This is a genomic window from Actinomadura monticuli (assembly GCF_041463655.1).
In the GTDB taxonomy this organism is placed as follows: Bacteria; Actinomycetota; Actinomycetes; order Streptosporangiales; family Streptosporangiaceae; genus Spirillospora; species Spirillospora monticuli.
Genome location: NZ_JAXCEI010000002.1, coordinates 574041 through 629591, shown reverse-complemented (window position 1 = coordinate 629591; position 55551 = coordinate 574041). Strand labels below are relative to the sequence as shown.

Annotated in this window: 53 protein-coding genes and 1 pseudogene (2 of these 54 running past the window's edge); 35 read left to right on the top strand and 19 right to left on the bottom strand. The window is 72.6% G+C overall.

What is annotated here, in order from left to right; genetic code table 11:
- From SM611_RS06450 to SM611_RS06420, 7 genes are all read left to right on the top strand, one after another.
- Positions 1-566: the 3' portion of an MCE family protein gene (locus tag SM611_RS06450; RefSeq protein WP_371947976.1), read on the top strand. 514 nt of this gene lie to the left of the window's left edge; only the last 566 of its 1080 coding nucleotides appear in the window; the start codon falls outside the window, past its left edge; its stop codon occupies positions 564-566.
- A complete protein-coding gene (locus tag SM611_RS06445; RefSeq protein ID WP_371947975.1) occupies positions 566-1588 on the top strand; it encodes an MCE family protein in 1023 nt (340 codons plus the stop codon). The genes SM611_RS06450 and SM611_RS06445 overlap by 1 nt, the downstream gene beginning before the upstream one ends.
- Entirely contained in the window at positions 1588-2616 is a 1029-nt protein-coding gene (locus tag SM611_RS06440) for an MCE family protein (protein WP_371947974.1), read from the top strand. Before SM611_RS06445 ends, SM611_RS06440 begins: the two co-directional genes overlap by 1 nt.
- On the top strand, positions 2616-3674 hold the full coding sequence (locus SM611_RS06435) for an MCE family protein (protein WP_371947973.1): 1059 nt from the start codon (positions 2616-2618) through the stop codon (positions 3672-3674). The genes SM611_RS06440 and SM611_RS06435 overlap by 1 nt, the downstream gene beginning before the upstream one ends.
- Entirely contained in the window at positions 3671-4969 is a 1299-nt protein-coding gene (locus SM611_RS06430) for an MCE family protein (RefSeq protein ID WP_371947971.1), read from the top strand. Before SM611_RS06435 ends, SM611_RS06430 begins: the two co-directional genes overlap by 4 nt.
- 48 nt (positions 4970-5017) lie before the next feature.
- Positions 5018-6001: a hypothetical protein gene (locus SM611_RS06425; RefSeq protein ID WP_371947970.1), complete on the top strand. Its 984-nt coding sequence runs from the start codon at positions 5018-5020 to the stop codon at positions 5999-6001.
- A 121-nt stretch (positions 6002-6122) separates the two neighbouring features.
- Entirely contained in the window at positions 6123-6623 is a 501-nt protein-coding gene (locus SM611_RS06420) for a MarR family winged helix-turn-helix transcriptional regulator (protein WP_371947969.1), read from the top strand.
- 4 nt (positions 6624-6627) lie between these two features.
- Here SM611_RS06420 and rpsD read toward each other — a convergent pair whose 3' ends face one another.
- A complete protein-coding gene (rpsD, locus tag SM611_RS06415; RefSeq protein WP_371947968.1) occupies positions 6628-7233 on the bottom strand; it encodes a 30S ribosomal protein S4 in 606 nt (201 codons plus the stop codon).
- Between the two features lie 67 nt (positions 7234-7300).
- Between rpsD and SM611_RS06410 the strand changes: the two genes are divergently transcribed.
- Positions 7301-8071 carry a DUF2470 domain-containing protein gene (locus tag SM611_RS06410; RefSeq protein WP_371947966.1) on the top strand — a complete coding sequence of 257 codons (771 nt, stop codon included), beginning with the start codon at positions 7301-7303 and terminating at the stop codon, positions 8069-8071.
- Between the two features lie 327 nt (positions 8072-8398).
- Positions 8399-9580, top strand: a complete 1182-nt coding sequence (locus SM611_RS06405; RefSeq protein ID WP_371947965.1) for a trans-sulfuration enzyme family protein — start codon at positions 8399-8401, stop codon at positions 9578-9580.
- 116 nt (positions 9581-9696) lie between these two features.
- On the opposite strand, the gene SM611_RS06400 is transcribed toward SM611_RS06405, so the two are convergent.
- Positions 9697-10860, bottom strand: coding sequence for a DUF5925 domain-containing protein (locus tag SM611_RS06400; protein WP_371947963.1), 1164 nt, complete (start codon positions 10858-10860; stop codon positions 9697-9699).
- 42 nt (positions 10861-10902) lie between these two features.
- Positions 10903-11691 (bottom strand): lysophospholipid acyltransferase family protein, encoded by a 789-nt coding sequence (locus SM611_RS06395; protein WP_371947962.1) that lies wholly within the window; start codon positions 11689-11691, stop codon positions 10903-10905.
- Between the two features lie 136 nt (positions 11692-11827).
- Here SM611_RS06395 and SM611_RS06390 point away from each other — a divergent pair, with 136 nt between their 5' ends.
- Positions 11828-12688, top strand: coding sequence for a hypothetical protein (locus SM611_RS06390; RefSeq protein WP_371947961.1), 861 nt, complete (start codon positions 11828-11830; stop codon positions 12686-12688).
- Here SM611_RS06390 and SM611_RS06385 read toward each other — a convergent pair.
- A complete protein-coding gene (locus tag SM611_RS06385; RefSeq protein ID WP_371947960.1) occupies positions 12685-13362 on the bottom strand; it encodes a uracil-DNA glycosylase in 678 nt (225 codons plus the stop codon). The genes SM611_RS06390 and SM611_RS06385 overlap by 4 nt on opposite strands.
- 258 nt (positions 13363-13620) lie before the next feature.
- Between SM611_RS06385 and SM611_RS06380 the strand changes: the two genes are divergently transcribed.
- Positions 13621-15066, top strand: coding sequence for a WS/DGAT/MGAT family O-acyltransferase (locus SM611_RS06380; protein ID WP_371947959.1), 1446 nt, complete (start codon positions 13621-13623; stop codon positions 15064-15066).
- On the opposite strand, the gene SM611_RS06375 is transcribed toward SM611_RS06380, so the two are convergent.
- The gene (locus tag SM611_RS06375) at positions 15053-16042 is read right to left on the bottom strand and encodes a hypothetical protein (RefSeq protein WP_371947957.1); all 990 of its coding nucleotides are present in this window, start codon (positions 16040-16042) and stop codon (positions 15053-15055) included. The genes SM611_RS06380 and SM611_RS06375 overlap by 14 nt on opposite strands.
- Before the next feature lie 86 nt (positions 16043-16128).
- Complete coding sequence (locus tag SM611_RS06370; protein WP_371947956.1) at positions 16129-17061, bottom strand: NAD(P)/FAD-dependent oxidoreductase; 933 nt, start codon at positions 17059-17061, stop codon at positions 16129-16131.
- A 64-nt stretch (positions 17062-17125) separates the two neighbouring features.
- On the opposite strand from SM611_RS06370, the gene SM611_RS06365 reads away from it, so the two are divergent.
- Together SM611_RS06365 and SM611_RS06360 are read left to right on the top strand one after the other, a co-directional pair.
- Entirely contained in the window at positions 17126-17698 is a 573-nt protein-coding gene (locus SM611_RS06365) for a helix-turn-helix domain-containing protein (RefSeq protein ID WP_371947954.1), read from the top strand.
- 70 nt (positions 17699-17768) lie between these two features.
- The gene (locus SM611_RS06360) at positions 17769-19007 is read left to right on the top strand and encodes an MFS transporter (protein ID WP_371947952.1); all 1239 of its coding nucleotides are present in this window, start codon (positions 17769-17771) and stop codon (positions 19005-19007) included.
- Here the strand turns inward: SM611_RS06360 and ddaH are convergent, their stop codons facing one another.
- Positions 19008-19850, bottom strand: coding sequence for a dimethylargininase (ddaH, locus tag SM611_RS06355; protein WP_371947951.1), 843 nt, complete (start codon positions 19848-19850; stop codon positions 19008-19010).
- Between the two features lie 184 nt (positions 19851-20034).
- Positions 20035-20487 (bottom strand): ATP-binding protein, encoded by a 453-nt coding sequence (locus SM611_RS06350; RefSeq protein WP_371947949.1) that lies wholly within the window; start codon positions 20485-20487, stop codon positions 20035-20037.
- 203 nt (positions 20488-20690) lie between these two features.
- On the opposite strand from SM611_RS06350, the gene SM611_RS06345 reads away from it, so the two are divergent.
- Together SM611_RS06345 and SM611_RS06340 are read left to right on the top strand one after the other, a co-directional pair.
- Positions 20691-21989: an XRE family transcriptional regulator gene (locus tag SM611_RS06345; protein WP_371947947.1), complete on the top strand. Its 1299-nt coding sequence runs from the start codon at positions 20691-20693 to the stop codon at positions 21987-21989.
- Between the two features lie 780 nt (positions 21990-22769).
- Complete coding sequence (locus SM611_RS06340; RefSeq protein WP_371947946.1) at positions 22770-23237, top strand: DUF4352 domain-containing protein; 468 nt, start codon at positions 22770-22772, stop codon at positions 23235-23237.
- Positions 23238-23461: 224 nt separating this feature from the next.
- On the opposite strand, the gene SM611_RS06335 is transcribed toward SM611_RS06340, so the two are convergent.
- From SM611_RS06335 to SM611_RS06325, 3 genes are all read right to left on the bottom strand, one after another.
- Positions 23462-23785, bottom strand: coding sequence for a type II toxin-antitoxin system PemK/MazF family toxin (locus SM611_RS06335; RefSeq protein WP_371947945.1), 324 nt, complete (start codon positions 23783-23785; stop codon positions 23462-23464).
- Complete coding sequence (locus tag SM611_RS06330) at positions 23782-24090, bottom strand: hypothetical protein (protein ID WP_371947943.1); 309 nt, start codon at positions 24088-24090, stop codon at positions 23782-23784. The genes SM611_RS06335 and SM611_RS06330 overlap by 4 nt, the downstream gene beginning before the upstream one ends.
- Before the next feature lie 164 nt (positions 24091-24254).
- Positions 24255-25343 carry a methyltransferase domain-containing protein gene (locus tag SM611_RS06325; protein WP_371947941.1) on the bottom strand — a complete coding sequence of 363 codons (1089 nt, stop codon included), beginning with the start codon at positions 25341-25343 and terminating at the stop codon, positions 24255-24257.
- A gap of 474 nt (positions 25344-25817) precedes the next feature.
- Between SM611_RS06325 and SM611_RS06320 the strand changes: the two genes are divergently transcribed.
- Positions 25818-26441, top strand: coding sequence for a DedA family protein (locus tag SM611_RS06320; protein ID WP_371947940.1), 624 nt, complete (start codon positions 25818-25820; stop codon positions 26439-26441).
- On the opposite strand, the gene SM611_RS06315 is transcribed toward SM611_RS06320, so the two are convergent.
- Positions 26435-27949, bottom strand: a complete 1515-nt coding sequence (locus tag SM611_RS06315; protein ID WP_371947938.1) for a PucR family transcriptional regulator — start codon at positions 27947-27949, stop codon at positions 26435-26437. The genes SM611_RS06320 and SM611_RS06315 overlap by 7 nt on opposite strands.
- Between SM611_RS06315 and SM611_RS06310 the strand changes: the two genes are divergently transcribed.
- From SM611_RS06310 to SM611_RS06300, 3 genes are all read left to right on the top strand, one after another.
- Entirely contained in the window at positions 27948-29318 is a 1371-nt protein-coding gene (locus tag SM611_RS06310; protein ID WP_371947936.1) for an FAD-binding oxidoreductase, read from the top strand. The genes SM611_RS06315 and SM611_RS06310 overlap by 2 nt on opposite strands.
- 84 nt (positions 29319-29402) lie before the next feature.
- A complete protein-coding gene (locus tag SM611_RS06305) occupies positions 29403-30335 on the top strand; it encodes a DUF2637 domain-containing protein (protein WP_371947935.1) in 933 nt (310 codons plus the stop codon).
- A 153-nt stretch (positions 30336-30488) separates the two neighbouring features.
- The gene (locus SM611_RS06300) at positions 30489-31097 is read left to right on the top strand and encodes a hemerythrin domain-containing protein (RefSeq protein ID WP_371947934.1); all 609 of its coding nucleotides are present in this window, start codon (positions 30489-30491) and stop codon (positions 31095-31097) included.
- 53 nt (positions 31098-31150) lie between these two features.
- Here SM611_RS06300 and lpdA read toward each other — a convergent pair whose 3' ends face one another.
- Positions 31151-32554, bottom strand: a complete 1404-nt coding sequence (gene lpdA, locus SM611_RS06295) for a dihydrolipoyl dehydrogenase (protein WP_371947933.1) — start codon at positions 32552-32554, stop codon at positions 31151-31153.
- Positions 32555-32856: 302 nt separating this feature from the next.
- Between lpdA and SM611_RS06290 the strand changes: the two genes are divergently transcribed.
- On the top strand, positions 32857-33540 hold the full coding sequence (locus SM611_RS06290; RefSeq protein WP_371947932.1) for a hypothetical protein: 684 nt from the start codon (positions 32857-32859) through the stop codon (positions 33538-33540).
- Positions 33541-33613: 73 nt separating this feature from the next.
- Positions 33614-34990 (top strand): MFS transporter, encoded by a 1377-nt coding sequence (locus tag SM611_RS06285; protein WP_371947931.1) that lies wholly within the window; start codon positions 33614-33616, stop codon positions 34988-34990.
- Positions 34991-35030: 40 nt separating this feature from the next.
- On the opposite strand, the gene SM611_RS06280 is transcribed toward SM611_RS06285, so the two are convergent.
- Complete coding sequence (locus tag SM611_RS06280) at positions 35031-35336, bottom strand: ArsR/SmtB family transcription factor (protein ID WP_371947930.1); 306 nt, start codon at positions 35334-35336, stop codon at positions 35031-35033.
- Between the two features lie 180 nt (positions 35337-35516).
- Here SM611_RS06280 and SM611_RS06275 point away from each other — a divergent pair, with 180 nt between their 5' ends.
- Together SM611_RS06275 and SM611_RS06270 are read left to right on the top strand one after the other, a co-directional pair.
- A complete protein-coding gene (locus SM611_RS06275) occupies positions 35517-36929 on the top strand; it encodes a family 2B encapsulin nanocompartment shell protein (RefSeq protein ID WP_371947929.1) in 1413 nt (470 codons plus the stop codon).
- A 226-nt stretch (positions 36930-37155) separates the two neighbouring features.
- Positions 37156-38283: a family 2 encapsulin nanocompartment cargo protein polyprenyl transferase gene (locus tag SM611_RS06270; protein WP_371947928.1), complete on the top strand. Its 1128-nt coding sequence runs from the start codon at positions 37156-37158 to the stop codon at positions 38281-38283.
- A gap of 43 nt (positions 38284-38326) precedes the next feature.
- Here the strand turns inward: SM611_RS06270 and SM611_RS06265 are convergent, their stop codons facing one another.
- Positions 38327-39553 carry an ABC transporter substrate-binding protein gene (locus SM611_RS06265; protein ID WP_371947926.1) on the bottom strand — a complete coding sequence of 409 codons (1227 nt, stop codon included), beginning with the start codon at positions 39551-39553 and terminating at the stop codon, positions 38327-38329.
- Between the two features lie 306 nt (positions 39554-39859).
- Here SM611_RS06265 and SM611_RS06260 point away from each other — a divergent pair, with 306 nt between their 5' ends.
- From SM611_RS06260 to SM611_RS06240, 5 genes are all read left to right on the top strand, one after another.
- Positions 39860-42394: a nitrate- and nitrite sensing domain-containing protein gene (locus SM611_RS06260; RefSeq protein WP_371947924.1), complete on the top strand. Its 2535-nt coding sequence runs from the start codon at positions 39860-39862 to the stop codon at positions 42392-42394.
- 6 nt (positions 42395-42400) lie between these two features.
- A complete protein-coding gene (locus SM611_RS06255; protein WP_371947923.1) occupies positions 42401-42778 on the top strand; it encodes a DUF742 domain-containing protein in 378 nt (125 codons plus the stop codon).
- Positions 42759-43382, top strand: coding sequence for a GTP-binding protein (locus SM611_RS06250; RefSeq protein WP_371947922.1), 624 nt, complete (start codon positions 42759-42761; stop codon positions 43380-43382). The genes SM611_RS06255 and SM611_RS06250 overlap by 20 nt, the downstream gene beginning before the upstream one ends.
- Positions 43383-43410: 28 nt before the next feature.
- Entirely contained in the window at positions 43411-44451 is a 1041-nt protein-coding gene (gene galT / locus SM611_RS06245; protein ID WP_371947920.1) for a galactose-1-phosphate uridylyltransferase, read from the top strand.
- 97 nt (positions 44452-44548) lie between these two features.
- Positions 44549-45457 (top strand): WD40 repeat domain-containing protein, encoded by a 909-nt coding sequence (locus tag SM611_RS06240; protein ID WP_371947918.1) that lies wholly within the window; start codon positions 44549-44551, stop codon positions 45455-45457.
- 120 nt (positions 45458-45577) lie between these two features.
- On the opposite strand, the pseudogene SM611_RS06235 reads toward SM611_RS06240, so the two are convergent.
- Positions 45578-45838 (bottom strand): annotated as a pseudogene (locus tag SM611_RS06235) (Gfo/Idh/MocA family protein); the annotation flags it as partial.
- Positions 45839-45980: 142 nt separating this feature from the next.
- Between SM611_RS06235 and SM611_RS06230 the strand changes: the two are divergent.
- Positions 45981-47036 carry a LacI family DNA-binding transcriptional regulator gene (locus SM611_RS06230; RefSeq protein WP_371947917.1) on the top strand — a complete coding sequence of 352 codons (1056 nt, stop codon included), beginning with the start codon at positions 45981-45983 and terminating at the stop codon, positions 47034-47036.
- A 56-nt stretch (positions 47037-47092) separates the two neighbouring features.
- On the opposite strand, the gene SM611_RS06225 is transcribed toward SM611_RS06230, so the two are convergent.
- Positions 47093-47218, bottom strand: coding sequence for a hypothetical protein (locus SM611_RS06225; RefSeq protein ID WP_371947916.1), 126 nt, complete (start codon positions 47216-47218; stop codon positions 47093-47095).
- Positions 47219-47417: 199 nt separating this feature from the next.
- On the opposite strand from SM611_RS06225, the gene ybiA reads away from it, so the two are divergent.
- Positions 47418-47945: a riboflavin biosynthesis intermediates N-glycosidase gene (gene ybiA / locus SM611_RS06220; protein ID WP_371947915.1), complete on the top strand. Its 528-nt coding sequence runs from the start codon at positions 47418-47420 to the stop codon at positions 47943-47945.
- Positions 47946-48060: 115 nt separating this feature from the next.
- Here ybiA and SM611_RS06215 read toward each other — a convergent pair whose 3' ends face one another.
- On the bottom strand, positions 48061-48951 hold the full coding sequence (locus tag SM611_RS06215; RefSeq protein WP_371947914.1) for a hypothetical protein: 891 nt from the start codon (positions 48949-48951) through the stop codon (positions 48061-48063).
- The gene (locus SM611_RS06210) at positions 48948-49511 is read right to left on the bottom strand and encodes an RNA polymerase sigma factor (RefSeq protein WP_371947912.1); all 564 of its coding nucleotides are present in this window, start codon (positions 49509-49511) and stop codon (positions 48948-48950) included. Before SM611_RS06210 ends, SM611_RS06215 begins: the two co-directional genes overlap by 4 nt.
- Positions 49512-49818: 307 nt before the next feature.
- Here SM611_RS06210 and SM611_RS06205 point away from each other — a divergent pair, with 307 nt between their 5' ends.
- The 5 genes from SM611_RS06205 to SM611_RS06185 all read left to right on the top strand — a co-directional run.
- Positions 49819-53211 (top strand): nSTAND1 domain-containing NTPase, encoded by a 3393-nt coding sequence (locus tag SM611_RS06205; RefSeq protein WP_371947911.1) that lies wholly within the window; start codon positions 49819-49821, stop codon positions 53209-53211.
- 70 nt (positions 53212-53281) lie between these two features.
- The gene (locus SM611_RS06200) at positions 53282-53653 is read left to right on the top strand and encodes a phage holin family protein (protein WP_371947910.1); all 372 of its coding nucleotides are present in this window, start codon (positions 53282-53284) and stop codon (positions 53651-53653) included.
- A gap of 37 nt (positions 53654-53690) precedes the next feature.
- Positions 53691-54566 carry a Cgl0159 family (beta/alpha)8-fold protein gene (locus tag SM611_RS06195; protein ID WP_371947909.1) on the top strand — a complete coding sequence of 292 codons (876 nt, stop codon included), beginning with the start codon at positions 53691-53693 and terminating at the stop codon, positions 54564-54566.
- Between the two features lie 44 nt (positions 54567-54610).
- Positions 54611-55135: a 2Fe-2S iron-sulfur cluster-binding protein gene (locus SM611_RS06190; RefSeq protein WP_371948014.1), complete on the top strand. Its 525-nt coding sequence runs from the start codon at positions 54611-54613 to the stop codon at positions 55133-55135.
- A protein-coding gene (locus tag SM611_RS06185) for an FAD binding domain-containing protein (protein ID WP_371947908.1) crosses the window boundary here: on the top strand, positions 55132-55551 show its beginning. It continues 561 nt past the right edge of the window; only the first 420 of its 981 coding nucleotides appear in the window; its start codon is at positions 55132-55134; its stop codon lies beyond the right edge, outside the window. The genes SM611_RS06190 and SM611_RS06185 overlap by 4 nt, the downstream gene beginning before the upstream one ends.

Below are 55551 nucleotides of genomic sequence, written 5' to 3'. Positions count from 1 at the left end.
CGCTGGACGGGAACGAGCGGAACATCTCGCTGCTGACCGACAACCTGGACGTGCTGCTCCAGACGTTCGCGGCCCGCAAGAAGACGATCGAGAAGATGATCGACGACTACGGGACGGTGAGCGGCGCCGTCGCCACCCGGGATCGGCAGATCGCCGCCAGCGTCGACAACCTCGAATCGCTCACCAAGGTCTTCGCGAACAACCGCGCGCTGCTGGAGAACGCGATCGTCGAGATCGGCGGGGTCACCACGAACCTCAACCACGTCCTCGGCGGCAACGACGCGCAGCTGTCCCGGATCATCGGCAACCTCGGCGAGTTCGCCGAGACGTTCCGGCTGAACGTCGACCAGTTGGAGAAGATGGTGCAGCAGCTTCCGCTGACGCTGCGGCAGCTGTTCGCTTCCGCGAACGGCGGCCACTTCCTGCGCACGAACGCGCTCTGCCTGAACGTGGAGCAGGGGCCGTGCCCGTTCCCGATGGAGCTGCCGAAGGCTCCCGGCACGGACGGGCCGTCCAAGGAGGACCTCGCCAAGCTGAAGAAGATGCTGCAAGGGGGTGGCGGCTGATGGCGCTCAAGTCCCTGCGCGACGTCAACGGGAAGCTTGTCGCGATCGTCACGCTGGCCGCGCTCGGGGCAGCCTGCGTGTTCGCGTTCGCCGTCGGCCAGCTCCGCCTGTTCGACCGCGGCTACACGATGAGCGGCGAGTTCAGCGACTCGGCCGGGCTGAAGAAGGGCCAGGACGTGCGGGTCGCCGGAGTGAAGTCGGGCCGCGTCACCTCGGTGGAGCCCGACTTCGCACACGGCAAGATCATCGTCACCTGGCACGTGAACGCCGGGATCGACCTCGGGCCGAAGACCCGGGCGGAGATCCAGACGACGACGCTGCTCGGCGGCCGGTACCTGCGGCTGTCCGGCCCGGTGTCCAAGCCCTACATGTCGGACGTGCCGGAATCCCGGCGCCGCATCCCGCTGGACCGCACCGGCGTCCCGTTCACCGTCCCGGACGCCCTGGAGGGCGCGCAGAACATCGTCGGCAAGCTCGACCAGAAGAGCGTCGACAAGCTGCTCACCGAGATCAACCAGATCAAGTCGCCGGGCGCGGAGAAGCTGCGCCGGATCCTGGTCAACGTCCAGGACCTGTCCCGGATGCTCAACGACTCCTACCCGCAGATCCAGAAGCTGATCGAGAGCAGCAAGACAATCACCGGCACGCTGGCCGACAAGGACCAGCAGCTCCGCGAGATCATCAACTCCAGCCAGGTGCTGCTGCAGACGCTGGTGCGGCACCGCAACGAGCTGGCCGCGACGATCGGGCAGGGCAACCGCACCGTGAGGACGCTGTCCAACGTCATCTCCAGGAACCAGCGGCAGCTCGACTCGCTGCTGGACAACCTGCACCTGCTGACCACCCGGCTCGCGCCCAACATGGACGCGCTGAACACCGACTTCTCGCTGCTCGGGCCGACGTTCCAGCAGGTCGCCAACCTCAAGGGCAACGGCCCCTGGATCGAGGGCGTGTTCACCGGCCTCGGCCCGCTGCAGCCGCCCGGCCCGATCTCCACCCGGCGCGGCCAGGGAGGCAACTGATGGGCAGGGGAAGAGGCATCGCGGTCGCGCTGGGCCTGGCGCTGACCGCCTCGCTCGGCGGCTGCTCGCTGGCCCCGTCCGGGGGCGGCGAGCGCAGCATGGTGGTCTACGTCCCGAAGGCCCGATCCTTCTACCCGCAGTCCAAGGTGAAGGTCATGGGCGCCGACGTCGGCCTCGTCGACACGGTCGAGAAGCAGGGCGACAGGGTCAAGGTGACCTTCCACCTGCGTAAGGACGTGCCGCTGCCGAGGGGCGTGCAGGCGTCCATCGTCCCGCTGAACCTGATCGGCGAACGCAACCTCGTCCTGCATCCGGCGTGGCGGCCGGGGCAGGCCAAGGAGACCTCCGACGTCATCCCGATCGAGCGCGCCCACGTGCCGGTCGAGGTGGACGACGCGCTCAGCTCCTTCACCAACCTGGCGAACGCGCTCGACCCGACCAAGGTGCAGTCCGCGCTCGGCACCGCCGCCGACACGGTGCGGGGCAACGGCAAGGAGTTCAACGCCACCCTGGAGCAGAGCGCCCGCCTCGTCGAGAACGTCGCCGGGCAGGACCAGGAACTGATCGAGGTCGCCAAGAACCTCGACCGGCTCGCCGGCGTGGTGCGCGGGCGCGAGCAGGTCCTCGGCGCGATGATCCGCGACTTCGGTGAGGCGAGCCGGGTGCTCAGCGCCGAGCGCGGCGAGCTGCAGCAGCTCGTCGCCGGCGTCCTCGAGCTGGCGAAGAACGGCGACAAGCTCATTCAGAAGTACAAGGGCAACCTGCCCTACGACCTGGCGGTGCTCACCAGGGCCGCGCTCGTCCTCAAGGGCAACGCCAAGCAGATCGCGCAGTTGCTGCACGTACTGCCCGGGATCGGTGACGCCCTCATCGGCGGCTACAACCCGAAGAACAAGTCGCTGCAGATCCGGTTCGCCACCGACGCGTTCCTGCGGATGTGGCTGAAGGGCCTGATGGACACCGACGACGTCGACTGCCCGCTGCCCAAACCGAACTCCAACTGTCCCTGGCAGAACGGAGGCAACTGATGAGTGGGAAGGTTCTCGCGGTCATCGTCGCCGCGGTCCTCGCGGTCTCGGGTTGCTCCTACAAGACGGCGGGCGCGCCGAAGGGGGATCTCACGCTGACCGCCACGTTCGACGATGCGCAGGGCCTCGTCGCCGGGCACAGCGTGCAGATGTCCGACATCACGATCGGCACCGTCACCAAGGTCGAGCTGGTCGGCTACAAGGCGCGGGCGACGCTGTCCATCAAGGACGGCGTCAAGATCCCGCAGGGCGCCAGGGCCGAGATCAAGGTGACGTCGCTGCTCGGCGAGAACTTCGTGGAACTGCAACTGCCGCCCGGCGGGAGCCTGAACCGCGGCCCCTTCTACGCCAGCGGCGCCGCGATCACCGACACCGGCGTCCAGCCCGCGTTCGAGCAGGTCGTCGGGCAGGCCGGGCCGCTGATCCAGGCGCTCGCCGGCGACGACCTCGCGACGGTGGTCAACGCCGGCGCGACCGCCCTGGACGGCAACGGGCAGAAGCTGAACAAGACGATCGCCCAGGCGGGGGAGCTGGTGCGGGTGTTCGCCGCGCAGCGCGTCGCGCTGGGCGAGTCCGTCGACCGGTTCGCCAAGCTCGGCCGGTCGCTCGCCAACGGCAGTGACGCGCTGAACGAGGCCCCCGGCCAGCTGGAGCGCACCACGCGGATGCTGAACGACGACAAAGAGAAGATCATCAAGGCCGTCGACCGGCTCACCCGGATGGCACGCGAGCTGAACGACAAGGTCCTGGAAGGACGCATCCTCCGGTTCCGTGCGCTGCTGCGGGACCTCGACCCCGTCCTCCAGCAGCTCGGCAGCAACCGCAAGCGCCTCACCGCCATCGTGGACGGGCTGGTGGCCTTCTCCTACAAGATCCCGCTGGCCACCTACGACGGCCAGCTGCTGCTCTACCCGATCCTCCGGATCACCTGGCCGGACGGGAAGCCGATCTTCCCCGGGCTCAGTGAGAAGCCGAAGAAGTCCGCGTCGACCGACATTCCCAAGCAGCTCGAAGGCGCCCTGCCGGACCTCGAGAAGATCCTGGAGGGACGCGGATGACCCGGCGTCTGACGATCAACCTGGCGGTCTTCGCCGTCCTCGCCGTGGTGATGGTGGTGTGGGCGTTCAACAACGTCATCCGGTTCGACTTCATCGACCGGCCGTACCACATCACGGCGGAGTTCGAGTCCTCGCCCGGCCTCCACCCGAACTTCGAGGTCGACTATCTGGGCCTGCGGATCGGCAAGATCGACTCGGTGCGGCTGGAGAAGAACAAGGTCGTCGTCCGGCTGGACATCGACCGGGGCGTCAAGATCCCGCAGGGCGTGACGGCCGCCGCGGCCCGCAAGTCCGCGGTCGGCGAGCCGGTCGTCGAGCTGACCCCCGGCACCGGCCGGGCCGGCGCCCCGCCGATGAAGCCCGGTACCGTGATCCCGGTGTCGCAGACCAAGGTCCCGCCCAAGTACGGCGACCTGTTCGGGGCGGTCATCGACTCGCTGAAGGCCATCAACCCCGACGACGCCGCGGTCCTCACCCGCGAACTCGCCGCGGGCTGGTCCGGACGCGAGGAGTCGCTCCGCCAGATCATCAACGGGAGCGACGACCTCACCAAGACGTTCGCGGAGAACACCGAGCTGCTCGACGGGCTGACCAAGGACCTCGGCCGGATCACCCACGTGCTGAACCAGAATCGTGGGCAACTCGGCGCCGGGATCGACAACCTGGCCGCGCTCACCGCCGCGCTCAGCCAGGTCCGCGGCCAGATCGCCGAGCTGCGCGACCGGGGCCCCGACCTGCTCGCCACCGTCAACGGCCTGCTCGACAAGACCGGCCCCGACTTCGGCTGCGCCGTCGACATGCTCGGCAACTGGGGCGTCGGCAGCTACAACCCGCGCTACCTGTCCGACCTGAACAGGACGCTGGCGGCGGCGCCGAGGCTCAAGAACGTCCTGGACAACGTGATCGGCATGGACAAGGGTCTGCCCGTGCTGAACGTCGTCTTCCAGCTGACGCTGAACACGCCCGCGACGCTGGAGTACAAGGTCCCTCTCGGGCAGCCGGCGGTGAGCAAGGTGCCGACCTGCCCGGGCGGGCGGACGCCGGCGCTGGTCGGGCAGAAGCCCTACCGGGCCAAGAAGCCGAGCGATACGATCCCGACCCACGATCCCGCGCTTGACAAGCCGGACCTGCAGGCCAGGAAAGCCGCGAACAGCGGCGACGACTCCGGCGGCGGACCGCCGATCTGGCTCGTGTACGTTCCGCCGGTCATCGGACTGCTGGTGCTGATCAGGGTCATGATGGGCTCGGTGCCCGTGATGTCCCGCCTGGGCCGGCTGCGCCGGCGCAAGGACTGAGTCGGCCGCGCCGGCGCAAGGACTGACCCCATCCCGAGGAGTACCGAAGTGACAGCCAAGACCGGCAAGGACGAGGCCGACGAGGTCGAGGCGGTCCCGACCGAGGAGCGGGCGGAGACCGAGGAGGTCGAGGAGGCCGCGGCGCGCCCGGCCCGTCCCGCCGCCAAGCGCAAGCGACGCGTGCGGGTCATCGAGGTCATCGACGACGAGGACCTCGACGACGTCCTGGAGGCCCTCGACGCCGAGGACGACGCGGACGCGGACGTGGAGGACGCCGCGGAGGAGTCCGCCCGTCCCGCGAAGTCCGCCCCGAAGCCCGCCCCGAAGGCCGCGGCCAAGCCGGCTAAGGCGGCCGCCAAGCCGCGTCCGGCCCGCCTCGAACCCCCGGAGGCGGAAGCGGAGGACGAGGAGTCGGAGGCGAAGGCCCCGGCGGGCGCGGGCGGCTTCACCCTGCCACTCGTGCCGTCGGCGGTGCTGGCCGTCCTCGTCGTGGTGCTGGCGGGCCTGGCCATCTGGCAGGGGACGAGCGCTCACTCGATGTCGTCCGACAAGGACGCGCGGGAAGAGGTCGGCAAGGTCGCCTCCGCCTACGGCGATGTCGCGCTCAACTACAACGCGCAGAACTACCAGTCGCAGATGGACAAGGCCCAGAAACTCATGGGCGGCGACCTTCTGGAGACGTTCAAGACCAACACGCTCCCCAACCTCGGAGAGACGTTCAAGAGCAACCCCGAACTGGTGCTGACGTCCAAGACCAACCAGGTCTTCGTCGGCAGCGTCGACGACCGGTTCGCGACGGCCGTCATCATGGTCGACATCAGCGTCAAGACGAAGGAGGGCGCCACCGACGCGCCCGCCACGCTGCTCCGCCTGGCTCTCGCCAAGATCGACGGCAAGTGGAAGATCACCAAGCACTACCCGTCCGGGACCAACGACCAGAACCAGCAGCAGACGCAGCTGCCGGGGACGGTGCCCAGTAGCGGCACGTCGAAGTCGCCTTCCGCGGAGACGACGGAGAAGCCGAAGAACTAAAACGCACGTATCGGGGGGCTGGGGGTCGCCCCCCAGAATGACGCGGACGCCCCGCACGAAAGCGTGCGGGGCGCCGTCATGTTGTGCGTAGACGGCGGGTCGCAGGGCGAAGGCGGGCATCATGTCGACCGTGGCAGAGCAGGACGGGCAGGACGCGGCGGCCGTCCCCGACGAGCTGGTGTACGAGTTCGGCGTGCTGCTGGGCGCGGCGTCGGCGCTGGAGCGGATCGCGGGCCGGGAGCTGGAGCGCCGCTGCGGCATCCGGCACGCGGTCTTCGAGGTGCTGCTGCGGCTGTCCGGCGAGGCGGCCGACCGCCCGCGGTCGATGGGCGGCCTCGCCGGTGAGCTGATCCTGACCAGCGGCGGCATGACCCGCATCGTCGACCGGATGGAGGAGGCCGGCCTCGTCCGGCGCGAACCGTCCCCCGGCGACCGGCGCCGGCAGCTGGTCGCGCTGACCCCGGCGGGCCGCGCGAAGCTGGACGAGGCCCTGCGCGTCCACGCCGAGACGCTGCGGGCGCACTTCGCGGGGCCCCTCACCGAGGACGGGCGCCGCGCCCTGGTGGACGCCCTCAGGACGCTCCGCGCGTCGGCCCGCGAAGAGCTCGGCGACCTGCGTTGAGCGGCTACCGCGAGTAGTGCTCGACGACGAGCTGCTCGTCGCAGACGACCGGGATCTCGTCGCGCTCGGGGAGCCTGGTGAGCCGCGCGGCGAGGGCGTCGTGCCGGACGTCCAGATAGGGCGGGACCTTCTCGGCGTGCCCGCCGGCGGCGGCGATCTGGAACGCGTCCATCGTGCGGCTGCGGTCGGCGATCGTGATGACGTCGCCGGGGCGGAGCCGGTAGGACGGGCGGTCGACGCGGCGGCCGTTCACAAGGACGTGCCGGTGCACGACGAACTGCCGCGCCTGGTAGATGGTGCGGGCGAACCCGGCGCGCAGGACGAGCGCGTCCAGCCGGCGTTCGAGGTCGGCGAGCAGGGCCTCGCCGGTCTTGCCGCCCGCCTTGGCGGCCTTGTCGAAGGCGTTGCGGAGCTGCGCCTCGCGGATGTTGTACTGCGCGCGGAGCCGCTGCTTCTCGCGGAGCCGGACCTTGTAGTCGGACTCCTGCTTGCGGGCGCGCCCGTGCACGCCGGGCGGGTAGGGGCGGGCCTCGAAGTACTTCACGCTCTTCGGCGTGAGCGGGATGCCGAGGGCCCGCGACAGCCGCACCTTGGGACGGGGGTTGTTCATCACACTCCTTAATGGTTAGGTATGCCTAAGTTAGGTAAACCTAACCTGAAACGTCAAGGAGGCAGGGGTGCGGCGAGCGGAGACCACGACCCTGGAGGGACCGGCACCGGCGGAACGGGCCCGGACCCTCGCCTACGGCATCGCGGACGGCGTCCTCGTCGTGCCCCGCGTCCCGGACACGCCCGTCCCGGCGCACGCCACCGACCGCGACGGCAGGCCGCTGCTGCTCGTCCCGGCCGGCGCGCCGGCCGTGGCCAGGCTGTCCGCCGAACCGGACGACTTGCCCGCCACCCTGCGCGTGTCCGACGTCGCGCCGGTCACGTTCGCCGACCGGGTCCGCGGGCGGGCCTGGCTGCACGGCTGGCTCACCGAGGTGCCGGACACCGAACTGCGCGCCGCCGCGCTGCGGCTCTCGCACGTCCACCCGCGTCCCGAACTGCTCGATCTCCGCGCCGGGAAGGACCGCGAGTGGACGGTCCTCGCCCTCGAGGTCGCGCAGGTCGAGATCGACGACGCGTGGGGGAGCGCCGCCCTCGAACCCGAGGAGTACGCGGAGGCCGCGCCCGACCCGTTCGTCGCGATCGAGGCCGGCGTCCTCACGCACTTGGACTCCGCCCACCGGGACGAACTGGCCGCGCTGCTGCCCGAGTCCGTCCCGTCCGGGCCCGTCCGGCCGCTGGCGCTCGACCGGTACGGAATGTGGATGCGCTGCGCCGGACGGTCGCCGGACGTACCCGCGTCGTTCGACGTGCGGCTCGCGTTCGCCGAGCCTGTGAGTGATCTCCACGGTCTCCGCCGCGTCTACCGTCGGCTGTTCGCCCGCGCGGCTCGTGGCTGACCCGTAGTGCGACCCGCCCCGCACCCGCACCGGGACGCCCGGATGGCGGTGATCTCCCGGATGGCGCGGGAGGGGCCCGCCGGGTGATGCTCAGGACTCCGGTCGAAGGATGCCGAGAACGGCGCCTTTGTCCGGGACGATCCTGATCGCCGGCCGGCCCTCGCGGGGTGGGCGGGCGGGCGGCGGGAACCGTACCGGCCAGGGGCGCCCGGCGCCCCCGGCCGGGCCGGTGGTCCGGCCGCGGAGCACGAGACCGGGGGGCGTGGTCCGGGCCACTGGTCGCGATTGGACGTTCCGGGGGCCGCCGAATCCGCGCAGGCTGGAGACATGACCGGACACCATCCGCAGACCCGCGCCGTCCACCCGCCCGTGATCGCTCCCGAGGGGAGCCGGCCGATGGCCGTCCCGATCTACCAGGGCCACCTGTTCGCCTTCGACTCCGCCGACGACCTGGCCGCCGCCTTCGCCGGCCCTGACGAGGCGTTCTTCTACGCCCGGATGGGCAACCCGACCGTCCGCTCCCTGGAACGCGCCGTCACCGAACTCGAAGGCGGCGCCGGGGCCCTCGCCACCGCGTCCGGCATGGGCGCGGTCAACGCGGTCCTGACCGGCCTCCTCCGCAGCGGCGACCACGTCATCGCGCAGACCGCCCTCTACGGCGGCACCTACGCCCTGCTCCGCGACCTCGCCGAACGCTGGGGCGTCGACGTCACCTTCGTCCCCGGCGACGACCCGGCCGAGGTCCGCGACGCGCTGCGCCCCGCCACCCGCCTCCTCTACCTGGAGACGGTCGCCAACCCCACCACCCACGTCACCGACCTGCCGGCCTTCACCGCCGCCGTCCAGGGCACCGACGTGCTCACCGTCGTCGACAACACCTTCGCGCCGCTCCTGTGCCGGCCCATCGACCACGGCGCCGACATCGTCGTCCACTCGGCGACCAAGTACCTGAGCGGGCACGGCGACATCATCGGGGGCGTCGCCGTGTTCGCCGACCCGTCCGTCCACCACCGCGTGTGGAGCCACGCCATCGAGATCGGCTCCACCGCCGACGCGCACGCCGCCTGGCTGACCGTCCGCGGCCTCGCCACCATGCCGATGCGCGTGGCCCGCCAGAGCGCCACCGCCCTGGACCTGGCCACGCGCCTCGCCGGGCACCCGTCCGTCACCCGCGTCCACTACCCGGGCCTGCCCGACCACCCGCAGCACGACGTCGCCCGCCGCCTCCTCCCCGACGGCGCCGGCGGCGTCCTCGCCTTCGAACCGGCCGGCGGCCGGGACGCCGGCCGGGTCTTCTCCGAGGCCGTCGAACTGATCTCCCTGGGGCCGTCCCTGGGCAACATCGCGACCCTCGTCATGCACCCGGCCAGCACCTCGCACCGGCAGATGGACGCGGCGTCCCTCGCCGCCGCGGGCATCGGGGAGGGCACCGTCCGGCTCGCCGTCGGCCTGGAGCACCCCGACGACCTCTGGGCCGACATCACCCAAGCCCTCGCGAAGGCGACCTAGGACCCGTTGATCTGCGGCGAGTTGTTGTTATGGACGCCCCCGAAACAACAACACGCCGCAGATCAACGAACCGGCGGATGTGCCGACGACGCCGGACGCCGCCACGTCCCCGCAGGTTAGAGGTAGAAGCCGGTCGCGGTGGTGGGGCGGTGCTCGCCGTCCGGGCGCGCCTCGCCCTTGCGGAGGGCGACCAGCTCGGCGAGGGTCGCGCCCTCGGCGCCGATCTCGGCGGCGGGGACGTCCGCGCCGTCCAGCCAGGCCAGCGCCTCCGGACGGGTGAGGCGGCCCACCTCGATCTGGGCGAGGCAGCGGCCGGGCCGCACGACGGCCGGGTGCAGCATCGCGAGGTCCTCGTTGGTGGTGATGGCCACGAGGACGTCGCGGCCCTGGCCGAGCATCCCGTCGGTGAGGTTGAGCAGCCGCGACAGGCCCTGGCCGGTCGACTGCTTGGCCTCGCCGCGGATCAGCTCGTCGCAGTCCTCCAGGATGAGCAGCCGCCAGCGGCGGTTCTCGTCCTCGTCGTCGCCGACGGCCACCTCCATGAGGTAGCTCGGGGTGCCGAACAGCGCCTCGGGGTCGAGGACGCAGTCGGCCTGGCACCAGCCGTTCCACGCGCGGGCGAGGGCCCGCAGCGCGGTCGTCTTGCCGGTGCCGGGCGGGCCGTGCAGGAGCAGCAGGCGGCCCGCGACATCCTCGCGGGTGAGGCCCATCACCGCGTCGAGCGCCTCGGCGACCGGCGCGGTGTAGTTGCGCCGGATGTCGTCCCAGGAGTCGGCGGTGATCGCGCGCTCGCTGCGCGAGGGGCCGTGCGTCCCCATGTGCCAGAAGCCCATCTCGACGCTGGTCTCGTCGGTCTTCGGCGGCTCCGTCGCGTCCTTCACGGACGCGTCGAGGACCTCCTCGGCCAGCTCGTCGGTGACGGCGGACACCGCCACGTACGCGGTGCCGCTCTTCCAGCGGTTCGTCAGCAGCGTCCAGCCGTCGCCCTCGGCGAGCACCGACTCCTTGCCCTTCTCGCGCGCGACCCGGACGAGCCGGGCGCCGTCCGGGCGCAGCGGCGCGTCCGCCTTGACGTGCTCAAGCCGCGTCGACCGCGACCAGGGCTGCTCGCCGGACGCGAACGGACGCAGCGACAGCACGTCCATCACGTCGGCGGGCGAGTTGTTGTCGGAGAGGTTGAAGACGACGGGCAGCGCCGGCTCCGCCCCGGGGTCGGCGATGTTCTCCAGGGGCTCGATCAGATGCAGGACCTCCTGCGGCCTCTCCCGCGACATGGTCATGGAGAGAATGATCACGCCGGGAAGCGCGCGGCGTCCAACGATTTAGCCCTGTCCGTCGGCCTCGCGGGCCTCGCGGGCCTCGCGGGCGGCCTTGCGCGCCTCGGCCTCCTCCAGGTCGAGCTTCTCGGCCTCCTCCGGCGTCGGCGCGGTCCCGCCGAGGTAGGCGGGCTGCCACCAGGTCTCGTCCGAGCGCGGGACGTCCGGGTACTCGCGCTGCGCCTTCTCCAGCAGCTCCGCCATCCGGGCGTGCAGCTCCCGCGTGACCGCCTCGTAGTCGTCGCCGCGCTTGGGGTGCATCGGCTCGCCGACGAGGATCGTCACCGGGACGTTGCGCTGGAGCAGCCGCCGCTTGCGGCCCTTCGTCCACATCCGCTGCGGGCCCCAGATCGCGACGGGGACGAGCGGCACCTTGGCGGCGACCGCCATCCGCACCGCGCCGCTCTTGATCTCCTTCACCGTGAACGACCGGCTGATCGTCGCCTCCGCGAAGACGCCGACGATCTCGCCGCTCTTCAGCGCCTTCAGCGCGGCGGCGTAGGACGAGGCGCCCGCGTTCCGGTCGACGGGGATGTGGTGCATGCCGCGCATGAGCGGCCCGCCGATCCGGTTGTCGAAGATCTCCTTCTTCGCCATGAACCGCACCAGCCGCTTGGCCGGATGGGCGGCGAGCCCGGCGAAGATGAAGTCGAGGTAGCTCACGTGGTTGCTGACGAGCACCGCGCCTCCGGTGCTGGGGATCCGGTCGGTTCCCTCCAGACGGAACTTGATGTTCAGGGCTTTGAACACACCGACAGCCGTCTTGATCACCGGTGGGTACACGAGTTCGCGCATGTAGGCACCGTACTTGAGCCGCTCATGATCAGCGAGTGTGCGACCAGGATCGCGATGGATCACACAAGCGGGCCGAGTTCTGAGAAGGTTGGGGGTGTGACGTGATCCGCCGATGGCTGAAGGAGGATGAGCCTTGATGGAACCGTTGGACGCGGCGGCGGACGTGCACGCGCTCATCCGCGACGTGCTGCCCGCCCTGGCGCCCAGCGCCTGGTTCGACCCCGGCACCTCGGAGGTGGTGCTGCCCGTCGGCCGGTCGGAGGCGCGGGCCTCCAGCTGGACGGTGCTGGAGCGGTGCGCCCGCGAGCCCCGCGCGGCCTGGCCCCGGGTGGTCGACGAGTGGGTCCGCGAAGTCGGCGACCGCGCGTTCCTCGCCATCGGTGAGATGGAGCTGTTCGGCGACGTCAGGGAGTTGTTGCGGCTGCGCATAGTGCCGAAGCTCGCGCCCCGCGACCGGGAGGGCCTCGTCGTCGTCCCCGCCGGCGACCACTTCGACGCGATGGTGATGATCGAGCACCCGCGCTACGGCGGCCCGCTCACCAAGGCCCGCGCCGGGCTGCTCGGCCTGCACAAGCTCGGCTATGTGATGACGAACACCCATGACCGCGAGCTGGCGGACGTCGCCGTCCACGACCAGCCGCTCCTGCCGGGACGCGACGTCCGCGTCGTCACCAAGCCGGGCAGCCGCTACGTGTCGGCGCTGCTCAGCGAGGTCGACCAGTTCCTGCCCTGGCCGAACGAGCACGGCGCGCTGGTCGGCGTCCCGTGCCACAGCACGCTGCTGCTGTACCCGATCACGTCCACGGCCGTCCGCGAGGTGCTGCCGGTGTTCGCCGACGTGGTCCGCGAGATGCACGCCGTCGCCGACGACCCGTGCGCGCCCGGCGTCTACTGGAGCCACGGCGAGCGCCGCCTGACCCCCCTCGCCGCCGACGCCCCCACCGAGGGCACCGGCGAGTTCGCCACCCTCCTCCGCCACCTCCCCGAAGAGGGCTAAGGCAGCTTCCAGTCGACGGGCTGGGCGCCCTGCTGTTCCAGGAGCTGGTTCGCTCGGGAGAAGGGGCGGGAGCCGAAGAAGCCGCTGTCGGCGGAGTAGGGGCTCGGGTGCGGCGACTCGACGCAGGGGACGTCGCCGAGCATCGGCTTGAGGTTGCGGGCGTCGCGGCCCCACAGGATGGCGACGAGGGGCCGGCCCCGTCCGGCGAGGGCGCGGATGGCCTGCTCGGTGACCTGTTCCCAGCCTTTGCCGCGGTGCGAGCCGGGCTTGCCGGGCATGACGGTCAGCGACCTGTTGAGGAGGCAGACGCCCTGCTCGGTCCACGGGGTGAGGTCGCCGTTGGACGGTTCGGGGTGGCCGAGGTCGCTGCAGTACTCGCGGTAGATGTTGATCAGGCTCGCGGGCAGCGGCCGGACGTCGGGCGCGACGGAGAAGCTGAGACCGACCGGGTGCCCGGGGGTCGGGTACGGGTCCTGGCCGACGATGAGGACGCGGACGTCGTCGAACGGCTGGGTGAACGCGCGCAGGATGTGCTTCCCGGCGGGCAGGTAGCGGCGGCCGGCGGCGACCTCGGCGCGCAGCCAGTCGCCGGCGGCGGCGATCGTCGCGGCGACGGGCTGCAGCGCCGCCGCCCACCCCGGGTCGACGATCTCGGACAGTGGTCGTGCCGTCATGGCGCACCAGCCTAGACCGGGTGATCACGTCAGCGCCGGTGATCCGCCCTGTCAGTCCGCTTTGTAAAGTTTTCTGACATGATCAGGCCGGGGGTGGTGAAAATCTTGTCCTGGCACCCCCCAAAACACCGCATGAACTGGGTGATACGCCCCGTTAAATCCCTGTTGCTTCCTTCTGGACCACGTTGACCTGCCGCCTGAGAGCGCATAACTCCTAGAGAGGCAGGGCAGGCGCACGAAAGAGCGACGGGACGAGAAATGGGCCAGCTGACCACCGTGGACGCCACCTTCCTCCACGCCGAGACCGACACGACCCACGCCCATATCGCGGGCCTGGGCATCGTCGACGCCATGTCGTGCCCCGGCGGCCGGCTCAGCGTCCCGCTCGTCGCCGAGCTGATCCGCGACCGCGCGCACCTCGCCGCCCGCCCGCTCCGCCAGCGGCTCGTCCAGGTGCCGTTCGGCCTGGACAACCCCTACTGGGAGGACGATCCCGACTTCGAGCCCGAGCGGCACATCACCGAGATCGGGCTCCCGTGGCCCGGGACCGAGCGGCAGCTCGCCGACATCGTCGGCATGCTGCACGAGCAGCCGCTCGACCGCACCCGCCCGCTCTGGGAGATGGTGCTGATCCAGGGCCTGCAGGGCGGCCTGACCGCCGTCTACGTCAAGGTGCACCACGCCGCCGTCGACGGCGTGATGGCCGCCGAGACGCTCGCCGCGCTGCTCGACCTCAGCCCCGAGCCGCGCGAGGTGCCCGCCGACGAGGCCCCGCCCGCCCGCGCCCCCGGCATGCTCGACATGCTCGGCACCGGGCTGCTGCGCACCGCGCTGCACCCCGTCCGGTCGGCGGTGTCGATGGTGCGCACCGCCCCCTACCTGGACGACGTGCCCGGCCTCGGGTCCATCCCGGGCATGGGGCTGGTGGCGTCGGCCGTGCAGGGCGCGCTGCGCCGCCCGGCGGCGCCGAAGGCGCCCCGGATGAGCGCGCCGCCCACCCCGTTCAACCGCCCGATCGGCCGCCGCCGCTCGGTCGCCTGCGGGGAACTGCCGCTCGCCGAGATCAAGGAGATCAGGCGCGGCCTCGGCGGCAGCGTCAACGACGTGGTCATGGCCCTGTGCGCGACCGCGCTGCGGCAGTGGCTCGACAAGCGCGGCGAGCTGCCGGACCGTCCGCTCGTCGCGGCCGTCCCGGTGTCGCTGCGGCGCGGCGGGACGGTGGCGGGGCCGGGCAACCAGGTCTCGATCATGACGGCGCCGCTGGCCACGCACGTCCCGGACCCGGCCGAGCGGTACACCGCCGTCCGGGACGACATGGGCGTCGCGAAGCGGCGGTTCACCCGCTCGTCCGGCGGCTGGGTGCGGGACATCAGCGGCCTCCTGCCCACGCCGCTCGCCGGCGCCGCGACCCGGCTCGCGCTCCAGGCCGCGCCCGCGCTGTCGCTGCGCCCGGTCAACCTGATGATCTCGAACGTGCCGGGCCCGCAGTTCCCGCTCTACCTGTGCGGGGCGAAGGTCCTCGGCTACTACCCGATCTCCGTCGTGAGCGACGTGAGCGGCGGCCTGAACATCACCGTCTTCTCCTACGACGGCAAGGTGAACGTCGGCATCGTCGCCTGCCGCGACCTCGTCCCCGACCCGTCGGAGATCGTGGACCACCTGGTGGACGCGCTGGACGAGCTGAAGGCGCTCAGCCGCGAGTGAGCCCGAGCGCCGCCCGGTGCCGCCACGCCAGGCGCAGCGCGGCGGCGCCGGCCGGCTGCGTCGGCCGCGGGACGGTCCCGTCGAACGGCGCCGTCGACACCGTGCCCTCGTCGTTGACGGCGACCAGCCCGCCGAACAGCTCGCCGAACAGGTCGTCGTCGATGACGACGGACGTGAGGACGTCGAGCGCGAACGTCAGCGGGTCGACGCCGAGCCCGAGGACGTGCGCCCGCAGCCGGCCCTCCGCGCGGGCGGCGGTCATCGCCCGGTGGAAGGGCCACTCGTCCTGGACGAAGTCGTCGCCGTAGTCCTCGTCCGCCCCGAGGAGTTCCTCGGCGTACTCGCGGACCATGCAGGCCCACGGGTCGGGCCGCTCGTCGCGCAGCGGCTGGAAGACCCCGACCGGCATCACCTGGTGGAGCCCGCCCGCGTGCGCCACCTTCGCCGGGTCGCGCCAGTGCAGGACGTACCGGCCGGACGTCGTCACGGTGACGGTCGTGATCGCGCAGAGGGCGGGGCGGCGGGCGAGGTCGCACGGGTCGCCGATCCGGGTGCGCAGGACGTCCGCCCCGGCCGCCAGTTCGTGCGCGACGGCCTCGCCCACGTTCACGCCGTCGAAGTAGCGGGCGGGACCGAAGTGCAGGACGGGCGGGCGGGCGCCGAGAAGCCGGTAGGCCGGACGGTCCTCGAAGACCTTCGGCGGCGCGAGCGCGGCCATGGCCTCGGCGTAGGTCCGGTATCCGTCCGGCAGGCCGTCGGACGGGTCGGCGACGGCGGGCGGTGCGGGCTCTTCGTCCCATTCCACCTGGATGTCGGTGAGCGGGATCGGCGCGTCCGGCACCCAGCCGTCCCGGCAGAGCAACGCCGTCCCCGCGACGCGCGGGACGTCCGGGTAGAGCCCGCTCGCGACCTCCCCGAGCCGCGCTCGGTCGCCGTTCAGCGCCGCCCGTCCCGCGGCCCACTCCCGCTCGTCCATCCGCCCACCCTCCCACCCTCCCACCCGACGTTGAACTGCGGCGTGTTGTTGTTTTCCGGCCGCCGATAACAACAACTCGCCGCAGATCAACGAAGACTGGGGGTGGCGAGTTTGGTGCGTACTTCCGCCTCGATGAGGTCGGCGTTGATCATCGCGGCGGCCATCGAGCCCGCCGCCGCCGCCATGATCACCTGGCCCGCGGGGGTCGCGACGTTTCCGGCCGCCCAGACGCCTTGGACGCCGGTCCGGCCGGTCTCGTCCACCTTCACGAAGCCGTCGTCGCCGAACTCGCAGCCGAGGTCGGCCAGCGGGCCGTCCTTGGCGACCCAGGTCGGCGCGACGAACACGGCATCGCACGGGAGGAGGGACCCGTCCGCCAGCTCGAAGCCGGTGACGCGGTCGTTCTCGACGACGAGGCGCCGCGCCTCCGCCTCCACGACGCGGACGCCGCGCACGTCCAGGCGGGCCGCGTCCTCGCCCTCCGGCGCCTTCGCCGCGAGGAACGTCACGTCCGGCGACCACTGCCGCAGCAGCGACGCCTGGTGGACGGAGTTCGGCGACGAGGCCAGCACGACGATCCGCTGGTCGCGGACCTCCCAGCCGTGGCAGTACGGGCACATCTGCACCTCCCGTCCCCACCGGTCCTGGAGGCCGGGGACGTCGGGCAGGACGTCGGTCACCCCGGTGGTGACCAGCAGCCGGCGCCCGCGCAGGGTGCTCCCGTCGGCGAGGGCGACGGTGAAGCCCGCGGCGGCGTCGCCGGCGGCGTGCTCGACCGTCCCGGAGACGATCTCGCCGCCGTAGCCGCGCACCTCGGTGCGGCCGGTCTCCAGCAGCAGGGCGGGCGGCATGCCGTCCCGGGTGAGGAACCCCTGCATGTGCTCGGCCGTCGCGTTGCGGGGCTCGCCCGCGTCCACGACGGTGACGCTCCGGCGGGCCCGGGACAGGACGAGCGCGGCGCTCAGCCCGGCCGGCCCGCCTCCGATGATCAGTACGTCTCGTTCGTTGTCGTCAGCCATGCCGCGAGGATGCGCGACGCTTCGCGGATTTGACAAACATCTTTGCTGAAACTGCAATAGGGGCATGGACACGACCGAGGACGTCCTCGCCGAAGTCGGGCCGAGGCTGCGCAGGCTGCGGCAGGAACGCGACATCACCCTCAGCGCGCTCGCCGAGGCCACCGGCATCTCGGTGAGCACGCTGTCGCGGCTGGAGTCGGGCAAGCGGCGGCCGAGCCTGGAACTGCTGCTGCCGCTCGCGCAGGCGCACGGGGTCCCGCTGGACGAGCTGGTCGGCGCCCCGTCCGTCGGCGATCCGCGGATCAGGCCGCGGCCCCAGAAGATGGGCGACCTGACCGTGCTGCCATTGACGAGGCGGCCCGGCGGGGTGCAGGCGTTCAAGATGATCGTCCCGGAGCGGACGCCGGACCCCGAGCCGCGCGCCCACGAAGGCTACGAGTGGCTGTACGTCCTGAACGGGCGGCTGCGCCTGCACCTCGCCGGCCGCGACCTGATCCTGGAGCCGGGCGAGGCCGCCGAGTTCGACACCCGGCTGCCGCACTGGTTCGGCGCCGCCGCCGGGACGACCGAGGTGCTCAGCCTGTTCGGTCCGCAGGGCGAGCGGATGCACCTGCGGGCCAGGCCCCGGCAGAAGTGACATAACTTGGTTGTCCGTGCAGACCGCCCGACCTCCCCAGGATTGCCCGGACCGCCCCAAAGCCGCCCGCATGGCGTGGGTGCTGTGGGGCGTCGGCGTGCTCGCCTACGCGGTCGCGGTCCTGCACCGGACGTCCTTCGGCGTCGTCGGCCTGGACGCCGTCCGCCGGTTCGACGCGTCCGCCGGGATCCTCGCGTCCTTCACCGTCCTGCAGCTGCTCGTCTACGCGGGCCTGCAGATCCCGGTCGGCCTGCTGCTCGACCGCGTCGGCCCGCGCCGGATGGTCGCGGGCGGCGCGCTGCTCATGGCCGCCGGGCAGGCGCTCATGGCCGTGTCCACCGGCATCGGGACCGCCGTCGCCGCCCGCGTCATGGTCGGCGCGGGCGACGCGATGACCTTCATCAGCGTCCTCGGCATCGTCGCGACCTGGTTCCCCGGACGGTACGTCCCCGTCGTGACCCAGCTCACCGGGCAGCTCGGGCAGCTCGGGCAGGTGCTCAGCGCCATCCCGTTGGTCGCCCTCCTGCACGGGCCCGGCTGGGGCACCGCGTTCGGGTCGGCGGCGGCGCTCGGCGTCCTCATCGCGCTGCTGTCGGTCGCCGTGCTGCGGGACGGGCCGGGGCACGCCGACGTCCCCACCCTCCGCGAGACCGGCACGAACCTCGTCGAGGCGTGGAAGCATCCCGGGACGCGCCTCGGCCTCTGGTCGCACTTCGTGACGCAGTTCTCGTCCAACACGTTCGCGCTGATGTGGGGCTACCCGTACCTGGTGTCGGGGCAGGGCATGAGCCCGGCCGCCGCGTCCACGCTGCTGACGGTGTTCGTGCTGGTCAACGTCGTGTCCGGGCCGTTCATCGGACGGCTCGTCGCCCGCTACCCGCTGCGCCGGTCGTGGCTCGTGCTCGGCATCGTCGGGATGAACGCGGCGGCCTGGGCGGCGGTCCTCGCCTGGCCGCCGCCCGCCCCCGCCTGGCTGCTGGTGCTGCTCGTCCTGTGCGTCGCGCCCGGCGGCCCCGGCTCGATGATCGGCTTCGACTACGCCCGGACGTTCAACCCGCCCGGACGGCAGGGCACCGCGACCGGCATCGTCAACGTGGGCGGCTTCATCGCCTCCCTCGTGACGATCATGCTCATCGGGCTCGTCCTGGACGCCCTGTCGCCCGAGGGCGAGTTCACGCCCGAGGCGTTCCGGGCCGCGTGGACCGTCCAGATCGGGATCTGGGCGATCGGCCTCACCGGCGTCCTGCGGACCCGCACCCTGGCCCGCCGCCACGTCGGCCTCGCCACCGGGCGCCGCCGGCGCCGCTGATCAGGCGCGCAGCTCCAGCGTGCAGCACTTCGGCCCGCCGCCCGCCTTGCGCAGCTCGGACAGGTCCACCGGAACCGGCTCGTACCCGTGGCTCCGCAGCGCCGCGATCAGCCCGGTCGCCTCGGCGTTGACGACGACGTTGCGCCCGTCGCACACCGCGTTCAGGCCGAGCACCGCCGCGTCCTCCTCCGCCGCGAGGATGGCCTCGGGGAACAGCCGCTCCAGCACCGCCCGGCTGCCCGGCGAGAACGCGCCGGGATAGTAGGCGACGTTGCCGCCGCCGAGCGGGAACAGCGCCGTGTCCAGGTGGTAGAAGCGCGGGTCGACGAGCCGGAGCGTCACCACGGGACGTCCGAGGAACTCCTGCGCCTCCTGGTGGGCGGCGAGATGCGTCCGGAACCCCGTCCCCGCCAGGATCACATGGTCGAGCGTGAGGAAGTCGCCCTCGCCCTCGTTCGTGTGCTGGGGCTCCAGCACCTCGGAGAACCCGTTCTCCCGCATCCACGCCGCGTACGCGGGGCCTTCCGCGTGCCGCTCGGGATGGGTGAACTTCGCCCCGTAGACGCGTCCGCCCACGACCAGCGCCCCGTTCGCCGCGAACACCATGTCGGGCAGCCCCTCGATCGGGTCGATGAGGCTGACCTCATGCCCGAGCGCGAGATAGGCGTCCCGCAGCGCCTCCCACTGCGCGACGGCCCGCCCGGCATCGGCGCCGGCCGCCGGGTCCATCCACGGGTTGATCGCATAGGTGACGGCGAAGTGCTCGGGACGGCACATCAGGAAATGCCGCCGCAGCGCACTGCGCTCCACGGTGCTCGGCTCCATCGCCGGCAGGACGGTCATAGGTGTCTCCAAGGACATCCGAGAGGGGGGATCGACTGATCGAAAGCCTAGGAACGAAGCGCACGCAATCCAATGCGCCAACCTTGCTCCCACCTGGCACTTCATTGCGTCCTAAGGCCCAGAACGCACGATTCGTTGCGTGGCCCCGCCGACCGCCGCGACCTCGCCCTCCGCGTCGGGCTCCTCACCGCTCCAGGACCTGCACCCACCACACGGTCTTGCCGCCGTCCTTGGCTGGAAGCCAGCCCCACCTGTCGGCGCACGCCGCGACAACGGCCATGCCCCGGTGCCCTTCGTCGGTCTCGGCCGCGTCCACGACCCGGGGCACACCGGGCGCGGGGTCGGTCACGTCCACCCGCAGCCGTCCGTCCATGATCCCGACCCGCACCTTGACGACGCGGCCGACCCGCAGCTCGTCCCGCACATGCCGGACGGCATTCGTGACGACCTCGGAAGTGAGGAGCACCGCGGTATCGATGTCGTCCTCGGCGAGGCCCCACCTGACCAGCACGTCCCGAACCGCCCGCCGGGCAGCCCCCGGCGCCCGCTCGTCCAGCCCCCACGCATACGTCCGCGCCGCCTGGCTCGCGCGTGTGATGCCGCCCCGCCGCAACAGGGTGCGCCTACGATCGGCCATGGGTCCGACCTCCGTTGTCGGATCAAGGCCCCGGCGCAGGTGGTCGCTCACCGGCCGGGGCCGCCTCGTCCTTCTCGGACGCAGGACACGGCGTCCTGCCTAACTCAGTGAAACCGTGCGCACACGGACTGAGAAAGGCGACAATGGAGGCGTTGCAGGGACACAAGTCCGCCCGTCTCCCCGGTCGAAGGGTGCCCGTCCCCATGACTGATCATCCGCGCCCCCAGTGGGCGGTACGCCTCGAAGCCGAACGCCGCGCCCGCGGCTGGGGCCCGTTCAAGGCGGCCCGCCGACTGTACGCCGCCGCCGGCATCGACCACCCCGACCTGAGCCAGGTCAAGAACCTCTCCCGGCAGATCAACCGCCACGAGAAAGGCGAGGTCTTCCCGTCCGACTGGGGCTCCGCCTACGCCACCGCCTTTGGAATGGAGGAAAAGGACCTATTCGGGCAGGAATCGACTGATCAGACGGTGGGTACCGTAAACCCGAGCCCCATTCCCGACGACGGGAACGATGACGTGAAACGCCGCGCCGCTCTCCAGCTCCTCGCCGCCCTGGGCGCCGGAACCGCCGTCCCGCCGGGAACCCTGGAGGAGATCCTCTCCGGCATCGACCGTGTCACTGGCGGGGGCGTCGACCTGGATGAATGGGAACAAACGGTCTACGAGTACGGCCAGAAAGTGGTGACCCGGCCGACGGGATCATTGGTCGGCGACCTTACGGCCGACATCATCGCGGTGGGACGTCTGCTCGACCGGGCACCCACGGGACAAGAGCAGACCGGCCTCCTGAGGGTGAGTGCGGGCCTTTCCGGCCTACTGGCGATCGTGCTGGGTGATGCCGGCGAAGAGCGTTCTGCCCGAATCACTTGGGGCACTGCCCGCCGTGCCGCCGACAAGTCGGGTGACCGTGACCTACAGGTGTGGACGCGCGGAAGAGCGGCGCAGGACGCGTTCTGGGCGGGTAGGTCGGATCAGTTCGTCGTCTGCCTGATCGACGAGGCCATAGCACTTTCGAACGGGACATCCTCAGCTGGACTGGCCCGAGCGTATGCCGCCCGTGCCTACATGGCGGCCGACAAGGGGGACGACCTTGTGGCGCTCGCCTCCTTGAACAAGGTCAAGAAAATGGCCGAGCGGCTGCCCGACGGAAGCCAGACCGTCCTGGCGTTCCGTGAAAGCCAGCTTCGCTGGACGGAATCGTACGTCCTGACCCGCACTGGCAACTCCCAAGCCACGAACGTGCTCGAACAGGCGATCAGCTGTTACCCGCCCTGCTCCGTTGTGCCGGTCAAGAACTTGTCGCTGATGCGGGCCGAGGCACTCGTCCGGGCTCGGGACATAGACACGGGACTGCAAGAAGCCGTATCGGCTCTCCAAGAACACCCTGAACATCTAGCGGCCGGCACGGGCGCACTCGCGGCCCACGTCTTCGCTGCCCTCCCGGCTCAGGCACGTGCACTACCGGCAGCCCAAGAACTCCGCGCCCTGACGCCCGCCTGAACGCCGTGCGGGAGCTACGAGCGCCCGTGCACGCCCGAGCTGGGCGTGGTAAGCGCGGCCGATTGCTGCGCGCACTCTCCGAAGAGGCGGGGGCGCTCCCCGCGGTGCGGGAGTTGCGGGCCCTCGCGTCCGTCTGACTCCAGCCCGGCGGCGCGCGGCCGGTTGCCGCGCGCCCTGTCCGATAAGGCACGGTCACTCCCGATGGGAGTGGGAGCCGGGGCTTCACGGCGACCTGGCGCGCGGGTGCGGCCGTATGGACGGCCGGTTGCTGCGCGTGGTTCCGAGGAGGCGTGGGCGCTGCCCTTGGCTCGCGTGTCGTGAGCCCTTACATCGGCCTGGGCTTGCGTGCGGGCCTGTGCGGTCGTGGCGGTGTCGGCGGCGTGGTGCTGGACGTCCCCGTGGACGCAAGACGTTGCGTGACCGGTCGGCCGACGCGATCGCCTGCGGACGGCGCGTGGGCCGCAGCGGTGAGGCCAGTAAGGCGAATGACCGGGGTTGCCCTGGGGTGGGTGGATCACTGGGTTCTGTTGCCAATGCTCAGGCGGAAGTTTCCGGGTTGGGACGGTCGGCTTGGTTGGGAACCGAAGCGGCCGAATCTTGTGCGGGCGTGTTGAACGCAGGGGCTCCCAGTTGCATCCGGGCGCGGGTCGTGGACGCTGCCCCGGCCGGAAGGCGGGGTGAGTATTCGCACGTCAGCGGGTAAATGACTGGCGGAGTGCCCACTCATAGAACGATGGGGATCCCCTCACTCCGGACCACTGCCAGGACCGAGGGGAGATCATGAAACGCATCGCCGTGATTGCCTTCGCCGTCATCATCCTTGCCGCCACCGGTTGCGGCACTGACGAGGAAGGCGCCCAGGTTCAGCCTTCCGGGTCCGGGAAGGCAACGGGGTCAGAAAAGCCGAATGCCAAGCGTATCCCGGTTAAGCTGTCGGTAAAGAAGACGACATTCCACGCGGGCGCGCTCGCCGAAGGCGACAACTACACGAGTGTGAGAGTCACGGTCACCAACCGCACGGGCAAGGTGTTGGACATCAACCCGCTGTTCTTTGCGATCACTGACACGAGCGGCACCCGGCACGAGGCCGATGCTCTCGGCGCTGATGACCGGGAGATCGACACGACCAAGCTGCAGCCAAACGAGAAAGCGACAGGTACCGTCACCTCCAGCGGGACGTACACACCGAGCAAGGTGACCTTTACGAAGGACGGGTTCGGTACCGCCTACGTGGCAGAGGTCGGCTGACGGAACGGCTCAGAACCCACTGACCTGCGACTGTTCGACGCGATGTTGATCGATGGCGGCTCCGCAGGCGCGTAGTTGCCGCGCCTGAGCGGTGCGGCGTACTCGCCGCCGATCAGGTCGACGGGGCGAACGACAGGGTGGGGCGGTCGGCTTCCGGCGAGGGACAGGAGGCACACCGTGGAGGGGCTGAGGGGAATTCGCAGATCTCCCTGGGGGAGGGAGAGTCAGAGCGCCAACGCGTGTCGCAATGCCCGGCCGACCTCCATCATTGTGGGCATTGACAGCGCGCCGAGATCGGCGACGACCTGGTCTCGGTACAGCGGGCCGAGGTCGTCGCAGTTGACATACCCCGTGAGTGGGTCACTGGCGCACAACGGGGCCCAGGACGGCAAGTCCCGGCGAGTGGTGGTGATCCGCGCGACCAGGCAGTCACCGATGGCGTTGTTGCGGGCATTGTTGGACACCACGAGCCATGGCTTGAGCCCGTAACCGAGATCGGCACGATAGACCCGGCCACGGACAGGGATAACGGTGGGGGCGGCGTTCACGCTTTCGTCTCACCATCCGTCTGGCCGCCACGGTCCCACCCACGGCGGGCGGTGCGGTAAGCGCGGTCCTCGTCGTCCATCTCGGCCGCCCATGCCGCGTACCCGGTAGCCGCCACCTGCTGGGTTACCGCCTCTCGTCCCGCGCGGACCAGTGCGGCGAGGATCTCTGCGTCGGAGGCGCCGGCGTCCAGTTGCTGGCCGATGAGTTGCCCCAGAGCCTGACGCTCGGGGCTGACGGGGGCGTGTAGGCGCTCCAGTACGGCGACGTCCTCGGGGCCCATCGGGACGCTCTTGCGAACACTCATGCAGCTGAGGATACAGCATGATGTGCAGTATCTAATGCTGCAAATAATGCTGCATGATCGATTTCGGGAGACGACCGTCGCCACGTCGCGCCGTGCCCGGTCGTCGGTTGGGAGGCCTCTGGCGAGCTTGGCTCGTAGCTGCGTCGGGGCTGGCGTCGAGGGCGTCATGACGCGTCGATCCTGTGCTCGTCCGTGTCGAGCCAGACGTATTGGCCGAGCGGAGTGACGGTCAGGCCCCATCGATCAGCGGTCGGACGATCTAGGCCGTCCCACCACCCGTAGGCCGCCTCCACTTCGCGCCACAAATCGCGGGCACCTGACTGGCGGACCGGGAACTTCTCCGCGCCGGGCGCGTAGTCCAGGCGCGCCCATGAGCCTGACCATGGGTCGACGAGCCACACGGTGTAAGACCCGTCGTCGTGGTGGGTGACGATCGGTTTGCAGTGCGGCACCTTGAGGCCGATCGCAAGCGAGGCGTCGTATTCGCCGAGGAACTCGTAGGGGTGCAGGTGCGTGAACGACCGGTGTGCTTCTGCGCTGTCGTGCACGTCACGTTCCAGTAGGGCGCGCTTGCCGCGCTGGGCGCGTAGACGCATGAACGCCGCGTTCCCCACGATCCGTCCGCGCATGTCGCCCTCCGGTGACACCGCGAACGACACGAGAGCACCATTGTGGAAATCGGTGGTCCACGGCACCAGTACGCGTCCTCCCGGCCGTGCCTGCTCCGCCCACGCGTAGGGCACCCGCTCGGCGGCGACCGTCGCGATGACCCGGTCGAACGGCGCCCCCGGAGGATGCCCCCGCGCGCCGTCTCCAGTCACCACGGTGACCTTGTAACCGGCTTCCCGCAGCGCCCGCCGGGCATGGCCGGCGACCACCGGGTCCACTTCTACCGAGGTCACGCGGTCGGCTCCGAGCCTTTCGGACAGCAGTGCGGCGTTCCACCCCGTCCCGGTGCCGATCTCCAGCACCGACATGCCCGGCTCGACGTCCAGAGCCGCCAGCATCTGCGCCACCACGTCCGGGCGGCTGGCCGAACTGGTGATCTCGTGGCCGACCCGACCGGGCGCCGACGGGACACCGTCGTCCACCTGCGTGACCACGAAATCGTTCCGGTAGCACAACTCCAGCCATGTGGCCTCATCGGCGGACCGATCCACGGGCGTCAGGAGGCCGCCGTCCTGGACCCACACCGTGTCCGGGATGAACCTGTGCCGCGCGACCTTCTCGAACGGCCCGCGCCACTCCGGCACCAGATCGCCCGTCCCGGTGAGCTCCGAGACGAGCCGTGCCGACAGCTCTGCGGGATCGGCCACTATTTCCCCTTCTCGTGTTTCCCGCCGCCGGGCGGGTTCTGGGGGTCCGGCGGCGGGACCGGCTTGTCCCACTTGCCGTCTCCATCCTTCTTTTCATCGTGTTTGCCCACTCGAACTTCTCCTTTCGCAGTCGGCACGGCCGACGGTCTCGCGTTCACTCATCGAAGTCGAGCGGTCACCGGTGAGGCAAGGTGGCGATGGGGACACGTTCGCATGACAGGTTCAGCCCTCCATGTCCTGCAAGCTCGGCGTCGCCGCCGCCGACGACACGAACCGCAGCGTCGTCCTGGGCCTGCGGCGGGCGCCGGGTTGGCGGGGGTGCGCGGGGTAAGGGGAGGAAGGACACGGGGGGTTTGGCAGGTCGCGGGCGTATGCGGCGCCGTGGGCTGCGCGTTGGGGGGCGCGGGAAAGGTGTTCGACTCGGTCACGTCGTGGTTGGGGGGCCTGTCCGGGCCGGTCGTGTACGGGGTCGTCGGCGGTCTGGTGTTCTGCGAGGACGCTCTGTTCTTCGGCTTCGTCCTGCCCGGCGAGACCGCGGTCGTGCTCGGCGGGGTCCTCGCCGGGCGGGACCGGGTCTCGATCGTCTGGCTGTGCGCGATCGTGGTCCTCGCGGCGGTCGTCGGGGACTTCGTCGGCTACCTGATCGGCCGCCGGGCGGGTCCCGCGATCCTCGACTCGCGTCCGCTCCGTCCGCACCGCGACCGCGTGGACAAGGCACGCGATCTGATCCGGCGCCGGGGCGGCGTCGCCGTCTTCCTCGGGCGGTTCATCGCGTTCTTCCGCGCGATCATGCCCGCGCTGGCGGGAGTGTCCCGCATGCCCCGTCACGTGTTCCTGCTGTTCAACGCCGCCGGGGGGCTGCTCTGGGGCGTCGGCTTCGCCCTGCTCGGCTACTTCGCCGGGAACGCCTACACCCGCATCGAGCACGAGGCCGGCCGGGACGTCGCGATCGCCGTCGCCGCCGCCGTCGTGATCGCCCTGGTCGTCTGGCGGGTGCGCAGGAGGCGCGCGGAGCGCCGCGACCGCGGTCAGTGACGGACGCCGAGGGCGGAGAGCTGGAGGCGGAGCGCCAGGCGGGTCCGGGCGGAGGTGAGGTCGAGCGGGGTCACCTCGGTCATGCGGCGGAGGCGGTGGCGGAGGGTGTTGGGGTGGACGTCCAGCGCCTGCGCGGTGCCCTTCGTGTCGCCGTAGTGGTCGAGCCAGGCGGCGAGGGTCGGGAGGAACGCCGTCCCGTGGGCCTCGTCGTGGGCCCGGAGGGCGGGGAGGGGGCCGCCGAGCAGGCCCGCGTCGACCCGCGCGGCCTTTCCGGCGCGTTCGACGATCACGGCGTCCCAGGCGTCCTCCAGGCGGACCAGGCCGGGGGACAGGCGGCCGGACGTGATGAGGCCGTCCAGCTCGGCGGCCTCCGATCGGGAGCGGGGGAGGCCGGACGGGGAGTGCGCGAGGCCGCCCGCCGCCGCGTACAGGTCGCGGTCGTGGGCCCGGACCTCGGTGAGGACGGTGCGCAGCCACGGCATCGATCCGGCTTCGCCGCGCGTGCGCGGCGGGTCGGCGAGGACGGCGTAGAGGGCGCCGTCCAGGTCGGTGAGGAGGGGGCGGTGCCAGCCGAAGCGGTGCGTGATCGCCTCCCACAGGTCGAGGCGGTGGCGCAGGTCCTCGCCGCCGCCGAGGACCACGGCCCGGCACGGCGGCTCCGCCGGGACGGGGGCGCCGTCCCGCAGCGCGGCGCGCAGCTGGTCGGCGGACACCCGGCGCGCGACGCCCGCCTCGGCCCGCACGCGCAGCAGGTGCAGGGCGACGACGGACGCGAGGTCGGTGAGCCGCCGGACGCGGTCCGGCGGGATCGGCGTCCGCGCCACCACCCAGATCGAGCCGAGCCACTCGCCCCCGGCGCGCACCGGGATGACGAGCCGCGGCAGCATCTCGTCCGGCCCCGCCGGGACGAAGATCGGGTCGGCGGAGCGGGCCAGCTTCCGGAACACCCCGCAGGCCCGCAGATGGGCGATGACCTGCGGCGGGACACGGCGGCCGACGATCGTGGAAACGCGGGCGGGGTCGGTGGTGTCCTGGCGGCCGGAGTAGGCGAGGACGCGGGAGCGGGCGTCTTCGAGGGTGACCGGGGCGTCGGCGATCTCGGCGGCGGTGTCGGCGAGGGCGAACAGGTCGTCGCCGGACGGCTCGGTGAGCGGCGCGTACGCGCGGTCGATGGCGCCGCGCACCAGCCAGACGACGTGCGTCCACGAGGTGTCGGGCTGGAGTTCGACGAGCGCGGGCCCCAGCCCTTGCGCCGCGGCGACCGTTTCGGGGGCGACGGGCGCCTTCAGGACGACGCCGGCGGCGCCGGCCGCGTCCGCGCGTTCCAGCAGCGCCACGGCGGCGGCCGGGCCGGACACGCCGACGCCGAGGACGATCTCGCCCGGCCGCCCCGCCGCCTCGCCCGGCTCCGCGAGCACGACGTCGTGCACCTGCTCGCCCCGGCCCGGCGTCACCAGCCGGAGCAGCCCCAGCGAGTCGACGAGGTCGGCCACGTCGAGCTTCACCATGCGTCCATTGTGCCGTTCGCACGATGGTGCCCCACGAGATTGGCCGAACACGACAGGGACGACGGACCGGGACGCGGCGCACCATCGAAGTGATACGCGTGTGAAGAGGAGAGGAGTCGCCATGGCCGCCGAGCCGCGCCGAGTCGCCGTCGTGGGCGCCGGCATGGTGGGGCTGTCCACCGCCTGGTTCCTGCAGGAGCACGGCGCCGACGTCACCGTGTTCGACCGCCGGGACGTCGCCGCGGGCGCGTCCTGGGGCAACGCCGGGTGGCTGACGCCCGGCCTGGCGACCCCGCTGCCGGAGCCGGCCGTCCTGTCCTACGGCGTGAAGGCCGTGCTCAGCCCGTCCTCGCCGGTCTACGTCCCGCCGAGCGCGAACCCCCGCCTGCTGCGGTTCCTCGCCGGGTTCGCGCGCAACAGCACGGCGGCCAGGTGGCGGCGCGCGATGGAGGCGCTGGTGCCGATCAACGGCCGGGCGCTGCCGAGCTTCGACGCGCTGCTGGACGGCGGCGTCAAGGCGGAGACGAACGACGCCGGTTCCTTCCTCGCCGCGTACCGGACGGCCGCGGAGCGGCGTGTCCTGCTGGAGGAGATCGAGCACATCCGCGCGGCCGGCCAGGCCCTGGAGTACGAGGCGCTCACCGGGGACGAGGCCCGCCGCCTGGAGCCCGCCCTCTCCGCGGAGATCGGCGCCGCGATCGTGCTGCGCGGCCAGCGGTTCATCGACCCGGGCGCGTTCGTGCACGCGCTCGCCGACTCCGTCCGCGACCGGGGCGGCAAGATCCGGACGGGCGCGGCCGTCACCGAGATCGGCCACCAGCGGGGCAGCGTCTCCGTCCGCACGACGGGGAGCGACTCCGAGAAGTTCGACACGGTCGTCCTGGCGAGCGGCGTGTGGCTCGGCGACCTCGCCCGGCCGTTCGGCGTGCGCTCCCTCGTCCAGGCGGGCCGCGGCTACAGCTTCAGCGTGCCGATGGACCGCGTGCCGGACGGCCCCGTGTACTTCCCCGCGCAGCGCGTCGCGTGCACGCCCCTCGGCGACCGGATGCGCGTCGCCGGGATGATGGAGTTCCGCCGCCCCGAGGCGCCGCTCGACCGGCGCCGCGTCCAGGCGATCGTCGAGGCCGCCCGCCCGCTGCTGCGCGGCGCCGACCTCGACTCCCGGCAGGACGAGTGGGTCGGCTCGCGGCCCTGCACCCGCGACGGCCTCCCGCTGATCGGCGCGACCCGCTCGCCCCGCGTCTTCGCCGCCGGCGGCCACGGAATGTGGGGCATCACACTCGGCCCGGCCACCGGGCGGCTCCTCGCCGAGCAGATCGTCACAGGTCGGCGCCCGCGCGAACTCGACCCGTTCAGCCCGCTCCGCTGACGACTGGGGGATATTGCCGGTTTCGTCCGGGGCGGCGCTGTACCGTCACGGGGTGATCGAGAACCCCGTGACGGGAGGGACGCGATGGACGAGCCGCGCACGATCATGCCGCTGAACCGGGCCCAGCGCGTCCTGGCCGGGGTCGGCGGCCTGTTCTTCGCCGGGCTCGCCGCGCTGGGCGGCTACGGCTCGTTCGCGTCCGTCCGGGACGTCGCCGAGCCCTGGTTCGGCGGGCAGGCGTGGATCGTCCCGGCCGGGGTCGACCTCGGCATCCTCGCGCTGGTCTCCGTCGCGCTGCTGCTCGAATGGCTGGCCATGCCGATGCCGGCGCTGCGCTGGACAGCGTTCGCCTTCACCGCCGCCACCGTCTGGCTGAACGTCTCCGCCGCCCACGGCGACGTCACCGGCATGGTCATGCACGCCGCCATGCCGATCCTGTTCATCACGTTCATCGAGGCCGTCCGGCACGCCATCCGCCGCCGCGCCGGGATCGCGGCCGGGACCGTCCGCGAAGGCGTTCCCGTCGCCCGCTGGCTGCTGGCCCCGATCTCGACCTTCCGCCTGTGGCGGCGCATGGTCCTGTGGCAGATCACGTCCTACCCGCAGGCGCTGGCCGCCGAGCAGCGCCGCCGCCACGCCCTGGCCCTGCTGGACGACCATTACGGCCGCAAATGGAAGAGCAGGGCACCCGCGGACGTCGTCTGGATGCTCAAGGACGGCGTCATGCTCGACCAGGCGCTGAGCCGCGTCACCGACCTGACGGCCCCCGAACCGGAACCCGAGCCGCGGCCTCAGTCGCAGGTCCGGCCGCCCGCTCCCGAGCCGAAGGCCCCGCCGAAGCCGCGGAAGGCGAGCGTCCCGCGCAGCGTGGCGACCGACAACGAGGCGCGGGCGCTCTCCATCATCGACGCCGAGCCCGACATCACCGGCGCCGAACTGGGCCGGCGCCTGAACATCAGCGCCCGGCAGGGCCAGCGTCTCCTGAGCCGCCTCTCCAGCCCGGCGCCCACGTCCTGAACGCGGACATAGGTGCGGCGGTGCCGGCCTGTCCGCTTTCGCGGTCTACCACCCGACCTGCACCGCCACATGCCTAGCATGGCCCCTCGGACCGTGCCCCGTCACGTTTTTCGCAGCAAGAACGTCAATGCGATGAACGGAAAGGGGAGAAACATGGCCAAGTACGACTGGACCGCCATGTACGTGATGCACGACGCACTCAGGAGGGAACTCGAACATCTCGCCAAAGTCGCCGCGCGGGAGGACCGCGAAGCGCGCCGGATCCTCGCGGAGGCGCCCGGCTGGGACCTGTTCAAGACGGCGCTGCACGTCCACCACACCGCCGAGGACGAGGCGCTGTGGCCGCCGATGCGCGCGGCCCTCGCCGGCCGTCCGGACGGCCTCGCCCTCATGGACGCGATGGAGGCCGAGCACGCCGCCATCGACCCGGCCATCGAGGCGATCGACGCGGGCGCGGAACCGCTCGGCGCCCTCGTCGACGGGCTGACCGCCGCCCTCACCGCCCACCTGAGGCACGAGGAGGACGAGGCGCTGCCGCTGATCGACGCGACCCTGACGCCCGAGCACATCGCCGCCTTCGGCCGGGTGCACGGCGCGAAACTGGGCCCCGACGGCCCGCGCGTCATCCCGTGGCTCCTGGACGGGGCCGACCCGGAACGCGCCGCGGCGGTGCTCGCCGTCCTGCCGGAACCGGCCCGCGCCGCGTACGAGAACGCCTGGCGCCCGGCCTACGCGGCCCTCGACAGGTGGGACGTCGCCTGACCGAAGGTCGGACCACGGCCGGCGCGGCCCCGGGGGCGCGCCGGCCGCCGCCGTCAGAGGTTGATCATGTGGCCGGCGAGGCCGTGCACCGCTTCCTTCATCGCCTCGCCCAGGGTCGGGTGGGCGTGGACGTTGCGGGCGACCTCGTTGACCGTCAGGTCCCACTGCTGGGCCAGCGTCAGCTCGGGCAGCAGCTCGGTGACCTCGGGGCCGATCATGTGGGCGCCGAGGATCTCGCCGTACTTGGCGTCGCTGATCACCTTGACGAAGCCGTCGCCCTCGCCCATGCCGAGCGCCTTGCCGTTGGCGCTGTAGGGGAACTTCGCCGTCTTGACGTCGAAGCCCTGCTCCTTGGCCTGCGCCTCGGTGTACCCGAACGAGGCGACCTGCGGCTGGCAGTAGGTGGCGCGCGGGATCATGATGTACTCGAGCTCCATCGTCTCGGCGTCCGCGATGGTCTCGGCCGCGACGATGCCCATGGCCTCGGCGGCGTGCGCGAGCATCAGCTTGGCGGTCACGTCGCCGACGGCGTAGATGTGCGGGACGGACGTGCGGCAGCGGCCGTCCACGTCGATCGCGCCCCGCTCGGTCAGCGCGACGCCGGTCTTCTCCAGGCCGTAGCCGTCCACGTTGGGCTGGAAGCCGATCGCCTGCAGCACCTTGTCGGTCTCGATGACCTGCTGGGCGCCGTCCTTGCCGGTGACGGTGACCTTGACCTTCTCGCCCGAGTCGTCGATCGCGTCCACGCGGGTGGAGGTGAGGACGTCCACGCCGAGCTTGCGGTAGCGCTTGGCCAGCTCCTTCGACACGTCCGCGTCCTCGTTCGGGACCATCCGGTCGAGGAACTCGACGATCGTGACCTTCACCCCGTAGTTGTGCAGGACGTAGGCGAACTCGACGCCGATCGCGCCCGCGCCCGCGATCACGATGCTCTCGGGCAGCTCCGAGCTGAGGATCTGCTCCTCGTAGGTGACGACCCGCTCCGACAGCGACGTCCCCGGCAGCAGCTTGGTGTGCGCGCCCGCCGCGATGATGCAGTTGTCGAACGTCACCGTCTCGGACGACCCGTCCTGCCGGGCGACCTGCAGCGTGTTCGGGTCGGTGAACGTCCCGCGCCCGTCATAGGACGTGATCTTGTTCTTCTTCATCAGGAACTGGACGCCCTTGACGAGCTTGTCCGACACCTGCCGGCTGCGCTGGAACGCGACGCCGTAGTCGAAGGACACCCGCCCCTCGACGTTGATCCCGAAGGTCTGCTGCTCCTTGGTGAAGATGTGCGCCAGTTCCGCGTTGCGCAGCAGCGCCTTCGACGGGATGCAGCCGACGTTGAGGCACACCCCGCCCCAGTACCGCTCCTCGATGATCGCCGTCTTCAGCCCGAGCTGTGCCGACCGGATCGCGGCGACATATCCACCCGGGCCCGCGCCGAGGACCACGACGTCAAAGTGTTCGCTCATATCAATGGACGATATTCGCCGCGGCCAGGTGTTCGCATCCTGACGGGGGACGGTCGTCGCGGCGGGCGCCGGAGTCACCTACTGTTAGTGTTTCGGACGGCCTTCCGGCGGTGAGCATTCCGCGGAGGCATGTCGAGAGCACGAGGGCGGCGCGCCGGGCGCGCGGGCCCGGACCGTCCCGGCCGCGGAGCCCGGCGGTGATCCACAGTGTGTCGTGGCGGCGGGACCGTGACGGGACGGCGGCGGGACATCGCATCGAGGGCCGGCCGCCGCCCAACGAAGCCGAGTGGAGGAGTCGCGGAGTGAGGATCCCCAAGCGCGTCAACGCCGTCCTCGACTGGATGGAACAGCACTTTGTCGCGCTTGCCGCCGTCACCGCGCTGGTCGTGGTGGCGCTGGTGGCCACGCTCGCGCCCACCTCGGTCGGCTTCCCGGTCGCCGGTTTCGTCCTCGGCACGGCGGCGGGCGGCTTCCTCGTGCACGTCCGGCTGAGCCGGCGCATCGCCCGTGCCCGCGCCGACGTGGACAACCTGCTGCGCGAGAACGGCGCGCTGCGGCACCGCAACACCGTCCTCGCCAGCGGCGTGATCACCCGGGAGTCGCAGGAGACGCAGGCGCTCGTGTCCATCCCCGAGGACGACCTCCTGGAGGACGAGCTGCGGGCCGACCCGCAGAGCGACCCGCAGAGCACCGTCACCCTCGACGAGCTGCTCGAGGACGGCGACCCGCAGACCACCGACGAGCTCCCGGGCGAGCTCCCGGGCGAGCGGCCGGCCGACGGGCCCACCTCGGACCTGCCCGCGCTCCCGGACGGTGGCGACCCGCAGCGCACCACCGTCCTCCCCCGGCTGCCCGACGACCTCATCGGCGCGGACGGCGCGGACGGCGCGGACGGAGAGGACGACGCGGACCCCTCCCGGACGCGCCGCCCGGCGAAGCCGCAGGGTGCGGCGAAGAAGCCGAAGAGGACCACCGGGAAGGCCTGACGGCACGCTCACCCCGCGTGATCACGGTGTCGACGCAGCGTTAACTTCGTCGATCATCGGGCAGAGGTAGCGCGTGAACGACGACCCCGAGAGCGCGGACGACGGTGCGTCCCTGCCGGTGGACCGGGGCGGCGTCGGCGCCGTCCACAAGGCCGTGATCGCGTCCGCGATGGGCAACTGCATCGAGTGGTTCGACTTCGGCGTGTTCAGCGCCGGGGTGATGACCGCGATCATCGGCACGAAGTTCTTCCCGGAGGAGGCCGCGGGCAGCGCGTCGCTGCGCTCGTTCGCGCTGATCGCGGCGGCGTTCCTCGCCCGCCCGTTCGGCGGGCTCTTCTTCGGGCCGATGGGCGACAGGCTCGGCCGCAAGCGGGTGCTGGCCGCCACCATCATCCTGATGTCGGGCTCGACGTTCGTGATCGGGATCCTGCCCGACTACGCCACGATCGGGATCGCCGCGCCGCTGGCGCTGCTCGCCGTCCGGCTGATCCAGGGCTTCTCGACGGGCGGCGAGTACGGCGGCGCCGCCACGATGATCGCCGAGTACGCGCCGACGCACCGGCGCGGGTTCTTCGGCAGCTTCCTGGAGTTCGGCACGCTGACCGGCTACATCCTCGGCGCAGGCCTGGTGTTCGTCATGGACATGGCGCTCAGCGAGAGCGCCATGCAGAGCTGGGGATGGCGCATTCCGTTCCTGGTGGCGCTGCCGCTCGGCCTCGTCGGCCTCTACGTCCGGACGCGGATCGAGGACACCCCGACCTTCCAGCTCATGGAGTTGGAGGGCAAGAAGGCCAAGTCGCCGCTGAAGGAGACGCTGCGGCACTACTGGCGCGTCATCGTGATGCTGATCGGCATCGTGTTCCTGCTGAACGTCGCGGACTACACGCTGCTGACGTTCATGCCGTCCTACCTCGTCGACTTCCTGGACATGAACGACGACACGGCGCAGCTCATCACCATCGGCGTGGAGTTCGCGATGATGGCGGTGATCCTGCCGCTCGGCCACCTGTCGGACCTCATCGGCCGGAAGCCGCTGCTGCTGACGGCGGCGGTCGGCTACATCCTGCTCTCGTGGCCGGCGTTCGCGCTCATGCAGACCCACAACGACTGGGGCGTCGCCGGCGGCTACGCGATCGTCGGCGGGCTGCTGGTGCTGATGCTGGCGGTGATCGGCGCGACGTTCCCGGCGATGTTCCCGACGAAGGTGCGGTACGGGGCGTTCGCGATCGGCTACAACATCTCGACGTCGCTGTTCGGCGGGACGGCGGCCGTGCTGGTCGGGTCGCTGATCGACGTGACGGGCTCCAACTACGTCCCCGCGTACTACCTGATGATCGCCGCGGCGGTGGCGCTCCTGCCGATCATCAAGATCCCGGAGACGGCCGGGGTGCCGATCGAGCAGGCGGGCAACGAGCGCGCCCCGGAACCGGTGCGTTCCGGGGTGGTGTGAGCCGTCGCGGGGCCGCGCGGGACGAGCGGCGGAAGGGCCGTCACCCGCCCGCGTCGAGGTGGCGTTCGAGGGCGTCGAGCCGCTCGTCCCACGCGCGCCTGTACGGGGCGAGCCACGCGTCCACCTCGGCGAGCGGCTCCAGGCGCACCTCGTAGACGCGGCGCTGCGCGTCCTGGCGCGACCGGACGAGCCCCGCGTCGCGCAGCACCCTCAGATGCTTGGACGTCCCCGGCTGCGTGAGCCCGAGCCGCTCGACGAGTTCCCCCACCGGCCGCGGCCGCTCCAGGAGCAGGTCGAGGATGCGGCGGCGGGTCGGCTCGGCGAGCACGGCGAACGCGGAGGACATGCCTCATCATAACCGGCCGGTCATATGCGCCTCGCAGCATATTCGAGCCTGGCGCGGCGGTGCGACTTGTGTGGCGGCATGGAGAGCCGATGGCTCATTGCAGTGAATCGATTACTGTATGTAGCGTCACCGGTGGCCGGAGACGGCGTCTTGATGGCGGACCCTCGATGAATCGGTGGTGTGGACGTGACGGAACAGCAGCAGCTGAGCCTCGGTACCGCGGCGGCACGGAATCTGGCGACCACGACCAAGTCCGTCCCGCAGATGCAGGGGATCACCTCCCGGTGGCTGCTGAAGCTCCTGCCCTGGGTCCAGGCGGCCGGCGGCGCCTACCGGGTCAACCGCCGGCTCGCCTACACGCTCGGCGACGGCCGGGTGACGTTCGTGACGACGGGCGCCGACGTCCGGGTCATCCCGCGCGAGCTGGGCGAGCTGCCCCCGCTGCGCGGCTACGACGACGACCTCACGCTCGACGCCATCGCCGGGCGCTTCACCCAGCAGGAGTACGAGCCCGGCGACGTCATCGTCGAGCGCGGCCGTCCCGTCGACCGCGTCATCCTGGTCGCGCACGGCAAACTCAGCAAGATCGGCGCCGGCGAGTACGGCGCCGAGGCCGTCCTCGGGACGCTCGCCGGCGGCGACTTCTGCGGCGAGCGCGCCCTCCTCGGGACGGAGGAGGGCGAGGAACCCGAGAAGTGGGACCACACCGTCAAGGCCGTGACCGCCTGCACGATCCTCAGCATGAGCGAGGCCGACTTCCAGGAGACGCTCGGCCAGTCCGCGTCCCTCCAGGCCCACCTGGACGAGTACCGGGCGAGCCCGGCGCGCGCGCACAACGCGCACGGCGAGGCGGCCATCGAGGTGGCGTCCGGGCACGAGGGCGAGCCGGTCCTGCCGGGGACGTTCGTCGACTACGAGGCGTCGCCGCGCGAGTACGAGCTGAGCGTCGCGCAGACCGTCCTGCGCGTCCACACCCGCGTCGCCGACCTCTACAACGAGCCGATGGACCAGGTCGAGCAGCAGCTGCGGCTGACCATCGAGGCGCTCCGCGAACGCCAGGAGCACGAGATGGTCAACAACCGCGACTTCGGGCTCCTGCACAACGCCGACCTGTCGCAGCGCATCCACACCCGCTCCGGCCCGCCCACCCCCGACGACATGGACGACCTGCTCACCCTCGTCTGGAAGGACCCCGCGTTCTTCCTCGCGCACCCGAAGGCGATTGCCGCGTTCGGCCGCGAGTGCAGCGCGCGCGGCGTCTACCCCGACAGCGTCGACGTCGGCGGCCACACGGTGCCCGGCTGGCGCGGCGTGCCGATCTTCCCGTGCAACAAGATCCCCGTCAGCCGGACCAAGACCAGCTCGATCCTGCTGATGCGCACCGGCGAGGCGGCGCAGGGCGTCATCGGGCTGCACCAGGTGGGGCTGCCGGACGAGTACCAGCCGGGGCTGTCCGTCCGGTACATGGGCATCGACGACAAGGCGCTCATCTCCTACCTGGTCAGCGCCTACTATTCGGCCGCCGTCCTCGTCCCGGACGCGCTCGGCATGCTGGAGTCCGTCGAGATCGCGCACGGCGGCGCCCACGCCTGACCCCGCCGGCCGCCGCGTGGGCACGGCGGCGCGGATCCCGGCCCTTCCCCGCCCACCCGAAGACGATCGCCGCGTCCGGCCGCGGGCGCACCCGGCGCGGAGTGCACCCCGGCCCGCGTGGCGATCGAGGGACGCCGCGTCCACGAGCGGCGCGGCGTCCCCATGCCATCTCCCGCCGACGCGCCCGCCGAGACCCGACGCGCCCGCCGAGACGAAGAGGAACGCCATGCCCGCCTGGAAGGACGACCCGGCCGTCATGGCCTGCGACCACGGGGCCCCTGGCCACCGGGCCCCCGAGCGCCGGGTCCCCGAGCACCGGGCCCCTCATCGCCGTCCGGACCGGGGCGTCCGGTCGGCGGCCGGCATCCTGCGCTGGAGCCGGGACCTGCTCGACCCCGCCCTGCGGGACGCGGTCGAGGCCATGCCGGACGGCGCCCGCCGCATCGCCGCGTTCCATCTCGGCTGGCGGGACGAGCTGGGGCGGCCGGCCGACGGCGCGGCGGGCAAGGCGATCCGTCCCGCGCTCGCGATGCTGGCCGCGGAGGCGGCCGGCGGGACGGCCGCCGCCGCCCTGCCGGCCGCCGTCGCGGTCGAGCTGGCGCACAACTTCTCGCTCCTGCACGACGACGTCATGGACGGCGACCCCACCCGCAGGCACCGCCCCACCGCCTGGACCGTCTTCGGGACCGACGCGGCGATCCTCGCCGGCGACGCCCTCCTCGCCGCCGCCTACGAGGTGCTCGCCGAGGACGGCTCCCCGGCCGCCGCGCAGGCCGTCCGCGTCCTCGCGCGGGCCGTCCTCGACCTGGTCGAAGGCCAGTCCGCGGACCTGGCGTTCGAGAGCCGCACCGATGTGACGCTCGACGAGTGCCTCGCGATGGCGGGCCGCAAGACCGGCGCGCTGATGGGCGCCGCCTGCGCGCTCGGCGCCCTGTACGGCGGCGCCACCGCCGCGGAGACCGGCCGGCTCCGCGCCTTCGGCGAGCGTTTCGGCCTGGCCTTCCAGCTCGCCGACGACCTGCTCGGCATCTGGGGCGACCCGGCGGTCACCGGCAAGCCCGTCCACTCCGACCTGCACAACCGCAAGAAGTCGCTACCCGTCGTCGCCGCGCTGACCTCCGGCACCCCCGCCGGCGCCGAACTGGCCGGCCTGTACCTCCGCGACGAGCCCCTGACCACCGCGGACGCCGCCCGCGCCGCCGTCCTCATCGAGTCCGCCGGCGCCCGGACCTGGGCCACCGCGCACGCCGCCGCGCTCCTGACCGAGGCCGGGACCCGCCTGACCGGCGCCGCCCCCGAGGCCGCCGCCGAACTCCGCGCCCTCGCCGGGCTCGTCACCCGGCACGACCTCTGACGCCCCGCGAGCCGGATCAGCGGGCGGGGTCAGCGGGCGGGGGTCAGCCCTTGATCTGCGTCCATGCCTGCGCCCAGCGGGAGTAATCGACGCAGGCGGCGCCGCGGTCGTCGCCGCAGTCCTCCACGGGCGTCTTCCAGAAGGCGAGGCGCTTGTAGAACTCGGGGTCGCCGACGTGGTAGGTCGAGCAGAAGCCCTCGGCGGTGTACCTGCACGCCTTCGGGTTGGCGGGCGCCTCACCGAACCACTGCGCGACCTCCGCCTGCACCTTCGGCGTGGTGATCCAGTTCATCCACTTGTACATGCACGTCGGGTGCTGGGCCTTGGACGAGATCATCCAGGTGTCGGACCAGCCCGTGGCGCCCTCGGACGGGAGGGTCGTCGCGACCGGCGCCTTGTCCGCGAGCGCCAGGTTCGCGGTGACCTGCCACGCGGTGCCCGCGTAGTTGTACCCGCTCTTGAACGACTGGAGTTCGTCCAGGTAGTTCGCCCAGTACTGGGTGACGTTCGGGCGCTGCCGCTTGAGCAGGTCGACCGCCGCCCGGAACTGCTCCTCGTCCAGCTCGTACACGTCGGTGATCTTCAGGTCGGGGCGGTGCGCCTTCAGGTAGAGCGCCGCGTCCGCGATGTAGATGGGGGAGTCGTAGGCGACCACGTGCCCGGCGGCGGGGGAGTCCTTCTCCCACACCACGCTCCACGACGTGGGACGTTGCGGGATCTTGTCCGTCCGGTACATGAGCATGTTCGCGCCGTAGCCGTGCGGGGCGCCGTACATCCGGCCGCCGGCGGAGTTGTACGGCTGGTTCTTCAGGTACTTGGCGATGTCGTCGTAGTTGGCGAGGAGGCCCGTGTTGACCGGCGCGACCAAGCCGCCGTAGATGAGCCGCAGCGACGCGTCGCCGGACGCCGACACGCCGTCGTACCGGCCCGTCTTCATCAGCGCGACCATCGAGTCGGACGTGTCGGCGACCTTGGTGTGGACCTGGCAGCCGGTCGCCTTCGTGAACGGGGTGACCCAGTCGACGGTCCTGTCGCTGGAGCCGTTCTCGGCGTAGCCGGCCCAGGCGACGAGGTCGAGCCGCCCTTCGGGGGTGCCGAGTTCCTGCATCATCGGGATCTCCGGGGGCGTCGCGGCCGACGCGGAGCCGCCGCTGCAGCCGCCCGCCAGCGCCGCCGCCGCCGACAGCGCGGCCGCGGCGAGCGCGGCCCGGGACCGGCGCGCGCGGACGGACGACCCGGCGATTTTCGTCGCGTGGAGAGAACGATCCATCACGGTCAGGCATCGTAGGGGTATTTTCGTCGGTCTGTGAACACAAAACGTGATGATCCGGAAACTGTCGACACATGGCGGCGTGCGGTCCTAGGCTCTCCTACCGTTCCCGGCGACCCCGTCCCGCATGTCGGTCCCGGCCGTCCCGCCCGCCATCCCCTCCACCAGCCGCTCCCCGTTCCACAGCCGAGTGAAAGTTCAGCCGCAGTGCCAAATCGAGGCCGCACCACCACGGACTCAGCCGCCGGACACCGGCGGGCTCCCAAGGCAGCGCGATTCCGCTCCATCCGCTTCAAGGTCGTCCTGATGGTCACCGTGTCGGTGGTCTCCCTCGGCGTGCTGTGGGCGTTCGCCGCGAGCATCGCCCTCGGCGAGGGGCTCAACCTCCGCCACGTCAAGACCGTCCAGGACCACTACGGGTACCCCTCCGGCGCGCTCGGCAGCGCCCTCCAGGCGGAGCGGCGGCTGTCGGTGGTGTACCTCGGCGGGCGCGCGGAAGGCGACCGCGCGTCGATGGAGTCCGGCCGGCTGGTCACCGACCGGCAGGCCGACCTGTTCCGCCGGCTCGCCCGCGACGCGGGCGCACGCGACGCCGCCCCCGTGAACACCCGCCGGCTCGCCGACAAGATCCTCTCCGAGCTGGACGGCCTGGACGCGCGCCGCCGCGCCATCGACACCGGCGCCGTCGACCGCGGCCGCGCCTTCGCCGACTACACCGCACTGCTCGGCGACGTCGGCGCGCTGCAGGGCTCCCTCGCCACACTGGACAACTCCGAGGTCGCCAAGGACGCCCGCAACGAGGCGTCGCTGAGCCGCGCCCGCGAGGTCCTCGCCCAGGAGGACGCGCTGCTCGCCGGCGCGCTCGCCGCCGGCCGGATGACGGCCGACGAGCACGCCCGGTTCGTCAAGCTCGTCGGCACGCAGCGCGCCCTGTACGGGTACGCGGCGTCCGAGCTGCGCTCCGCCGACCAGAGCTACTACCAGCGCGTCGTCGGGATGCCCGAGTACGGCCGGTTCCGATCGATGGAGGACCGGTTCGTCGGGTCCGCCCGGCTCGTGAAGGGCGCCGGCGGCTCCGGGGTGCTGTGGAAGACCACCGCCGACTCCAACCTGACCCGGCTGCGCGGCCTCGAACTCGCCGTGTCCGCAGGCGCCGAGAAGCGCGCCGAGCCGATCGCGGACGGCATCATCACCCGCGTCGTCCTCGCGGGCGCGCTCGGGCTCGTCGCCGTCGCCGCCTCCCTCGTCCTCGCGATCTGGGTCGCCCGGTCCGTCATCCGCGAGCTGGCCCGGCTGCGCCGCGAGGCGATCGACCTCGCCGACGTCCGGCTGCCCGGAGTGATCCGCCGGCTGCGCCGCGGCGAGGAGGTCGACGTGGCCGCCGAGGCGCCCCCGCTGGCGTTCGGCACCCGCGAGATCGACCAGGTCGGCGACGCGTTCAACGCCGCCCGGCGCACCGCGATCCAGGGCGCGGTCGAGGAGGCGACGCTCCGCCGCAACGTCAGCGACGTGTTCGTCAACCTCGCGCGCCGCAGCCAGACGCTGCTGCACCGCCAGCTCAAGCTGCTCGACTCGATGGAGCGGCGCATCGAGACCCCCGACGACCTGGAGGACCTGTTCCGGGTCGACCACCTCGCCACCCGCATGCGGCGGCACGCCGAGGGCCTGATCATCCTGTCCGGGCAGGCGCCCGGCCGCGGCTGGCGCAGCCCCGTCGCGATCGTGGACGTCGCCCGCGCCGCCGCGTCCGAGGTCGAGGACTACACCCGCGTCAACGTCGCCCCGATGACCCGCGCCGCGATCGTCGGGCCGGCCGTCGCCGACGTCATCCACCTGCTCGCCGAGCTGATCGAGAACGCGGCCGTGTTCTCGCCGCCGCACACCACCGTCCAGGTGCAGGGGCAGGCCGTCTCGCACGGCTTCACGCTGGAGGTCGAGGACCGCGGCCTGTCCATGGACGAGCCGAGCCTCGCCGCCGCCAACGAGCGGCTCGCCACCGCCGCCGAGTTCGACCTGTCCGACAGCGCGCAGCTCGGCCTGTTCGTCGTCGGCCGGCTCGCGCGCCGGCACGGCATCAAGGTCACGCTGCGGACGTCCCCGTACGGCGGCATGACCGCGATCGTCCTGCTGCCGGAGGGCCTCGTCGTCCCGGACGAGGGCGAGCCGGTGCAGGGCGCGCCCGCCCTCACCACCCGCCGCGCGGAGGACGCGCTCGTCCCCGTCGGCTCGGTCGTCGGCGGCCGGCACCACGAACGGCACCCGGACCAGGGCGGCTCCGTGCTGCGCCTCCCGGCGGGACGGCACGCCGCCGCGTCCGGGGCGGAGGACCCGCTCGCCCGGCCCGCGCGCCGCCCCGGGCCCGCCGCCGGGCCGCCCGTCCCCGAGCCGGGCGCGGGCACCGGGCCCATCCCCGTGTTCGACGACCCCGGCGCGCGGACGGGACCGATCCCGGTGTTCGAGGAGCCGGTGACCGGGGCGGCGCCCGCGCCGCGCTCGGCGCCGTCCCCGTGGGGCGACCCGCCGGCCGCGCCCTCGCCTTCGCCGGAGCCCGCGCCCGCGCCCGAGCCGCCGGCCGCCACGCCGGGCGTGCCGCGGTCGCCGCGGGAGGTCCGGCGGCGGCCCGCCGGAGGGTCCGGCGCGGCCGGCCGGCCGACGCTGCCGAAGCGCGTCCGGCAGGAGAACATGGCGGCGCAGCTGCGCGCGGACCGCTCCGCCACGCCCCCGCCGCCCGCCGCGCAGCGCCCGAGCCGGACGCCCGAGGAACTGCGGTCGATGATGTCGTCCATCCAGCAGGGCACCCGGCGCGGCCGCGCCGAGGTCCGCGACAACGAGGAATCGTGACGGGCCATGACCGGTCCTGGCAGCGAGTGGCTCGATGACGAGGCCGGGCCGATCGTCCGGTCGTACGCGCTGACGCGCGGGCGCGCGCGGCCCGCGGCCGGCGAGGGCTTCGACATGATCACGATAGTCTCGACCGCGGCGCGTCCCCGGTCGGGCTCGCCCGGCATCGGCCCCGAGCATCTCGACATCCTGGAGATGTGCGTGCAGCCGCAGCCGGTGGCCGAGATCGCCGCGCGGATGCGGCTCCCGCTGGTCGTCGTGCGCGTCCTCCTCGGCGACCTGCTGCACCACCGGCTCATCACCGCCACCCGTCCCCAACAGGAGAGCCCGCTCTCCCAGGAACGTCTGCTGAGGGAAGTGCTCCATGGCCTCCAAGCCCTCTGAGCCCGGCGCGAACGAGGCGGCGGCCCCGGCCGTCCCCGTCGCGGTGAAGATCCTCGTCGCCGGGGGATTCGGGGTCGGCAAGACCACGCTCGTCGGCTCGGTCAGCGAGATCCGCCCCCTGCAGACCGAGGAGCTGCTCACCGACCGGAGCCTCGGCGTCGACGACACCGAGGGCGTCGAGCAGAAGTCCACCACCACGGTCGCGATGGACTTCGGCCGCATCACCATCCGCGACGGCCTCGTCCTGTACCTGTTCGGCACGCCCGGCCAGGACCGCTTCTGGTTCATGTGGGACGAGCTGTCGTTCGGCGCGCTCGGCGCCGTCGTGCTCGCCGACACGCGCCGGCTCGCCGACTGCTTCCCCGCCGTCGACTACTTCGAGAACCGCGGGCTGCCGTTCGTCGTCGGCGTGAACTGCTTCGACGACGGCTACGACTACGCGGCCGACGAGATCAGGGAGGCGCTCGACCTCCGCGCCGACACCCCCGTCGTGCTGTGCGACGTGCGCGACCGCGCCTCCGGCAAGGAGGTGCTGACGACGCTGGTGAAGCATCTGCTGGCCGTCCACCAGGAGCAGAACCCGGCGGGGGTCCCGACCGGGTGATCATCTTGCGCGGTAGGCTGCCGCGGAGATGAACCGGACACGCGCACGGCTCTGCGACGGCCGCGAGATCGTCTACTACGACGAGGCGCCGGGCCGGGTCCCCGTCCCCGACCAGCGCGGCCTCCCGCCCGTCGAGCCGGTGTGCGAGACGCGCCGCGACCCGCTGACCGGCGACCACGTCACGATCACCGCGCACCGCAACACCCGCACGTTCCTGCCGCCCGCCGACCAGTGCCCGCTGTGCCCCGGCGGGCCCGCCGCGGAGATCCCGGACCCGTCCTACGACGTGGTCGCGTTCGAGAACCGGTTCCCGGCCTTCGATCTCCGGACGCCGCCCGTCCCGCCGGAGATCGACGGCGTGGCCCGCGCCCGCGGCGCCGGGCGCTGCGAGGTCGTGTGCTTCACCGACGACCACGCCGCGTCGATGCCGGACCTGCCCGTCTCCCGCGTCCGGACGATCGTCGACGCGTGGGCCGACCGCACCGCCGAGCTGTCCGCGGTCCCGGGCGTCCGGCAGGTCTACGTGTTCGAGAACCGCGGCGTGGAGATCGGCGTGACGCTGCACCATCCGCACGGCCAGATCTACGGCTACCCGTTCGTCACGCCCCGCACCGAGCGCATGCTCGCCATGGCCGCCGCCCGGCCCGGCCTGTTCGCGGACGTCCTGGAGGCCGAACGCGCGGGCGGCCGCGTCGTCGTCGCGGGCGAGCACTGGACGGCGTACGTCCCCGCCGCCGCCCGCTGGCCGGTCGAGGTGCACCTCATGCCGCACCGCCACGTCCCCGACCTCACCGCGCTGGACCGCTCCGAACGCGACGAGCTGGCCGTCCTCTACCGCGACCTCCTGCGCCGCTGCGACGCCCTCTACGGCGCCCCGCTCCCGTACGTGGCCGGCTGGCACCAGGCCCCCGCCGGCACCGACCTGCTCCGCCTGCACCTGGAGCTCTTCTCGATCCGCCGCGCCCCCGACAAGATCAAGTACCTGGCGGGCTCCGAATCCGGCATGGCCGCCTGGATCAACGACGTCTCCCCGGAGGACGCCGCCGCCCGCCTCCGCGCCGCCGGCTGACCCATGACAGCTTCGCAGCGCGCGGAAACGTCACTGCGGCACCCACTTTTCGCGAGTGCGTGGAACGAGCGAGGCGCGGTGCCCTAATCTCCGTCGCATGCCGGAAAGCGTGCTGGCGGAACCGCTGGCGCAAGGACCGTTCGACGGCGTCGCCGCCACCGCGGAAGGGGCGCCGCTGGCGTTCACCTCCCAGGCGGCCCGCGGCGCGAACACCGGCCAGCTCTGGGACCTCGCGGCCGGCGCGGCCCTCGGGCCCCCGATCCCCGGCTTCCCCACCGACCGCGCCGAGTGGGCGTTCGGCGTCCCCGCCGGCTCGCCCACCGTCGCCTGGACGTACCGCGACCGCGTGCACGTCCACGACCTCTCGACGGGCCACGAGCTGGCCCTCGACGGCCAGCCGGAACTGCTCGGCCTGGCCTCCCACCACGGCCGCGCCGCCGTCGCCGCCGTCTTCGGCCCCGCCAGCGACGCCGAGGCGGTCGTGTGGGACGCCGTCACCGGCGAGCGCCTCGCCGGGTTCTCCCTCTGGCTCGGCCACCGGGCCGCCGTCGGCCGCTGGCTCCTGCACGCCACCCCCGCGACCGGTCCCCTCATCGGCCTGCCCGGCGACGCCGCGATCACCCTCCTGGACGTCGAACGGGGCGAGGAGATCGCCGTCCCGCCGGCCGCCGACACGGTGCTGACGCCGTCCCCGGACGGGCTCGTCCTCGTCCAGCCGGCCCCGTCCGACCTGCGCGTCCGCGGCCTGGACGGCGACCACCTCGCGATCCTGGAGACACCGGCCCCCTGCGACCGGGCCGCCGCCGCCCTGGTCGACGACCGCCTCATCGTCGCCGCGTCCCTCCGGGACGACCCCGGCACCCTCCTCGCCTGGGACACCGAGACCCTCTCCCCGTCCCACCGCGTCACGACCCCGTCCCCGGTCAACGACCTGGCCCTCGCCCCGGACGGCACCCTCCTGGCGGCCACCGACGACGGCCTGTACACGGCCCGCCTATGCGGCTAGGCGACGTGCTCGTCATAGCGGGAAAGGGTCAGGGCCAGGGCCTCCGGGCCGGGCATGGCCCAGAGGTCCGCGTTGAAGATCTCCACTTCGATCGGGCCGGTGTAGCCGGTCGCGTCCACCGAAGTAGACCTCGACGCCCGGCCGCGCCAGCGCCTCGGCCAGGTCGGTCGTCCAGGCGGTGAGCCCGTGCCGTCCGGCGAGGTCGCGCAGCTTGGCCTCGCTGCGCCCGACGAGCACCGGCTCCGGCCACAGCACGGCGCCGTCGCCCGCGGGCACCCCGCCGCGCTCCCGGATCGCGAGAATCGAGCGGAGGAGATGCTGGCGGTACCCCATGCGGCCGGTGACGCCGTTCATGACGATCCCGATGGACCTGCGTTCCATCCCGTTCCTTCCTAGCCCGTCGTCAGAGGAAAGCGCGTTCAGAAAGCGCTTTCTGAGGTACCGTGAGAAGCGGCGCACCGTGCGGTCAAGAGGGTCTTCGCCGAGAACCCGCCGCGCCGGCCGCGCCGGACGGGGGAGCGCGATGACCGAAGCGGCCGAGGAGGAGCGCGCCGACCGGGCGTACGTGACGCTGCAGGACGTCGCGCGGGACGCCGGCGTCTCGCTCGCCACCGCCTCCCGCGTCCTGAACGGCACCGCGCAGGTCCGCGCCGACCTGCGGGAACGCGTGCTCGCGTCGGCCGGCCGGCTCAGCTACACGCCGAACGCGCACGCGCAGGCGCTCGCCAGCTCCTCCAGCAAGTCGGTCGGGGTCGTCTGCCACGACGTCAGCGACCCCTACTTCGCCGCCGTCGCCCGCGGCGTGATGCGGACCGCCGCCGAGCACGGCATGCTCGTCATGCTGGCCAGCACGTTCCGCGACCCGGCCCGCGAGATCGAGTACGTAGCGATGCTGCGCGCCCAGCGGGCCCGCGCGATCCTGCTGATCGGCTCCGGCTTCGAGGACCGCGACTGGGAGCGCGCGATGGCCGCCGAACTCGACCCCTACCAGCGCACCGGCGGCCGCGTCGCCGTCCTCAGCCGGCACCGCAGCCTCAAGGTCGACGCCGTCCTGCCGCAGAACCGGGAGGGCGCCGCCGCCCTCGCCCGCGCGCTCCTCGACCTCGGCCACCGCGACTTCGGCGTGCTGACCGGCCCGCACGCCCTGACCACGGTCGCCGACCGGCTCGGCGGCTTCACCGACGCGCTCGCCGGCGCGGGCGTCCGGGTCCGGCCCGAGCACATCGTCGAGGCTCCGTTCACGCGCGACGGCGGCTACGCGGCGGCGACCGAACTGCTGCGCCGCGGCACCCGCCCGACCTGCGTGTTCGCCGTGACCGACGTGATGGCGATCGGCGCGCTCGCCGCGTTCCGCGACCGCGGCGTCGCGGTGCCGGAGGAGATCTCGCTCGCCGGCTTCGACGACATCCCGATCGTCCGCGACCTGACCCCGCCGCTCACCACCGTCGCGCTGCCGCTGGACGCGATGGGGGAGCGCGTCATGGGCCTCGCCCTGCGCGAGCCCGCCGCCCGCCGCAGCCGCATCGAACGCGTCGCGGGCGAGGTGGTGCTGCGCGCGAGCACGGCCGCGCCCCGCTGAAGACGCGAAGAACCCGCCCGGATCTTCCGGACGGGTTCCGATCTATCGTCCGCGGTTCAGCGCGCGGCGAGATCGTCCGTGGTCTCGGCCTCCGCGGGACGCTCGGGGTCGGCGTCCATCGGCCGCCGCTCCGGCCACGAGTCGATCTTGGTGCGACGAGGGTTCGCCAGGGCGTTGTCCATTGGTGCTGCAATCCTCCCAGTTCCGGCCGGGGAACAATGACCCGATGTTCCCGGCGACAGGGCCGCTTTCGCAAAATGGTCTAGACCGCGTCCGTCCCCCGTGCGGCGCGGCGAGACCGTTAACGCCGCTAATGGATCATCCATTCCCGTCCGGAAACCCCCTGGCCCCCGAACCGCCCGCCTGGCACCCTTCTTGGCCATGGACGCAGCCGAACTGATCCGCCTCCAGAACGCCGGCACCCGCCTGAAGTTCCTGTTCTTCTGGGGCCATCAGAAGCCGGGCCCCGGCTACCTGAGCCAGTGGTGGCCGTCCCCGTTCACCGTCGAAGGCACGACCTACGCGACCGCCGAGCACTACATGATGGCCGGGAAAGCCCGCCTCTTCGGCGACGAGGAAACGGCCGCCGCCGTCATCGCCGCCTCTCATCCCCGCGAAGCGAAAGACCTCGGCCGTCGCGTCCGGGACTTCGACGAGGAGACCTGGCGCGCCAATCGTGTGGCGATAGTCACAACGGCCAACGAGGCGAAGTTCGGCCAGAACGCGGAACTCCGCGACTACCTCCTCGGCACCGGCGGCCGCGTCCTCGTCGAGGCCAGCCCCCTCGACCGCGTCTGGGGCATCGGCCTCGCCGCCGGTGACCCGAGAGCCGAACAGGTCTCCTCCTGGCAGGGCGAGAACCTCCTCGGCTTCGCCCTGATGAGCGTCCGCGACTCCCTGACCTCCTGACGGGTCACCCCGCGGGTGATCGATTCGCGGTGGCGCCGGTGGAAGGGGCGCCGGTGGAAGGGGGGCGGCGGGCGGCCGGGTCGCCTGGGGCCCCGGCCGGGGCCCCAGGCGCGGGTCAACTGCGAGGGGTCGAGCCGACGAAGAGCAGGACCTGGTTCTTGGCCCAGGGGGTCGCGTCGTGGACGTACCACCTGTCCGGGACCTGGCCGGGGTAGAGGACCTTGCTCTCGTTGCCGTCCATGTAGCGGTACTCGGGCACGGTCACGTTCCGCTTCTTCAGCGCGGCCTCCACCTCGCCCACGCGGTGGCCCTTGAAGGTCATGCCGTGCATGGCCTCGCCCGGCGCGGTCACCGGGGCGGTGCTGTTGTACTGCTCGCCCGGACGGGCGGCGCGCGCGAACACGATCCCGGCGGTGCCCTTGTAGCCGGTGCGGATGCGGACGCCGACGGGGCAGACGTCGCCTCCGCCGCCGGTCTCGCACTCGCCCTTGGCGGTGATGGTCGTGACGTCGCGGGGCTCGGTGCCGTCGCTCGTGTCCATCATGACCACGGTGCCGACGATGGACGGCGACGCCGGGACGAACGACAGGCTCACCTTGAGGCCGTGCCGGGCGAACTCCTCCCGGTAGCGCTTCGGGTCGGCGAGGGGGTCGCGGACCCTCACGTCGATGTAGCCGCCCTTGCGCGTGAAGGACAGCGCCGCCACGAGCGAGACCTTCGGGGCGGGCTGGGTGGAGACGGCGACCGGCGGACGCCGCGCTTCGCCGTCCGAGGAGAGGACGGCCACCGCGACGGCGGCGCAGGCCACGCCCGCCGTCGCGAGGGGGAGGCCGACGGTCAGCAGCGGGGTGCGGCGTTTCCGGGGCGCCGCGGGGGACGCGCCGGCGTCGGTCGCGGTGATGCGGGCGGCCAGGCCGGCGGCGGCGTCGTCCGGCAGCAGTTCCCCGGCGCGGGCGTCCGTGACGGGCGCGAGCCCGGCGACGAGGGTGTCGATGTCGCGGTTCATGCGTGTTCTCCGTTCGGGATGCGCGCGGCGGCGGGCAGTGCGGGCGCGTCGGCGCGTTCCAGCGCGCGGGCGAATCGGCGGCGGGCGCGGTGCAGGCGGATCCGCACCGCGTTGCGGGAGCAGCCGAGGACGGCGGCGATCTCGCCGTGGTCCAGGCCCTCCCAGCCGACCAGGGACAGCAGCTCCCGGTCGCGGTCCGGCAGGCTCCGGAACGCCTCGGCGACCCCCGCCGGGTCGGCCGCCTCCCGCCCGGGCACGTCGGCGCGGAGCCGGGAGCCGAGGTCGGCGGCGAGCGCCGACCGGCGGCGCTCGCCGCGGTGGTGGTTGGCGAGCACCCGGCGCGCGACCCCGTACAGCCACAGCCGCGCCTGCTCGCCCGGCGGGACGTCGTCGAGCCGCCGCCACGCCGTCAGGAACGTCTCGGCGAGGACGTCGGCGGCGTCCTGCGGGTCGCTGGTGCGGCGCAGCGCGTATCCGAGGATCCGGGCGCGGTTCGCCGCGTAGACCTCCTCGAACCGGCGCCGCCGGTCATCGGGCGGATCCTCCAAAGGGGATGGCAAGCCCACTCCTCTCGTCGCGCGCCCCGGGGACGCGGCGAATAGACCAGATGCAGGCCACATGTCCGAACGGACCCGAGCATTTCGCCTGTCTTCGACTGGAACGCGATCATGGTCGGGAAAGGCGGCCCACGTAGCATGGGCGAAGTTCGCGGTCTTCCGGGGGTTGTGCATGCGTCGTCGGCAGGGGCCGGTCTTTCCGGGCTATCTGATGATCCTGCTGGTGGCGTTGCTCGGACTGGCATTGCAGGTTTCGCCACAAACAACTCATGTCGTTCAAAAGTGGGCGCTTCCCGTCATCATCCTGTGCATGCTGCTGATCCCCCTCGTCCTGGCGTGGGAGAAGGGGCAGGAGCGGCGGACCCTGGCGCGGCCGGTGTGGGAGGCCGACCGGTCGCCGTACCCGGGCCTGGACGCCTTCACCGAAGAGGACGACGGCGTCTTCTTCGGACGCGACGCCGAGATCCAGGAGCTGATCGAGCGCCTGCGGCCGGGCGGTGAGCCGCGCTCGATCGCGGTGACCGGGCCGTCCGGCGTCGGGAAGTCGTCGCTGCTGTACGCGGGGCTGCTGCCGCGCCTGCACCAGCAGCGGCGGTGGGTCGTGCTGCCGCCGCTGACCCCGGAGGACGACCCGTTCCGCTGCCTGGCCCAGCGCGTCGCCGACGCCCAGGGCGAGCGGGACGCGCAGGAGATCGAGGCCGGGCTGCGGGACGATCCCGCCGAGCTCGGACGCCGCATCGACGCGCTCCGGCGGGGACGGCGGAACCGGTCGGTGCTGATCGTCGTCGACCAGGCCGAGGAGCTGCTCACGCTCGCGGTGGACGACGACTGCGACGCCTTCCTGGGCATGCTCCGGGACGCCCTGGGCGCCGACCCCAAGCTGTGGGTCGTGTTCGTCTTCCGGGCCGAGTTCCTCACCGCGTTCCTCAGCGGCGCGTCCGCCGGCATGTTCCGGCACCCCTTCACCGTCACCGCACTGGACCGGGCGGCGCTGCGCACCGTCATCCGGGAACCGGCCGAACGGGCGGGCGTCGCGTTCGAGCCGCCCGAGCTGGTCGCGCAGATGGCCGACGACACCCGGGACGGCACGGCGCTGCCCCTGCTCGCCTACCTGCTGCACGAGCTGTACCTGCACGTCGGACGCAACGGGACCATCACCGCCGAGGACTACCGGCGGACCGGCGGCGTCGACGGCGCGCTCACCCGCCGCGCCGACCGGGTGATGCGGGAGCTGGAGGCGCTGGAGCCGGCGCCGCCCGTCCTGCCGACGCTGCTGAAGTTCGTCAGGTTCACCGACGGGCGCCCGACGCGGCGGCGGGTGCCCGCGAGCGAACTGGACGGCACCGGCCGCCTGGTCGCGGACGCGTTCGTCCGCGAGCGGCTGTGCACCAGCGGCCGGGACGGCGAGGAGGCGGTGTTCGACGTCTCGCACGAGGCGCTGTTCTCCGCCTGGGCGCCGCTGCGGCAGACGATCGCGCTGCACGCCGAGACGCTCCGCCGCCTCGCCGACCTGGAGCAGTGGGCCGCCGAATGGGACCGCTACGGCCGCCAGGAGGCGTACCTGCTGCGCGGGGAGCGGCTGGTCGCGGCGCGCAAATGGCTCGCCGAGGCGGACGGCGTCGCCGCCGTGGAGCCGCTGGCCGCCGAGTTCGTCGAGATCTCGCACCGCTCGGACGGCGCGGCGATGCGGCGGCTCGCCGACTCCATCGCCCGGCAGGCGCTCACCGGCTTCCGCACCGACCCCGAGCACAGCCTGCTGCTCGCCCTCGCCGCGCACGAGGAGTGCGCGCCGACGCCGCTGGCCCGCCGGGCGCTGTCGGCGGCGCTCGCGGTGTCCCGGGTGCGCGGCGTCCTGCGCGGCCACGACGACCGCATCTGGGCGGTGGCCTGGTCGCCGGACGGCTCGCGGGTCGCGACGGCGTCCGCGGACCGGACCGTCCGCATCTGGGACGCGGACGGCGGCAGGGTCGCGGTGCTGCGCGGGCACGAGTCCGGGGTCATGGCGATCGCCTGGTCGCCGGACGGGCTGCGGCTCGCCTCGGCGTCCGACGACCTGACCGTCCGCGTCTGGGACGCGGAGGCCCGGACCCGGACCGCCCTGCTGCGCGGCCACCGCGACATGGTGTGGGGCGTGGCCTGGTCACCGGACGGCGCCCGCCTCGCCTCCGCGTCCCGCGACGGCGACGTGCGGATCTGGAACCCCGCGGACGGCGCGGCCGAGGCCACGCTCAGCGGCCACGAGGGCTGGGTCCGCGACGTGGCCTGGTCACCGGACGGCACCCGCCTGGCCAGCGCGTCCGACGACCGCACGGTCCGGATCTGGGACGCGGCGACCGGGCGGCAGACGGCCCGGCTGGACGGCCACGACGACACCGTCCGCACGGCCGTCTGGTCGCCGGACGGCGCCCGCCTCGCCAGCGGTTCCTACGACCGGACGGCGCGGGTGTGGGACGCGGCGACCGGCGGGGCCGGGCCGGTGCTGAGCGGGCACGGCGACATCGTCTGGGCCGTCGCGTGGTCGCCGGACGGCGCCCGGCTCGCCACCGGCTCCCATGACCGGACGATCCGGCTGTGGTCGGCCGCGGAGGGCACCGAGCTGGCGGTGTTCCGCGGGCACGGCGAGGCGCTGCGCGCGGTGGCCTGGTCGCCGGACGGCGCCCGCCTCGCCAGCGGCTCCAACGACCGGACCGTCCGCTTCTGGGACGCCGAGCGCGCCGCCGAGGTCGAGGTGCTGCGCGGGCACGAGCGTGCGGTCGCGGCGGTCGACTGGTCCGCGGGCGGCATCGCCTCCGCCTCGCACGACGGCACCGTCCGCGTCCACGCCGGTGACGGCCCGCGGGTGCTGCGCGGGCACACCGACGAGGTCTGGGACGTGGCGTGGTCGCCCGACGGCACCCGGATCGCGACCGCGTCCCGCGACCGGACCGCGCGGGTCTGGACGGCGGACGGCGCGCAGGAGAGCGTCCTCGCCGAGCACGGCGACTGGGTGCGGGCGGTGGCGTGGTCGCCGGACGGCGCGCGGCTGGCCAGCGCGTCCGACGACCGCACGATCCGGCTCCAGAACCCCGACGGCTCCGCGCCGCTCGTGCTGCGCGGCCACGAGGACACCGTCCGCGCCGTCTCCTGGTCGCCCGGCGGCGACCGGATCGCCTCCGGGTCGCAGGACGGGGCGGTCCTGATCTGGGAGCCGCGGACGGGCCTGCGGGTCACGGCGCTGACCGTCCCGCAGGGCGCCGTCCGGGCGCTGGCCTGGTCGCCGGACGGCGCCCACATCGCGGCCCTCTCCGGCGACCGCGCGGTGCGGGTGTGGGACGCGGCGGAGGGCACGGAGGTGTCCGTCCTGTCCGGGCATGACGGCTGGCTGTGGTCGGTGGCGTGGTCGCCGGACGGCCGGTTCCTCGCGACCGCGTCCGGCGACCGGACCGTCCGCCTGTGGGAGGCGCTCTCCGGCACCGAACTGTCCGTCGCCGCCGTCCACGACGACGAGATCTGGGACGTGGCCTGGTCGCCGGACGGCACCCGCATCGCCACCGCCTCCGGCGACCGGACGGTCCGCGTCTGGGAGGCCGTCACCGACGCCCCCGCGCTGGTCGAGCGGGCCCGGACCCGCGTCTTCCGCCCGCTGACCTCCGACGAGCGCCAAGCCCTCATGATCCCGTCGCCGCGCCCGGCACCCGAGGATCAGCAGGCCCCGGCCTCCTGACCGTCGCGGGTCCCGGCCTTCCCCTTCGCTCGCCGGATTCTTTCGCCCTTCTCCGGGTAAACCGGGGGCCATGACGGAGTCGCGCGAACCCGCGGAGGTCGACGGCCCGCTGGAGCAGAACCTCCTGCTCGCCCGGCGGGTGGTCGACGCCGCGCAACAGGAGATGCTGGACAAGGCGCGGCAGCGCATCCCCGCGCTGCGGCTGGGCGCGGTCGCCGGGGCGTTCGGCATGCTCGCGACGGCCGCCACCTACCGGATGAACGTCCTGCTGCTGGAGAAGAAGCTGCCGCCGGAGCTGGCGTCGTTCGTCGCCGCGGCCGTGTACGGCGGCGGGGCGGGCGCGGCGGCGGTGGCCGCGTCCCGCAAGTGGAAGGGCCTGCCGGCGCCGCTGCCGACGGAGACGGCCCGCCAGGTCGTGGAGATACTCTCCGACTCCGACTGATTGACACACGGTAGCGGGCGTCAGCAGACTCGGCGGAGTGCGCATCAGCGAGCTGACCGACGTGCGGGCCGCGCGGCCCGGGGCCGTCGCCGCCGCGGCCGCCGCGCGGGCGCGCCGCGACGGCCCGCCCGGCGCCGGCGGCCCGCTGATGATCATCGCGGCGGATCATCCGGCGCGCGGCGCGCTCGGGGTGGGCGCCGATCCGGTGGCGATGGCCGGCCGCGCCGACCTGCTCGACCGCCTGTGCACCGCGCTCGGGCGCCCCGGCGTGGACGGCGTGCTCGCCGCCCCCGACCTCATCGAGGACCTGCTGCTCCTCGCCGTGCTGGACGACCGGATCGCGATCGGCTCGATGAACCGCGGCGGCCTCGCCGGGACGTCCTTCGAGATCGACGACCGGTTCACCGCCTACGACGCCGCCGCGATCGCCGCCGCGCGGCTGGACGGCGGCACGATGCTGCTGCGCGTCGACGACGCCGACCCGGCGACGGCGGACACGCTGGAGGGCTGCGCGCACGCGGTCTCGGGCCTCGCCCGGCGCGGGCTGATGGCCCTGGTGGAGCCGTTCGTCGCGCATCGGGTCGAGGGCCGCGTCCGGAACCTGCTGACGCCGGAGGCGATGATCCGCGCGGTGTCGGTCGCGGCCGGGCTCGGCGTCACGTCGGCGTACACGTGGCTGAAGCTCCCGGTCGTGCCGGCGATGGAGCGGGTGGTGGCGGCGACCACGCTGCCCGTGCTGCTGCTCGGCGGCGACACCGCGGGCGAGGCGGGCGACCCGGACGCGGTGCTGGAGGGCTGGCGCCGCGCGATGCGGATCCCCGGCGTGAAGGGCCTCGTCGCCGGACGCACGCTGCTGTACCCGCCGGACGGCGACGTCGCGGCCGCCGTGGACGCCGCGGTCGAGGTCCTCTGACTCACCTCCGCGCATCGGGGTAGGGCGCAGGCATGGACACGCCTATGCACGCCGACATCACCCTGGTCGTGAACGGCACGGAGCACCGGCTGAACGTCGACACCCGCGCGTCCCTGCTGGACGTCCTGCGGGAGACCCTCGGGTTGACCGGGTCGAAGAAGGGCTGCGACCACGGCCAGTGCGGCGCCTGCACCGTCCTGCTCGACGGGCGCCGCGCGAACGGGTGCCTCGCGCTGGCCGTCGCCCACGACGGCGCCGACGTCGTCACCGTCGAAGGGCTCGCCGAGGACGGACGGCTGAGTCCCGTCCAGGAGGCGTTCATCGAGCAGGACGCCTTCCAGTGCGGGTACTGCACCCCCGGGCAGTTGTGCTCCGCGACGGCGGTGCTGGCGGAGGCCGAGCGCGGCTGGCCCAGCGCCGTGACCGCCGACCTGGGGTCCGACCCCGTCCTGGACGACGCCGAGATCCGCGAGCGCATGAGCGGCAACCTGTGCAGGTGCGGCGCCTACGCCGGGATCGTGGCCGCCGTACGGCAGGCCGCCCGGGCGAGGGAGGCGGCGGAAGCATGAGGCCCTTCGCGTACGAGCGCGCCACCAGCGCCGAGGACGCCCTGGAGCGGCACGACGGCGGGGCCGTCTACCTGGGCGGCGGAACCAACCTCGTGGACCTGATGCGTCTCGGCGTGGAGGAGCCGGCCAGGCTCGTGGACGTCGCGCACCTCCCGTACGACGAGATCGAACTGCGCCCGGACGGAAGCGTCGTCATCGGCGCGGCCGTGAGCAACAGCGTGCTGGCCGCGGACCCGACGGTCCGGGAAGGGCATCCCATGCTCGCGCAGGCCGTCCTCGCGGGCGCGTCCGGCCAGATCAGGAACCTCGCGACGGTCGGCGGCAACCTCCTCCAGCGCACGCGCTGCTCCTACTTCCAGGACACCGCCAAGCCGTGCAACAAGCGGAACCCGGGAAGCGGATGCCCGGCCAGGGAG

What these genes read in the sequence shown, in the direction of transcription:
- SM611_RS06420 (WP_371947969.1), top strand. Translation starts at nt 6,123, where the DNA reads ATGTCGACCGTGGCAGAGCAGGACGGGCAGGACGCGGCGGCCGTCCCC.
- SM611_RS06345 (WP_371947947.1), top strand. Translation starts at nt 20,691, where the DNA reads ATGACTGATCATCCGCGCCCCCAGTGGGCGGTACGCCTCGAAGCCGAA.
- SM611_RS06280 (WP_371947930.1), bottom strand. Translation starts at nt 35,336, where the DNA reads ATGTCCTCCGCGTTCGCCGTGCTCGCCGAGCCGACCCGCCGCCGCATC.
- SM611_RS06225 (WP_371947916.1), bottom strand. Translation starts at nt 47,218, where the DNA reads ATGGACAACGCCCTGGCGAACCCTCGTCGCACCAAGATCGACTCGTGG.
- SM611_RS06190 (WP_371948014.1), top strand. Translation starts at nt 54,611, where the DNA reads ATGCACGCCGACATCACCCTGGTCGTGAACGGCACGGAGCACCGGCTG.
- SM611_RS06385 (WP_371947960.1), bottom strand. Translation starts at nt 13,362, where the DNA reads ATGACGGCACGACCACTGTCCGAGATCGTCGACCCGGGGTGGGCGGCG.
- SM611_RS06400 (WP_371947963.1), bottom strand. Translation starts at nt 10,860, where the DNA reads ATGACCATGTCGCGGGAGAGGCCGCAGGAGGTCCTGCATCTGATCGAG.
- SM611_RS06265 (WP_371947926.1), bottom strand. Translation starts at nt 39,553, where the DNA reads ATGGATCGTTCTCTCCACGCGACGAAAATCGCCGGGTCGTCCGTCCGC.
- SM611_RS06205 (WP_371947911.1), top strand. Translation starts at nt 49,819, where the DNA reads ATGCTGCTGATCCCCCTCGTCCTGGCGTGGGAGAAGGGGCAGGAGCGG.
- SM611_RS06330 (WP_371947943.1), bottom strand. Translation starts at nt 24,090, where the DNA reads ATGAGTGTTCGCAAGAGCGTCCCGATGGGCCCCGAGGACGTCGCCGTA.
- SM611_RS06430 (WP_371947971.1), top strand. Translation starts at nt 3,671, where the DNA reads ATGACCCGGCGTCTGACGATCAACCTGGCGGTCTTCGCCGTCCTCGCC.
- SM611_RS06360 (WP_371947952.1), top strand. Translation starts at nt 17,769, where the DNA reads ATGGCGTGGGTGCTGTGGGGCGTCGGCGTGCTCGCCTACGCGGTCGCG.
- SM611_RS06230 (WP_371947917.1), top strand. Translation starts at nt 45,981, where the DNA reads ATGACCGAAGCGGCCGAGGAGGAGCGCGCCGACCGGGCGTACGTGACG.
- SM611_RS06390 (WP_371947961.1), top strand. Translation starts at nt 11,828, where the DNA reads ATGGAACCGTTGGACGCGGCGGCGGACGTGCACGCGCTCATCCGCGAC.
- SM611_RS06370 (WP_371947956.1), bottom strand. Translation starts at nt 17,061, where the DNA reads ATGGCTGACGACAACGAACGAGACGTACTGATCATCGGAGGCGGGCCG.
- SM611_RS06215 (WP_371947914.1), bottom strand. Translation starts at nt 48,951, where the DNA reads ATGAACCGCGACATCGACACCCTCGTCGCCGGGCTCGCGCCCGTCACG.
- SM611_RS06380 (WP_371947959.1), top strand. Translation starts at nt 13,621, where the DNA reads ATGGGCCAGCTGACCACCGTGGACGCCACCTTCCTCCACGCCGAGACC.
- SM611_RS06435 (WP_371947973.1), top strand. Translation starts at nt 2,616, where the DNA reads ATGAGTGGGAAGGTTCTCGCGGTCATCGTCGCCGCGGTCCTCGCGGTC.
- SM611_RS06255 (WP_371947923.1), top strand. Translation starts at nt 42,401, where the DNA reads ATGACCGGTCCTGGCAGCGAGTGGCTCGATGACGAGGCCGGGCCGATC.
- SM611_RS06240 (WP_371947918.1), top strand. Translation starts at nt 44,549, where the DNA reads ATGCCGGAAAGCGTGCTGGCGGAACCGCTGGCGCAAGGACCGTTCGAC.
- SM611_RS06300 (WP_371947934.1), top strand. Translation starts at nt 30,489, where the DNA reads ATGGCCAAGTACGACTGGACCGCCATGTACGTGATGCACGACGCACTC.
- SM611_RS06200 (WP_371947910.1), top strand. Translation starts at nt 53,282, where the DNA reads ATGACGGAGTCGCGCGAACCCGCGGAGGTCGACGGCCCGCTGGAGCAG.
- SM611_RS06260 (WP_371947924.1), top strand. Translation starts at nt 39,860, where the DNA reads ATGGTCACCGTGTCGGTGGTCTCCCTCGGCGTGCTGTGGGCGTTCGCC.
- SM611_RS06340 (WP_371947946.1), top strand. Translation starts at nt 22,770, where the DNA reads ATGAAACGCATCGCCGTGATTGCCTTCGCCGTCATCATCCTTGCCGCC.
- SM611_RS06250 (WP_371947922.1), top strand. Translation starts at nt 42,759, where the DNA reads ATGGCCTCCAAGCCCTCTGAGCCCGGCGCGAACGAGGCGGCGGCCCCG.
- SM611_RS06270 (WP_371947928.1), top strand. Translation starts at nt 37,156, where the DNA reads ATGCCCGCCTGGAAGGACGACCCGGCCGTCATGGCCTGCGACCACGGG.
- SM611_RS06405 (WP_371947965.1), top strand. Translation starts at nt 8,399, where the DNA reads ATGACCGGACACCATCCGCAGACCCGCGCCGTCCACCCGCCCGTGATC.
- SM611_RS06305 (WP_371947935.1), top strand. Translation starts at nt 29,403, where the DNA reads ATGGACGAGCCGCGCACGATCATGCCGCTGAACCGGGCCCAGCGCGTC.
- ybiA (WP_371947915.1), top strand. Translation starts at nt 47,418, where the DNA reads ATGGACGCAGCCGAACTGATCCGCCTCCAGAACGCCGGCACCCGCCTG.
- SM611_RS06440 (WP_371947974.1), top strand. Translation starts at nt 1,588, where the DNA reads ATGGGCAGGGGAAGAGGCATCGCGGTCGCGCTGGGCCTGGCGCTGACC.
- lpdA (WP_371947933.1), bottom strand. Translation starts at nt 32,554, where the DNA reads ATGAGCGAACACTTTGACGTCGTGGTCCTCGGCGCGGGCCCGGGTGGA.
- SM611_RS06395 (WP_371947962.1), bottom strand. Translation starts at nt 11,691, where the DNA reads ATGCGCGAACTCGTGTACCCACCGGTGATCAAGACGGCTGTCGGTGTG.
- SM611_RS06315 (WP_371947938.1), bottom strand. Translation starts at nt 27,949, where the DNA reads ATGGTGAAGCTCGACGTGGCCGACCTCGTCGACTCGCTGGGGCTGCTC.
- SM611_RS06375 (WP_371947957.1), bottom strand. Translation starts at nt 16,042, where the DNA reads ATGGACGAGCGGGAGTGGGCCGCGGGACGGGCGGCGCTGAACGGCGAC.
- galT (WP_371947920.1), top strand. Translation starts at nt 43,411, where the DNA reads ATGAACCGGACACGCGCACGGCTCTGCGACGGCCGCGAGATCGTCTAC.
- ddaH (WP_371947951.1), bottom strand. Translation starts at nt 19,850, where the DNA reads ATGACCGTCCTGCCGGCGATGGAGCCGAGCACCGTGGAGCGCAGTGCG.
- SM611_RS06445 (WP_371947975.1), top strand. Translation starts at nt 566, where the DNA reads ATGGCGCTCAAGTCCCTGCGCGACGTCAACGGGAAGCTTGTCGCGATC.
- rpsD (WP_371947968.1), bottom strand. Translation starts at nt 7,233, where the DNA reads ATGAACAACCCCCGTCCCAAGGTGCGGCTGTCGCGGGCCCTCGGCATC.
- SM611_RS06310 (WP_371947936.1), top strand. Translation starts at nt 27,948, where the DNA reads ATGCGTCCATTGTGCCGTTCGCACGATGGTGCCCCACGAGATTGGCCG.
- SM611_RS06350 (WP_371947949.1), bottom strand. Translation starts at nt 20,487, where the DNA reads ATGGCCGATCGTAGGCGCACCCTGTTGCGGCGGGGCGGCATCACACGC.
- SM611_RS06365 (WP_371947954.1), top strand. Translation starts at nt 17,126, where the DNA reads ATGGACACGACCGAGGACGTCCTCGCCGAAGTCGGGCCGAGGCTGCGC.